Genomic DNA, 57,249 nt, shown 5'->3' with positions numbered 1-57,249 from the left:
CACCTGGGCCGTCGTGCCGGCAACGCTCACGAGATCGCCGGAGATGATGTTGGCGTCGCCGATGAAGTCGGCCACGAACAGGTCGGCCGGCTCCTCGTAGAGCTCGCGCGGGGTGCCGGTCTGGGCGATGCGCGCATTCGACATCACGATGATGTGGTCGGATACGGCGAGCGCCTCCTCCTGATCGTGCGTCACGTAGGCCACGGTGAGGTTGAGGCTCTGCTGCAGCTCGCGGATATCCTCCCGGACGCGCCGCCGCAATTTGGCGTCGAGATTGGACAAGGGCTCGTCGAACAGGAGAACCTGCGGTTCCAGCACGAGGGCGCGGGCCACGGCCACGCGCTGCTGCTGCCCGCCGGACAACTCGGACGGCGCACGCTTCTCGAGGCCCTTGAGGCCGATCAGGGACAGTTTCTCCATGGCCATATCGTAGGCGTCCTTCTTCGAGGCGCCCTGCACGGAAGGTCCATAAGCCACGTTCTCCAGCACCGACATGTGCGGGAAGAGAGCGTAGGACTGGAACACCATGCTTACATCGCGATCCGCGGCGGAGAGGTTCGTCACGTCGCGCCCGCCGATTAGGATCTGGCCTTCGCTCGCCATCTCGAGCCCTGCGATCATGCGCAGGGTCGTGGTCTTGCCGCAGCCGGAGGGGCCGAGCAGGGTCACGAGCTGGCCCGGCTCGATGGTGAAGGAGACGTCGTCCACCGCCGTGACGTTGCCATAGCGTTTCGTCACGTTGCGGAACTGAACCGAAGCCGCCTGCTTCTTGGACGTCCCGGGCCGGGACATGGAGTGGACGGAAGACATCTTGTTCATGGGACAGCCTGCACGGCAACGGGGGGGGAGGCAGTGCTCGCGCTGCGGCGCCCGAGGCGCCGCTCGCCGACGGCCAGCTGGATCACCGCTATGGCGACCAGCATGACGAGGATGAGCACGGTGGAATAGGCGATCGCAAGGCCGAACTCGCCGGCTTCGACACGACCGACGATATAGGTCGTCGCCATGTTGTACTCGGCAGTGACCAGGAAGATCACGGCGCTCACGGCGGTCATGGCGCGGACGAAGGAATAGACCAGGGAGGCGACGATGGCCGGCCGCAGCAGCGGCAGAACCACGCGGCGCATGGTGGTCGACGAGCGGGCCCCCAGGGTCAGCGAGGCCTCGTCGAGGCTCTTGTCGATCTGGCTCAAGGTTGCGATGCCCGAACGCACACCCACCGGCATGTTGCGGAACACGAAGCACATCACGAGGATGAAGCCCGTTCCGGTGATCTCGATGGGCGGCACGTTGAAGGCCAGAATATACGACACGCCCACGACGGTTCCGGGAATCGCAAAGCTCAGAAGCGTGCCGAACTCGAAGGCACGCTGACCGGAGAAGCGTTGGCGGGTGAGAAGGTAGGCGGTGAGCAGGCCGATGGCCGCCGTCAGCGGGGCCGAGAGCGCGGCCACCTTCACGGTAGCGAAGAAGGAGTTCCAGGCGGATCCCGAGAAGTAGAATCCCCAATCGGCGCGCTCGACCCGGAATGCGGTGACGAAATGCTCCAAGGTCGGCGTGTAGTCCCGGCCCATGGAACGCACGAAGGCGCCGACCACGATGATCGCATAGACGGCGACGGTGAAGATCGCCCAGGGCAGGGCCGTGAGATAGGAGGCGAGCGCCACCCGCCGCGGAAGCGGCAGGGGAATGCCGGCGTCGCCCTTGCCGGTGACGGTCGTGTAGACCTTCTTGCCGAGCCAGGCGTGCTGGAGCCAAAAGGCGCCGAGCGTGAACGCGAGCAGGATAATGGACAGAACGGCCGCGCGCCCCTGGTCCTGCTGCGCGCCCACGACGGCAAAGAAGATCTTGGTGGAGAGCACTTCATAATTGCCGCCGAGCACCAGCGGATTGCCGAAATCGGCGAGGCTTTCCACAAAGCCGAGGAGAAAGGCGTTGGCGAGACCCGGACGCATGAGCGGCAGCGTCACGGTCCAGAAGGTCGTCCAGCTCTTGGCGCGCAAGGTCTGCGAGGCTTCCTCGAGCGTGGGGCTGATGCCCTGCACCACGCCGATGAGAACAAGGAACGCAATCGGCGTGAAGGCGAGCAGCTGCGCGATGAAGACGCCGGGAAGCCCGTAGATCCAGCGCGAGCGCGGCACGCCGAACCACTCCCACAGCACGGCCGAGAGGGCTCCCGAGCGACCGAAGAGCAGGATCAGGGCCAGGCCGATCACGAAAGGCGGCGTGATGATGGGCAGAACGCTCATCAGGCGCAGGAGCTTCTTGAAGCGGAATTCAGTGCGCGTTGCGATCAACGCGAAGGCAAGACCCAGAGCCGTGGTGCCGACGCCTACGAGAAGCCCGAGAAAGAGCGTGTTCCACGCCACGCCGCAGCGCAAGTCGCCCGTTACGCAATCCAGGCCCCAGATCGAGCGATCCAGGAATTTCGCGACGAATTCGTAAGGGGCGAAATTGCCGTCGTTGTCGGCAAAGGCGCTCGCCAGGATGGTCGAGACCGGGAAGAAGACGAAGACGACGATCAACGCGATGACGACACCGATGGACGAGGTGACGAACGCATCGCCCCGGCACCAGCCATGGGCCGCAAGGCCGTGACAAAGGATGATGAGGAACGCGGTCGCCGTCAGGGCGGCGCCATAACCCATACCCGCCTGGCTGGGACCTGGCTCGCCGAAGAGGTGTCGAAGGATATCCACCGTCCATCCGTTGAGGCCGATGGAGAAGCCCTGGAGGACGATCAGAGCAAGGCCGAGAACCCCCGAGGCAATGAGCCAGTTGCCCTTGGCTTCCAGCGATGGACGGATCACTGGAACCAAGGCCAGGCACAGGGGCGCCAGGATCGGCAGGAGCCACCACACACCCTTGAGACCATGGATCAGGGCCGAGCCGCTGACGAAATAATCGGCCAGGGTGAGGACGGCGTTACGGTCGAAGCCGTACCAGGGCAGGAGGGCAAAGCCGACCCAGCCCAGAACGATCCAGCCAAGGGTTGCCCGTGACATCTTCTGTTCTCGCTTCAAGGCCAGATCCAATGCCCGGCCCTCATATGATCAGGATTTCGATGCGCGACGGCGAAGCGGAGAGCCGCTTCGCCGTCGCTTGTCTTGAGATCGACTATTTCGGCAGGTTCTTCACCTCGTTGTCCCACTTGGACAGGAGGCGCTTACGTTCGGCCGAGGAGCCGTATTTCGCGAAGTCGAAATTGATCAACTTGATGTCGTTGAGCTTGGGAGACTGAGGCGGAATCGGCGTGCTCTTGTTCGACGGCACCTGATACGACTTGGCTTCCGCGCCGAGCTTCTGCGCATCGGCGGTCAGAGCCCAGTCGTAGAACTTCTTGGCGTTGTCCAGGTTCTTGGCGCCCTTGATGATCGACATGGAGCCGATCTCGTAGCCCGTGCCCTCGCAGGGAGCCACCACCTTCACGGGCGCCTTGTCGACGACCATCGTGACGATGTCATGCATGAAGGCGATGCCGGCGGTCGTCTCGCCGAGCGCCATGGCCTTGGCCGGAGCCGCGCCCGACTTGGTGTATTGATTGACGTTCTTGTGCAGGGCCTTGAGGTATTCGAAGCCTTTGTCCTCGCCCATGATCTGCACGATGGTGGCGAGAAGCGTGTAGGCGGTGCCGGAGGAGTTGGGATCCGCGACCTGCACTTCGTCCTTCAGCTCGGGCTTCAGGAGATCCGCCCAGCATTTCGGCTCGCCGATCTTCTTCGATTGGGCGAGTTCGGTGTTGTAGCCGAAGCCGAGCGCGCCGGAATAGATGCCGACCGTGCGGCCCTTGGACTGCTCCCACTGGCGCACGGCCCAGTCCTGAAGCTCACCCATCTTCGGCGACTTGTATTCGTCGGTGATGCCTTCTTCCGCTGCCTGCATGTGCGGGTCGCCCGTGCCGCCCCACCAGATGTCGGCGCGGGGATTGGCGGCTTCCGCCTTGACCTGGGCATAGACTTCGCCTGCGCTCTTGCGGGTCATGGAAACCTTGATGCCCGTCTCGCGCTCGAACGCGGTCGTCATGGCACGGCACCATTCTTCCTGCACGCCGCAATACATGACCAGCGCGCCCTGCGCCTGGGCCACGCCTGCAGACATGAAGGACAGAGCCGTCATGGTGCCTGCCAGCATGGTTGCCGCAACGAGATTCTTCTTCATGTTCATACTTTCCTCCGAAGGTGTCGTTCTTCTTATTGGTTGGTCGGCTAAGCTCTCCCCAATGGGACGGCGGGTCAAGTGCCTAGCCTGCGCATCAAATGTGAATCTTTAGAATAACATGTCGCTCATGGCTCCTTGGCGATTCCCGTTGCCCGGGTGAGCGCGTCGGCCAGTTCCGGCGTGCAGGCCAGAACGGGATTGCCCTTCCTGAGGCCGTCCTTGGCCAGGAAATCATTGGTCCAGCCGCCCGCTTCCTCGATGATCAGAAGCCCGGCCAGCGCATCCCAGGAATTGATGTGAAGCTCGCAATAGGCATCGATGCGACCGTCCGCGACATAAGCCAAGCCCAGCGTTCCCGATCCGGCCCGGCGCACATTGGCGCCAGCCGCTTTCAGCTTGTCGACGACGGCTACATACGGCTCCGGCGGCAGGCGCGATGACCAGCCTGCCTCGACGGTCGCCTGGTTCATATGAGCCAACCCGCTCACCCGAATCGGCTCCCCATTGAGGATGGCGCCCCGTCCACGCTGAGCCGTGTAGAGCTCGGCATGCATCACGTCGTAGATCACGCCGATCTCGACCCGGCCCTCGCGCACGAAGGCGATGGAGATGGCGAAATGCGGGATGCCGCGGGCGAAGTTCGCTGTGCCGTCGATGGGATCCACCACCCAGACGTCGCGCTCGAAGGAGCCGCCGCCTTCCTCGCCGAAGAAGGAATCGCCGGGAAACAGCTCGCTCAGGCGGCCGCGGATCAGCTCCTCGACCTCCGCATCGGTCGCCGTCAGGAAATCCTGGGGGCCCTTGAAATCGGGCCGTTGCGAGCGCGGCCGCTCCAGAAAGCGCTTGCGCGCCAGGACGCCCGCCTCGCGGGCGATGGCGCAGGCTGCGGCAAACCTCATGTCCAGGCTGTCTGTCGTCATCGCGTGGGGTCGTCCTTCTGGATCAAACTGGGGCTGTCCGTTGTTATGAAGCGGTCATGGATCCTTGAGAGAGTGGAGAATCGTCCGAGGCCAAAGGTCGACAGCGGTCCCAGCTCTTTCAAATTGATCCTTTCTTAGCCGGCTCAAATCATCTACGTTACAAACTATCCCGATAGGAATTCTACTCTCGTCGAATGCCCCAGACACCAAAAGAAGAACTCAGCCAGGTTGCGGCACTTCCTTTCCGGATCAAGGACGGCAAGGTCGAGGTGCTTCTCGTCACGTCTCGTGAGACCAAGCGCTGGCTGATTCCGAAGGGTTGGCCGATGAAGGGCAAGAAGCCTCACAAGGCGGCCGCGCAGGAGGCCGAGGAGGAGGCGGGCGTCAAGGGCGAGATCCGGAACAAGCCGCTGGGCTCCTACGATTACTGGAAGCGCCGCGCCGCCCATTTCGATCTGTGCCGCGTCAACGTCTATCCGCTCGAGGTCTCGAAGCAGCTCAAGTCGTGGCGCGAGAAGGGACAGCGCCAGGCCCGATGGTTCGAGGTCGAGGAGGCGGCCCATCAGGTCCTGGAACCTGCCCTGGCCGAACTCATCCGGAATTTGCCTGAGCATGTGCAACTCCTCGCGGCGGCGGAGTAGCGGCAGATTTTGCCGCCCGGCAGGGAACGCAAAGCCCCCCAAGAAGTCTTTCCACTGACGAATGCGGTCAAGCGGCGGAGCTTGGCCATCTGCAGGCATGTGAGGAGATTTCAATGAAGGCGCTTGTTTGGCATGGCACCACCGACATCCGTTGCGATTCGGTTCCCGATCCGCAGATCGAGCATCCCCGCGACGCGATCATCAAGGTGACGAGCTGCGCCATTTGCGGCTCCGATCTCCATCTCTACGACCATTTCATGCCGGGCATGAAATCCGGCGACATCATGGGCCACGAGACCATGGGCGAAGTCGTCGAGGTCGGCTCCGAGACCAAAGGCAAGCTGAAGGTGGGCGACCGGGTGGTGATCCCCTTCACGATCATCTGCGGCGAGTGCGAGCAGTGCAAGCGCGGCAATTTTTCGGTCTGCGAGCGAACCAACCGTAACGGCCACATCGCCGCCAAGGCCTTCGGCCACACGACGGCGGGTCTCTTCGGCTACACGCACCTGACCGGCGGCTATCCCGGCGGGCAGGCCGAATACCTGCGGGTGCCTTTTGCCGATACCACCCATATCAAGGTGCCGGACGGCATTCCGGATGAAAAGCTCCTCTTCCTCAGCGATATCTTCCCCACGGGCTGGCAGGCGGCCGTCCAGTGCGACATCCAGCCGACCGACACGGTCGCCATCTGGGGCGCAGGACCGGTGGGACAGATGGCGATCCGCAGCGCCATTCTCCTCGGCGCCAAGCAGGTGATCGTGATCGACCGGGTTCCCGAGCGTCTCGCCATGGCGGAGGCGGGCGGCGCCGTCACGATCAATTTCGACGAAGAGAGCGTCATCGAGCGCCTCAACGAGCTCACCAACGGAAAAGGGCCCGAGAAATGCATCGACGCGGTCGGCATGGAGGCGCATGCCGCCGGCACGGTGGATGCGATGTATGACCGGGTGAAGCAGGCGACCATGATGGAGACGGACCGTCCGCACGTGCTCCGCGAGATGGCCTATGTCTGCCGTCCCGCCGGAACGCTGTCGGTTCCGGGCGTCTATGGCGGTCTGCTCGACAAGATTCCGTTCGGCGCCATCATGAACAAGGGCCTGACCATCCGCACGGGCCAGACCCATGTGAACCGCTGGACCGACGACCTTCTGCGCCGCATCGAAGAGGGTCAGATCGATCCGTCCTTCGTCATCACGCACACCGTGTCCCTCGATGAGGGTCCGGACATGTACAAGGTCTTCCGCGACAAGCAGGACGGGTGCATCAAGGTCGTCCTCAAGCCCTGATAGGTGAGATCATGCGCTACGAAACCGAAAGAACGCGCCGCCGTGGTCATGCCGACACGGCAACTGACACTCTGGCCCGTGGCCTCGGGCTGTTCTCCATCGCTCTGGGGATTGCCGAGATCGCCGCGCCTCGCGCATTGGCGCGTACGCTCGGCATGAAAGGGCAGGAGGGGCTGATCGCCGGCTATGGCGTTCGCGAGATCGCCACCGGCATCGGCATTCTCGCTTCAAAAGATCCGACGCCCTGGATCTGGGGGCGTGTCGCCGGAGACGGGCTCGACTTGGCAACCCTTGCGACGGCCCTCGAAGGCAATAACCCGAAGAAGGGCAATGTCGGCATCGCCATGGCGGCCGTGGCCGGCGTGACGGCGCTCGATGTCTATTGCGCCCAGATCTTGAGCCGGGAAACAACGCATCCGCTGCCTCCGCTGCAGGATTACTCGAACCGCACCGGCTATCCGCGCGGGCTCGAACAGAGCCATGGAGCCGCCAGCGATTTCGAGGTGCCGCGGGACTTCCGCACGCCTGAGGCGCTGCGGCCCTACACGCAACCGGAAGCGCCTCGACATCCTCAGCCGTCCATGTAACTTCGCGGCATGGCAAAGCCGCAGGTTTTTACGATCGGATATGAGGGAGCGGACGTGGACCGCTTCCTCACCACCCTGAAGGACGCGGGAGTCGGCACCCTTGCGGATGTGCGGGCCGTCGCGCTCTCGCGCAAGCGGGGGTTCTCCAAGTCTGCCCTGCGCGATGCCTTGGCGAGTCAAGGCATCGGCTATCAGCATTTCATCAAGCTAGGCACGCCGAAGGAAGGACGCCAAGCGGCCCGTGCCGGAGACGGCGACCTGATGCGCCGGATCTACTGCAATGAGGTTCTGGCAACCGAACCGGCCCAGGAGGCTTTTGGGGAGCTGGAGGCCCTGGCCCAGGCTCAGCCGATCTGCCTCCTCTGTTTCGAGCGCGACCCTGCTAACTGTCATCGCCGCGTATTGGCGCAACGTCTCGAAGAAAGAGGCTTCGAGACGGTGGATCTGACCGTTCTCTGAGGTTACAAGACGGGCCAGAGGACAGTCATGCAGGCAATTGTCACGGCCGTGAGCAGCAGCTCCAGCCACAGCTTCAGCAAACCCAGCCGCGACGTCATCCAGCTTCTCGCCGGTCTCGGCGTCGAGGGCGACGCGCATCTTGGAACGACCGTCAAGCATCGCTCGCGGGTGGCCAAGGACCCGAGCCAGCCGAACCTGCGGCAGGTTCACCTGATCCATGCCGAACTCCATGATGAACTGCGCGAAGCAGGATTCGATGTTGCCGCCGGTGACATGGGCGAGAACGTCACGACCCACGGCATCGATCTGCTCGGCCTGCCGACGGGCGCGCGCCTTCACATCGGCCCGAGCGCCGTGATCAAGGTGACGGGGCTGCGCAACCCTTGCGTCCAGATCGACCGTTTCCGGAAAGGCCTCATGAAGGCCGTGCTCGGCAAGGACGAGCACGGAAATCTCATCCGTAAGTCCGGCATCATGGCGATTGTCCTGGAAGGCGGGGAGGTGAGACCGGGCGATGCCATCGGGGTCGAGTTGCCGCCCGCGCCGCACCGGCCGCTCGATGTCGTCTGAAAGCTGGGCTCGCGCTGAAACAAAACCGCGGTTGCCAAGTTGAACGAACTGCACTACGTTTGCGCATAGGTTTAATTTCTAGAGAGGGAGGACTGCATGGCTTCTATCCGCTTGCTGAACGTTCCTCCCGCGTCCAAACTTTAGTTCGGACCGTGCGGGGCTCCGAGGCCCGGCAAACCTTATCAAGCCTTCACAATTTATGATCTTCGAGCGATCTTGGGCGCGGTCAATGGGCGTTCCTTCTGTCGCTCCTTGAAATTCCGGGGAGAGGTGCGTGCTCCGAGCGCCGCCTGTTCGCTTCCATGAACCAGCAGAAGAAGAGCGGGGACGCCACCCGCGATGTCCTGAGATTCACATTCAGGCACTGGCGCAAAGAACCGCGCTACGTGGCGCTGATCGTCGCGACCATGATGGTCTCGACCCTGGCCGACGTGTTCATGCCCGTCTTCGCAGGGCGGCTCGTCGATGCCATCTCCATGGGAGGCGGCGACCATGACGCCGCCCTTCATGCGGCGCTCGTCGCGTTCGCCTTCATGACGGGCCTGGGCCTGCTCATGATCGTCATGCGGCATCTGGCCTTCTACGGCATCGTGGAGCTGACCCTGCGGGTCATGGGGCGCGTGGCGCAGGATGCGTTCGCGCGCGTCCAGCGCTTCTCGACCGATTGGCATGCCAATTCCTTCGCCGGCTCCACCGTGCGCAAGATCACGCGCGGCATGTGGGCGCTCGACCTGATGCACGACACGCTCCTCCTGGCGCTACTGCCGTCGCTCACGGTGCTCGCCGGCTCGATGATCGTGCTTGGCCTGCGCTGGCCGGTGATGGGCGTCGTCGTCGGGGTGAGCGCGCTCGCCTACATCGTCATGACGGGATTTCTTGCCACGCGCTATGTCGCGCCCGCGGCGCGGCTGGCGAATGCCTGGGACACACGCGTCGGCGGCACCCTGGCCGATGCCTTGAGCTGCAATCCCGTCGTGAAGGCGTTCGGCGCCGAGATCCGCGAAGACCAACGCCTCACCTGGGTTCTGCACAAGTGGCAGAACCGCACGCGCCGCCTCTGGCAGCGCGGCACCAACAGCGGCACGGTGCAGTTCATCGCGCTGCTCGGCATTCGCGCGGCCATCATCGGCACGGCGATCTGGTTGTGGTGGAACGACCGCGCGACGCCGGGCGATCTCGCCTACGTTCTCACCACCTATTTCGTCATTCACGGCTACCTGCGCGATGTCGGCATGCACATCAACAACCTGCGCCGTTCGGTGAACGACATGGAGGAACTCGTCGAGATCCATCGGGAGCGTGTCGGCGTGCCCGACCGTCCCGATGCGAAGCCGATCCGAATCTCGCGCGGCGAGGTCGCGTTCGACCGTGTCACGTTCCACTACGCCGGGCACGATACGCCGCTCTACCGTGATCTGTCGCTGACGATCCGGGCGGGCGAGCGCGTCGGCCTCGTGGGGCCATCGGGTTCGGGCAAGACGACCCTCGTCAAGCTCATCCAGCGTCTCTACGACGTGACGGGCGGGACGATCCTGATAGACGGTCAGAACATCGCGCAAGCCGAGCAGGCGTCCCTGCGTGCGCAGATCGCCATCGTGCAGCAGGAACCGATCCTGTTCCACCGCACCCTCGCCGAGAACATCGCCTATGCACGGCCGGGCGCGTCCATGGCGGAGATCGAGCGCGCGGCACGACTCGCCAATGCGCACGACTTCATCGTGAACCTGCCCAAGGGCTATTCGACCCTCGTGGGCGAACGCGGCGTGAAGCTCTCGGGCGGCGAACGTCAACGGGTTGCCATCGCGCGTGCCTTCCTGGCCGATGCCCCCATCCTGATCCTGGACGAGGCGACCTCCGCCCTCGACTCGGAATCGGAGATCCTGATCCAGCAGGCCATGGAGCGGCTCATGGTGGGACGCACCTCCATCGTGATCGCCCACCGCCTGTCCACGGTGCGCGCCCTTGACCGCATCCTCGTCTTCGACAAGGGGTGGATGGTGGAGGAGGGGGATCATCTTACGCTTTACCGCAAGGGCGGCCTTTATCGCCGCCTGTGCGATCATCAAGGGCTGGATCTCGCCAAGGCTGCCCGGTCCGGCATGGCCGCCGAATAGGACATCTGGACAAGATCCTTCTGGAATCTTAAGAAAAATCCCATGTTTGAAGTCAAAGACATTCCCCTCTCCGACAACAAGCGGGACTTCTATGCCTCGCTCGCCCAGCAGCTCACCGGACTTCTGGAGGGCGAGCCGGATGCGATTGCGAATGCGGCCAACATGTCGGCCCTGATCTACCAGTTCCTGCCGGACCTGAACTGGGCCGGGTTCTATTTCATGCGCGGGCCGGAACTCGTTCTCGGTCCCTTCCAGGGCAAGACGGCCTGCGTGCGCATCGCGGTCGGGCGCGGCGTGTGCGGCACGGCCGTGGAGCGCAAGCAATCCATCGTGGTGCCGGACGTCCATGCTTTCCCGGGCCATATCGCCTGCGACAGCGCCTCACGGTCCGAGCTTGTCGTGCCTCTCGTCAAGGACGGCCAGGTGCTCGGCGTGCTCGATCTCGACAGCCCCAACCCGAACCGGTTCGACGAGGAGGATCGCCAGGGGTGTGAGACGCTCGTGCGGATCTATCTCGCGGCTTCCGAGCTGTCGCTCTGAAACGGCGCGCATGCAGCCCTCCTACATCGACACCTATTACAGCCGCACCGCTGCCACGTCGGAACGCCATCCACCGGCGGCGGGTCGCATCGAGGCGGATGTCTGCATCGTCGGTGGCGGGCTCGCCGGCCTGACGGCCGCGTTGAAGCTGGCGCGCGGCGGGCGCAAGGTCGTGCTGCTCGAAGCTCACCGCGTGGCCTGGGGAGCGTCGGGCCGCAACGGCGGTTTCGTGTCCGCCGGCTATGCTACGGGGCTTGCCGCCATCGAACGTCGTGTCGGACCCGATCAGGCGCGGGAGCTGTTCCGCCTCTCCATGGAAGGCGTGGAGATCGTCCGCGGCAATATCGATGGGCTCGGGATCGAGGCTGCGCACCCGATCCCCGGCATCGCGAAGGCGCTGCGCTACGACTCGCGCGGAGCTCTCGAACTTGCAGGCGAGCGCCAGCAGCGCGAGTTCGGGTTGCAGTTGCGCTACTTACCCCGGGATGAGGTGCGAGAGCTTTTCGTCTCTCCCAAATATCACGAGGCGATCCTCGACGAAGGCGCGTTCCACTTCCACCCGCTGAACTATGCGCGCGCGCTGGCCCGCGAGGCGTCACGGCTGGGCGTTGCGATCCATGAGCATTCGCCAGTGATGGCCGCGGATCTCGACGGCGCCCGCAAGATCGTTCGCACGAAAGGGGCCGAGATCGCGGCCGAGCACGTGGTGTTCGCAACGGGCGGCTATACCGGTGGCGTGCTGCCTGCGCTGAAGCGAGCCTTCCTGCCGATTGCCACCTACGTCCTGCTGACCGAGCCGGCGCCGGAACTGATTCAGGGCGCCATCCGGACCCGGGCAGCCATTCTCGACGATCGCCGCGCAGGGGATTATTACCGGCTCGTCGACGGTGGAAATCGCATCCTCTGGGGTGGACGCATCACCACGCGTACGACCGACCCGCGTGACATTGCAACCCTTCTCAGGCGCGAGATGGTGGCCACCTATCCGCAGTTGTCGGGCTTGCAGGTGGAGATCGCCTGGTCGGGTCTGATGTCTTATGCCAGGCACCTGATGCCGCAGATCGGTCAATGGAAGACGGGTGTCTGGTACTGTACGGCCTTCGGCGGCCACGGCATGAACACCACCGCCATCGGCGGCACTGTCGTTGCGGAAGCTATTATGGGCGAGAGCGATCGCTGTCGCCTCTTCGCGCCCTTCGATTTGGCATGGAATGGCGGGGTTCTCGGCCGTGCAGCGATTCAGCTCACCTATTGGAGCTATCAGGCCGCCGATGCAGTCAAGGAATTTCGTGCCCGGTAAGATCTGGCAGTTGATACCAAGTTACATTTTTGCGGCGGATGCGACGACCCAAAGGCAGCTGATGCTGAACGCGAGAGCGATCACGTTCAGGAGATAGGCCAAGGCATCGTTGGCCGGGTGGCGTTTTTCCGTTTCTTCCATCGCACTTCCTTTCAAGTCGGAAGGTCTTGCGATTTGGATAATGCCTAAGCTCGCTTTCTGTCCAGATGGTTAACACATAATTTTCGGTCAACCGCCGATCAAGCCGTGGATCGTACCGAGGCGTCGGCTCTCGCAGGAGCAGTCGTTCCCGCTGGAAAGAGGCTCCGCAATCCAGCACACCCCCTTCGGAGTCACGCAGGTAGCGCCTTGGCTAGTACCCGCCCGGGTGCGCTCGTAGGCGCGCAGCCGATGCTCACGGAAATAGGTGCGTTCATTCGTGTGGAAGGGGGCGGCGAGATCCGTCTCGGGGAGCGACGTCTCGCTGTCGGCCGCGAGAGCAATGGCCGGAACGACCGATCCGACAATGAGGGCGAGGCAGGCAACGACGGATGTTTTCACTCACGGCTCCCAAGGTCGAAACTGTTCGGCGGCTGGCGCAGCCACTCCTCGCACCATTGCCCACCGGAAGGCAATCCGGCTCCACGAGGGAGCCGGTCACAAAAACCTGATCACAAATAGAAGTCGCCCTTCGACAAGGCGGAAAGGCCGGCGACCTTGAGCTTGAAATCGACGATTGTGTCGCCGTTCACGTCGGCCGACAGGGTGCCGGCGGTAAAACGCAGCTCTCCGGCCTTGCCGTGGAATGCGGACTTTCCGATGAAGGTAAAGGCCTGATTGCCTACGACCTTGGTGTTGGCATCGATGCCGCGCAGATCGATTTTGTCCGATCCGCGACGGAAATCCTGGATCGTATCGAAAGACGATCCGCGAGAGTCGTTCAGGCTTTGAAAGATGAACGTATCGGCTCCGCTCCCGCCGATGAGCACATCCTTGCCAGCCTGCCCGTAAAGTTTGTCGTTGCCGGCGCCACCGTCGAGCCTGTCGTTGCCGCTACCTCCGAACAGCGCGTCGTTGCCGCTCAAGCCATAAAGCTTGTCGTTGCCGCCATTGCCGCGAAGCGTGTTTGCGATCTCGTTGCCTTTGATCACATCTACCGCGGAGCCGCCGGATGCGTTCTCGATGAGGGAACGCGTGTTGCCCTGATAGAGAAGGGCGTTGGCAATATTGCCGACGGCAAGCTTGGAGCCGTCCCAGTTCAATTTGGCCCGCTGTTCCTGCGACGTGATCGTCCATGAACCCGGTTGCAAGTCGATCGTGAGGGAAGTGGCGTAGTTGGTAAAGCTGTAGGTGTCGACGCCGCCGCCATCCCAGACGGTCAGCAGGATCTGATTGCCGCCGGGCGCGCCCTGGCCGACACCGTTGACGAACATCTCGCCCGTCGTCGCACTCCAGGTGTATGTCGTGTTGCCGCTGTTCGTGGCATAATTCGCACCGTACAGTTGCTGTACGGCCGCAATATCGTACATCATCAGCGACTGCGCATAGCCCCAGGTCTCGTTGGTGTAGCCCGTGCTGATCGAGGCGCCCGCATAGGAGCGGTAGCTCATGACGGTATATTCCATGCTGTCCCGATCGAGCGGCATGCCGTTCTCGTGAGAATGCTCGAGCCCGAGAGCGTGCCCGATCTCATGCACGATGGTGAGATAGGCATAATTGCCCTTCATCGGGCTCGCATAGCTGAGACTGGAGTTATTGACCCAGACGTCTCCGCCTGTCGCATTCGTGCTCGGAAAGTAAGCCCAGGCCGTATTGGGAAGGTCCGATTGCGCAAAGCGCAGATCCGCCGATGGGCCGCTCGCCCCGCCCCATTCCGTGAATGTCAGATTGCTGACGGCGGAATAGAGATTCAGCGCCGCGCGAGCGGTGGCCTGCTGCGTCCCATTGAATGCGCCAAACCCCTTCGCCGACTCGCCGTCTCCATAGGATGAGCCGTAGGAAGTGGCTGTCGTGGGAAAGCTGTAGGTCAGGTTGCTCGGCACCCACTTGATGGAGCCAAGAACGGCATCGATATAGATGTTTCCCGTGGAGGAATATGTCTCGACAGCAGGCATGGTTCTTCAATCGAATAGAGATGTTGGTACGGCAAAGGTTCGCGCGAGCTGTCGCCTGCAACCAGTAGGCAGCTTTGCGTTCAGAGAGTAAAATCCGCCGCTTTCGAAAAGCTTAAGCTTACAGCTTTATCGCGCTTTTGATTTTATTGTTACAATAAAACAATGAACGTTGATGGATGCATGATCCAGCAGATATTTTTACTTGAATTGAACTCGCGAGCTCTTGCGCCAGAGCCTCTAGATGATTTGCGATAGGACTAAAAGGGCATCCGCCCGGAATTTGGCGCGCTCGACAACATGCCGCATGGTGTCGTTCCGTGGATTCTGAGCGCATCGTGCGGACCCAGAAGGCCGCGGCAACGATAAAGTGGGCCCCGTTTTTCGCATCCAACGATGCCCAACCAAGGGTAGGAGCATCGGATCACACGATGCCCTGCGGTTCGCGCCATGCGATGCGCTCGTCAAGGAATGGGGCGTCGGACTCGGTTCCGGTACTTTAGGACGCGCGACCCTCGCCTCGTCCGGAGGGCCTTAGCGGGAGATCCGGCTTGAAGTGAAGCTGCGGCTTGAGAGACGGAGCTGTACCTGCGGGGCGCTCCCCGCCAGCTCTTTTTCCGCGAGACGCAATGGCTTCCTGAGCCAAGAGGCGGATGTCTTCAAGACGCCATTCCTCGCTCAGCCAGGTTCTGCCGATTACTTTCAGGATTTTCTCAAGCGCCGCATAAGGATCTGTGATCTCGGACGCGCCGGCCACGTTCTTCATGATTTGTCCCCCTTATGCCGAAGGTTTTCCCCCGGTCATTCTGGCTGGAATGCCTGCCTTGAGAGGCAGGTGTTCCATAGGCACAAGTATTGCAAAGCCGCAGTCTGAAAGAAACTGCACTTTCGGACAGGTTTTAATGCGGAAAATATGCGGCGGCGCATTGCGCGGAACGCTTGGCCCGGAGCGGGATTAGAACCGCCGTGCCACGGGTTTTGGCTGGTGCTGCCAGAGAGGATCGAACTCTCGACCTCTCCCTTACCAAGGGAGTGCTCTACCACTGAGCTACGGCAGCGCGCCAACGGGGAGGGCCGCTTACTGCCACAGGGCAGCCCTCCATGCAAGCTTGAAAATGATCTTTATTCGGCAGCCTGGATTTTTGGCTCCAGTGGAAGCCGGAGTGCCGTCCAGACTTCCACCAGGGCGGCCGCCAGGGCATCGATATGGGCGTTTGAGTGGAAGGGGCCAGGCGTGATGCGCAGCCGCTCCGTGCCGCGGGGCACGGTGGGATAGTTGATCGGCTGGATGTAGATGCCGTGCTTGTCCAGCAGACGGTCCGAGGCCGCCTTGCAGGACTCCGCGTCGCCCACCATCACCGGCACGATATGCGTGACCGTGTCGAGGACGGGCAGGCCGACGCCGGTCAGGACCGCCTTCGTACGGGCCACCTGGCGCTGCTGCTGCTGGCGCTCGGCGGAAGATGCCTTGAGGTGCCGGATCGAGGCCGTGGCCGCCGCGGCGACCGCCGGGGGCAGGGCGGTGGTGAAGATGAAGCCCGGGGCGAAGCTGCGGATGGCGTCCATCACCGCACGGTTGCCGGTCAGATACCCGCCCATGACGCCGAAGGCCTTGCCGAGGGTTCCCTCGATCACGTCGATCCGGTGCATGGCGCCCTCGCGCTCGGCGATGCCGGCGCCGCGCGGGCCGTACATGCCGACCGCATGGACCTCGTCGATATAGGTCATGGCGCCGTAGCGCTCGGCAAGATCGCAGATGGCGTGGATGGGGGAGATGTCGCCGTCCATGGAATAGACGCTCTCGAACACGATCAGCTTGGGCCGGTCGCCCGCCGCCCGGAGCAGCTCTTCCAGGTGCTCGAGGTCGTTGTGCCGGAAGATCGCCTTGTCGCAGCCGGACTGGCGCACGCCCTCGATCATTGAGTTGTGGTTGAGCGCATCCGAGAGGATCAGGCAGTTCGGGATCAGCTTGGCCAGCGTCGAGATGCCGGTCTGGTTCGAGACATAGCCCGAGGTGAAGACGAGGGCCGCTTCCTTGCCGTGGAGATCGGCAAGTTCGGCCTCGAGCGCCACGATGGGGTTGCTGTTGCCGGAGATGTTGCGGGTGCCGCCGGCGCCGGTGCCGAGCCGCCAGGCGGCCTCGACCATGGCGCGGGTCACATCCCGGTTCTGGCCCATGCCGAGATAATCGTTGGAGCACCAGACGGTGATGGGGCGCGGGCCCTCGGGCGAGTGCCAGATCGCCTGGGGATAACGGCCGGCCAACCGCTCGATATCGGCAAAAACGCGGTAGCGCCGCTCGGCCTGGAGGCGGTCGAGGGCTGACGTGAAGAAGTTCTGATAATCCATCATCTCACCGGGTGGGCAATGCAATGCCCGGGGATCCTGGACCCATTATGCCAGATCGCATTGATCCGGGTCAAAGTCCTGAACCGTGATATTGCGGTTGAGAGCCGCTTGCGAAGCCTCTATTTGATAAAGGCGACGATGGGTCGCGTGAACCATGACTGACGTGAAATCGCAAGAGAAAGCTGACCGGCTGAAGGCGGCCTTGAAAGAGAATCTTAAGCGTCGCAAGGCTCAAGCTCGCGGACGGCAGGCCGTGAAGGCGCCCGGAACCGAAACCGGGAGCTTGAGCGTTACGGACGAGCGCGACAAGCCGTCCGACTAGCCGGAAGGGCTCAAGGCGCGCATAGCGCATGGCTCGCTAAAAGTATTGCAAGGGGAATTCGATGGATCGCATTCGCATCCGGGGCGGCGCGCCTCTCAACGGCTTGATTCCGATTTCAGGTGCCAAGAATGCGGCCCTGCCTCTCATGATCGCCAGCCTTCTGACGGAGGAGACCCTGGAGCTCGGCAATGTGCCGCGCCTCGCGGATATCTCCTCCCTCCTGCGCATCATGAGCAATTTCGGCGTCGATCACTCGATCGCCGGCCGCCGGCCCGGCCAGTCCTCGGAGACGGGGCAGACCATCCGCCTGACGGGCAAGAACATTATCGACACCACGGCGCCTTATGAGCTGGTCTCGACCATGCGGGCGAGCTTCTGGGTCATCGCCCCCCTGGTGGCCCGGTTCGGCCATGCCAAGGTGTCCATGCCCGGCGGCTGCGCCATCGGCACCCGGCCGGTCGACCTCCTCATCATGGCCCTCGCCAAGCTCGGCGCGGCCATCGAGATCGAGGCTGGCTATGTGGTGGCGACAGCCCCGAAGGGCCTGATCGGCTCCGAGATCGACTTCCCCAAGGTGACGGTCGGCGGCACCCACGTGGCCCTGATGGCCGCGACGCTGGCCCAGGGGACCACCGTGATTCGCAACGCTGCCCGCGAGCCCGAGGTGGTGGATCTGGCTGAATGCCTCATCAAGATGGGCGCCAGGATCCAGGGTGCCGGCACCTCGGAGATCGTGGTGGAAGGCGTGACCAGTCTCGGCGGAGCCTCCCACGACGTCATGCCGGACCGGATCGAGACCGGCACCTATGCCATGGCGGTCGCCATGACGGGTGGCGACATCGTCCTGGACAATACCCGCCCGGATTATCTCCAGGCAGCTCTCGACGTCCTGGGCCAGGCGGGAGCCGAGGTGTCGCCGACCCATGGAGGCATCCGCATCCGGCGCAACGGCAACGGCATCCAGCCGGTAGACGTTACCACAGACCCGTTCCCAGGCTTTCCAACCGACCTGCAGGCCCAGTTCATGGCTCTCATGACCCGGGCGAACGGCACGTCCCGCATCCGCGAGACGATCTTCGAGAACCGCTTCATGCACGTGCAGGAGCTCGCCCGCCTCGGCGCGCAGATCCGCCTCGACGGGGACAGCGCCTATGTGGACGGCGTCGCCGGTCTCAAGGGAGCGCCGGTGATGGCGACGGACCTTCGCGCCTCCGTGTCGCTCGTCATCGCGGGCCTCGTGGCCGAAGGCGAGACCACCATCAACCGGGTCTACCATTTGGATCGCGGCTTCGAAGCACTTGAGGCCAAGCTCGCCCGCTGCGGCGCTCAGATCGAGCGTCTGAGGGGCTAAGACGACTGGGCCGGCATCAATGCCGGCCTTTTCTTTCCCAGGCCATGAAGAAGAAGCTGCTCCCGGCAGGTTGCGCCGGGGCAGGGGGCTCTCTACCTAAACCTTAAAGTTCAACAATAGGTTGGTGGCTCATGGACCTCCTGAGACTTGTCGCATTCGATCCGGAAGATCTTGCCGTCATCTCCGCCCATCTGCAGGATTCCCTGCTGCGGGTCGGCGATATCGCCTATCTGCCCAAGGAACGGCGTTTCGCCATTCAGTCCCGCCGCTACGACTGGGAGGCGGATAAGCCCCAGCGCCGGCTGACCTGCATGCATTTCGAGAATGTCACGGGCGTGCGTGTCCGGGGCATCGACCAGACCAACAAGGATGCGGTTCTTAACCTTCTCGCCATTGCCTTCGAGGAGACCAATGCCCCTTCGGGCACTGCCACCTTGATCTTTGCCGAAGGTGGAGCCATCCAGGTGGACCTGGAGTGCATCGAAATGCAGATGAAGGATACCGGCCCGGTCTGGGCCGCGGAAAGCCGCCCCTCGCACGAGGAACAGCTTCAACCGGCGGGGCGCCTGTAATGGCGCAGAGGCTCGATGCGCGGGAGCCTTCCTTCCCGCTGGCTTTCGCCGCTCTCCTCTCGGCCAAGCGGGAGGTTTCGGAGGATGTCGATCAGGCCGTCCGGGCCATCATCGAAGATGTGGTGGCGCGGGGCGACGAAGCCCTGATCGACTTCACCTACCGTTTCGACGGGTTGGCGCTCCAGCCCGAGACCCTGCGCATTTCGGACGCCGAGATCGACGCGGCCGAGGCCCAGTGCCCGAAGGAGGCGCTGGACGCCCTGGCCCTCGCGAAGGAGCGCATCGAGACCTATCACCGGGCCCAGCGTCCGCAGGATTCCATGTCCACGGACCCGCTCGGCGTCACCCTGGGCTGGCGCTGGACCGCAATCGAATCCGTCGGCCTCTACGTGCCCGGCGGGCGGGCCAGCTATCCGTCCTCTGTCCTCATGAATGCCGTTCCGGCGAAGGTCGCGGGCGTTCCGCGCATCGCCATGGTGGTGCCGACCCCGAAGGGCGAGACGAACCCGCTCGTCCTGGCGGCCGCGCGCCTTGCCGGTGTCGACGAGGTCTTCCGCATCGGCGGCGCGCAGGCGGTAGCGGCGCTCGCCTATGGAACGGAAACGGTGCGGCCGGTCGCCAAGATCGTCGGTCCCGGCAACGCCTATGTGGCGGCCGCCAAGCGCCGTGTCTTCGGCCAGGTCGGCATCGACATGATCGCCGGCCCGTCCGAGGTGTTGATCCTGGCGGACCAGCACGGCAATCCGGACTGGATCGCGGCCGATCTTCTCGCTCAGGCCGAGCACGACCCGGCCGCCCAATCGATCCTCGTGACGGACTCTCCCGCCCTCGCCGATGCGGTGGAAAAGGCCGTCGAGCGCCAGCTCGAAACCCTGCCCAAGGCGGAGATCGCCCGCGCGAGCTGGCGCGATTACGGCGCCATCATCCTGATCGACCGGCTCGAGAATGCCGTTCCCCTGGTGGACCGGCTGGCCCCCGAACATCTCGAAATCGAGACGGAGAACGCGGAAGAACTCGCGGCCAAAGTCCGCAATGCGGGCTCGATCTTCCTCGGCAGCCACACGCCGGAAGCCATCGGCGACTATGTCGGCGGCCCGAACCATGTGCTGCCCACTGCACGATCCGCCCGCTTCTCCTCGGGCCTCGGCGTGCTTGACTTCATGAAGCGAACCTCGATCCTGAAATGCGACGCGGACGCACTGCGTGCGCTCGGCCCCGCGGCGATCGCGCTCGGGCGCTCGGAGGGGCTGGAGGGGCATGCGCGGTCGGTCGCGATCCGCCTGAACCTTTAACGATAGGGAAGGGTGGATGGCGAGTGAAGCGAAGGAGCTGAGCCGGCTGGTAGCCGTCACGCTCGACGAGGCCTCCATCGGCCGGGGCAATCCCGATCAGGAGCATGAGCGGGCCATCGCCATCTACGACATTCTCGAGGCAAACCACTTCGCCCTGCCGAATTACGAGGGCGGCCCTTATACCCTCCGCATCTCATTGGTCGAGAAGAAGCTCTGCTTCGAGGTCAAGGCGCAGGACGGCGCGCATCTCGTCTCCCATCACCTGTCCCTGACGCCGTTCCGCAAAGCGATCCGCGACTACGAGCTCATCTGCGACAGCTATTATCAGGCCATCCGCTCGGCCTCACCGGCGCAGATCGAGGCCATCGACATGGGGCGGCGCGGATTGCACAACGAGGCGGCCGAACTCCTGATGAAGCGCCTGGACGGCAAGCTGATCCTCGATTTCGATACGGCGCGCCGCATCTTCACATTGATCTTCGCGCTTCACTGGAAGGGCTGACGCTTGGAGCCCCGCTCGAAACGGATCCATTCGGTTCTGTTCGTCTGCGCCATGAATGCGGTGCGTTCCGTCATGGCCGAAGCCATCGCGCGGCATTATTTCGGCCAATCGATCTATGTGCAATCCGCCGGTGTCCGCAAAAGCGACGCGGATGGGTTTACGGCGTCGATCCTGTCCGAGATCGGCATCGACGCTTCCAAGCACAAGCCGCGCACGCTGCAGGAACTGGAGGAATGGGAGGGGCTGAATTTCGACCTCATCATCTCCCTCTCGCCGGAAGCGCATCACGCGGCGCTCGAACTCACGCGCACCATCGCGGCCGACGTGGAATACTGGCCGACGCCCGACCCCACCATCACCCAGGGTTCGCGCGAGCAGGTGCTCGATGCCTATCGCAACATTCGCGACGGATTGATGTACCGCATCCGCCTGCGACTCAAGCAGGGCTCAACCAAAAGCCCTGATGACGGCGAGGGTGCCTAGGCCCACGAGCAGGCCGACGATGTCGATCCGTGTTACGGCCATCGCCACGATGGCTGCCGCTAGCGCGACGACCGCAGGCGGGCCGTTGTCGATCACCACCGGCAGGATGGTGGCCAAAATGATGGAGCCGGGCAGGGCACGAAGCCCTCGCTCGATGCGCGGCGTGAGGCGGACGCGGCTCATGACCACGACCCCTGCGATGCGGCACAGGAACGTCACCAGGGCCATGGCACCAATGGCAAGAATCGAACCCCATGGGCTCGCGATGAAGATGCCAGTGGTGTTCATTCGATCAGCATTCCGGCCGCGACGCCGGCGAGCGCGCCCACGATGATGAAGACATAGCCGGGCACGAAGGCATGGACGACGAGGGAGACGAGACCCGCCACGAGCCAAGGCAGGGCGGGTTTCGCACCTTTCCACAAGGGCACCAGCATGACGCCGAAGAAGATCGGCATGACGAGATCGAGGCCGAAGCGCCTCGGCTCCGGCACGAGCGCGCCCGCGAAGAAGCCCGTGAGGGTCGCGAGGAGCCAGACCAGCCAGAGAATGATCCCGCATCCCAGAAGCACGCCGACATCGCGGCCGCCTTCGCTGTGATAGCGGGTTCCGACGAGCCAGCCTGCCTCCGTGATGAGGAACAGGTTGAGGGCCGTGCGGGCGAGCGGCTCATCCTTGAGCCAGGGCTGAAGGGTCGCGCCCAGAAGAATCATGCGCGCGTTCACGACGGCCGTGACGGTCATGATCGTAAGGATCGTCGAAGGCGTCCAGGCCCGTTGCCAGATCTCGAGTCCGACCATCTGGGAGGCGCCCGCGTAGACGAAGGCGGAAAGGCCCAGCGTTTCGCCGAGCGACAATCCCTTCTGGGCGGCAGCCGTGCCGAAGGCCACGGCGAACATGATGAAGCCGGGAAAAGCGGGCAGCGCCGCGCGGGCGCCGGAGCGCAGGCCTGCAATGGAAAAATGAGGGCGGAGACCGGAAGACATGAGCGTCACGCTCTCTGCCTTCCCGCATCTCCGCCGTCAATTGAAGATTGGCGATGGAACTCAGGTTCGTCGGATTTAGCCGACGGCGCCGTTCACCACCGGATAGACCTCGAGGAAGCCTTCGTAGATCATCTTGAGAGACACGTAGAGGATGATCGCAAGACCGACATAGGCGATCCAGCGGAAGCGCTGGAGCAGGCGCGCGATATACGAGGCCGCGATGCCCATGAGGGCGATCGATAGGAGCAGGCCGAAGGCGAGGATGTAGGGATGCTCGCGCGCCGCGCCGGCCACAGCGAGGACGTTGTCGAGGGACATGGACACGTCGGCGATGACGATCTGCCAGGCCGCCTGCGCGAAGGTCTTGCGGGGCGCCTTGCCGGCGATGGTGCCATCCTTGTCGAGATCCACGCCTTCCAGGGCCTCCTCGGCGGCCTCTTCTTCCTCATGGGTCGTGCGCAGCTCGCGCCACATCTTCCAGCAGACCCAGAGCAGCAGAATGCCGCCGGCGAGAAGCAGACCTACGATCTGGAGAAGCTGGGTCGTGACCAGCGCGAACGCGATGCGCAGCACGGTGGCGGCGAGGACGCCGAGGAGGATCGCCTTGTTGCGCTGTTCCTTGGGAAGGCCCGCCGCGGCCATACCGATGACGATGGCATTGTCGCCGGCGAGCGCCAAGTCGATGCCGATGACCATCAGGAAAGCGACGACCTCGGGTCCGAAAAGCTGCGAGAGATCAAACATGCAGTGCCTCATATGTCGGTTGAGGGACAGCGCATGCGAAACGTTCAAAAAGACGCATTTGTCGCCGGCTTGGCCCGGAATTCCTCGGGCCGGAAGCCGAAATGCAGGCAAAACCGTCTTTTTGAACGAACCCAGGCCGCCCTGGTTTTCATCCAGTCCGACATCGCCGCTCCTGTTCCTGAGGAGCGACCAGAGGGGCCCGGCCTGGCTACAAGGTTCCATCTAGACAAGACGGGGCCAAGGATCAAGTCACCTCCCGTAGGGTTCAGGTGACTGTCCTATAGTTTAATAGACGTTCTCCCTGAGGATTGTTCATTCAAGCAAGTCTTGTTGAGAAGCATTCTCTGCGGGACAACGGAAGCTTGATCCAAACTGCGGCCTCGGGCCATATCGGTCGCAATAACCTTGAGCGCGGGAGCGCCTGCCGGGAGGTCGTCCATGTCTGTTCTCCACGAAGGCTCTGAGCCGCCGCGCGGTCGCGGGTCGGTGCGTGCGCCGCAAAGCCTTGCGGGTGGTGTTCTGCTGGTTGCTCTTGCGGCTCTTGCGCTGTTCCTGACGCGGGATCTGGACCAGGGCACGCTCAACGCCATGGGCCCGGCTATGCTGCCGCGCTGGCTCGCCATCGGCGTCGGCCTCTCGGGCCTGGCCCTGCTCGCCGCCGCCTTCCTCAAGGAGGGCGACCTCCTGGAGCGCTGGAGCCTGCGCGGGCCGGTCTTCGTCATCGGCGCCATCGTGGCCTTCGCCCTGACCATCCGCGGCTATTCCTTCGGGGCGTTCGGCATTCCCGGCCTCGGCCTGCTGGTCGCCGGTCCGCTCGCCATCATCCTCGGCGGCTTCGCCACCTCCGAGGCACGCCCGCGTGAGCTCGTCATCCTGGCGCTCAGCCTCACCCCGTTCTGCATGGTGCTGTTCGGCGATCTGCTCAACCTGCCGATCCCGGTTTTCCCGCAGGCGCTGGCGAGCCTCTTTCCCGCCGACTGGTCGCAGAAGGCGGTGTTGCGCGCCTGCGCGGCCCTCATGGCCGTCGCGGCCGTTCTTGTGTTTCTCGCAACCCGCAATCGGAGCCGTGGTCCGATTGACGTGGCCGGCCACAGTGGGAGGATCTGATGGGTGATTTCTTTTCCAACCTGAGCCTCGGCTTCGGCGTCGCGCTCAGCCTTCAGAACCTTGGGCTCGCCTTCCTCGGCTGCCTCGTCGGCACGCTCATCGGCGTGCTGCCGGGCGTCGGCCCCATCGCCACCATCGCCATGCTGCTGCCGATCACCTTCGGGCTCGATCCCACCGGCGCGCTGATCATGCTGGCCGGCATCTATTACGGCGCCCAGTACGGCGGCTCGACCACGGCGATCCTGGTCAACATCCCCGGCGAGGCCACCTCCGTGGTGACGGCGCTCGACGGCCACGAGATGGCCAAGCAGGGCCGCGCCGGAGTGGCGCTCGGCATCGCGGCCATCGGGTCGTTCTTCGCCGGCACGGTGGCGACGCTGGTCATCGCGGCGCTCGGCGCGCCGCTCACGGGCCTCGCCCTGGTGTTCGGCCCGACCGAGTACTTCTCGCTCATGGTCATGGGCCTGGTGTTCGCCGTGGTGCTGGCGCGCGGCTCGATCCTCAAGGCCATCGCCATGATCCTGGTCGGCGTGCTGCTGTCCACGGTCGGCACCGACCTGGAGACCGGCGAGGAGCGCATGACCTTCGGGCTGCCGTTCCTGTCCGACGGCATCGACTTCGCCGTGCTGGCCATGGGGATCTTCGGCATCGCCGAGATCATGCGCAATCTCGATCACACCGAGCACAGGGACGTGGTGCGCCAGGCCATCGGCCGCCTCCTGCCCAACCGGGACGACTTCCGCCAGTCCTACAAGCCAGTGCTGCGCGGCACCATCATCGGCGCCATCCTAGGGATTCTACCTGGCAACGGCGCGGTGCTCGGACCGTTTGCCTCGTATACGCTGGAGAAGAAGATCGCCAAGGATCCCCGCCGCTTCGGGCGTGGTGCCATCGAGGGCGTGGCCGGACCGGAGAGCGCCAACAATGCCGGCGCGCAGACCTCGTTCATTCCGCTGCTCACGCTGGGCATTCCGCCGAATGCCGTGATGGCCCTGATGGTCGGCGCGATGACGATCCACGGCATCATTCCCGGCCCGCAGGTGATGACCAAGAACCCGACCCTGTTCTGGGGCATGATCGCGTCCATGTGGGTGGGCAACCTGATGCTGCTCGTCATCAACCTGCCGATGGTCGGCATGTGGGTGCGGTTGTTGAAGGTGCCGTACCGGCTGATGTTCCCGGCGATCCTGATGTTCTGCACCATCGGCATCTACTCGATCAATTCGCTGCCGACCGACGTGATGTTCATCGGGCTGTTCGGATTCGTGGGCTATGCGCTGATCAAGTTCGGCTTCGAGCCGGCCCCGATGCTGCTCGGCTTCGTGCTCGGCAAGCTGATGGAGGAGAACTTGCGCCGCGCGCTCATCATCTCGCGCGGGTCTCTGGAGACCTTCATCAATCATCCGATCAGCGCCGGCCTGCTCGCCGTCGCGGCCATCCTTCTCGTGATCGCCCTTCTGCCGTCCATCCGGAAAGGACGCGACGAGGTGTTCACGGAGTAACTTGCCTTCAACCCATCCTTGTCCATGTAAGGCCATAACCACTACCAGGGAGGAAACGAATGAAGAAGATCGCACTGGCCCTTGCCGCTGTCGCCGGCTTGGCCGCAACGGGCGCCCAGGCCCAAGGCTATCCCACGCGGCCGATCACCATGATCGTACCTTTCGCGGCCGGCGGCCCGACGGATGTGATCGCCCGAATCGTCGGCGACCACATGAGCCGCACCCTGGGCCAGCAGATCGTGATCGAGAACGTGGCGGGCGCCGGCGGCACCACGGGCATCACCCGGGCGGCCCAGTCCCAGCCGGATGGCTACACCATCATGATGGGCCATATGGGCACCCACGGCGCCGCCCCGGCCCTGTACCCGAACCTGAAATACGACCCGACCAAGGACTTCGCCCCCATCGGGGTGGCGGCCGGTACGCCGATCGTGATCGTGGCCAAGAAGGACTTCCCGGCCAACGACCTGAAGGGCTTCCTCGAATACCTGAAGACCAATGCCGACAAGGTGAACATGGCCCATGCGGGCGTGGGCTCCGTCTCGCACTCGACGGGCATCTTCTTCAACTCCGTGGTCAAGGTGAAGCCGACCATGGTGGCCTATCGCGGCACCGGTCCGGCCCTGAACGACCTGATGGCCAACACGGTCGACTTCATGACCGACCAGATCGTCAACGTGGCGCCGCAGATCCAGGGCAACAACATCAAGGCCTTCGCCATCGCGACGCCCGAGCGGTCCCCTGTGCTGCCGAACGTGCCGACCACCAAGGAGGCCGGCCTCGAAGGCTATGAGGTCAGCGCCTGGAACGCGGTCTTCGCCCCCAAGGGCACCCCGCCGGACGTGGTCAAGAAGCTCAACGATGCGCTCGTGAAATCCCTGGACGACGAGAACACCAAGAAGCGTCTTCTCGACCTCGGAGGCGTGCTGCCGAGCGCCACGGAGCGGACCCCCGAGGGCCTGCAGAAGCTCGTCGAGAGCGAAGTGGCCCGCTGGACCCCGGTCCTCAAGGCCGCCGGCGCTACCGCCGAGTGAGCTTTTCCAAGCTTGAGCAATCGAATGGCGGGCATCTAGGCCCGCCGTTCTCATTTCGGATTCTGAAATCTCGAACAGGACTTGAAATTGCCCGCCCGGGCGATTACACCCTGCCTCACGTGCAGCCGTAGCTCAGTTGGTTAGAGCACCAGATTGTGGATCTGGGGGTCCCCCGTTCAAGCCGGGGCGGCTGTACCATTCAAATCAAGAACTTAGCTGTCGTAGGTTAGATACCAGCCAAGCTGTGGTGACCACATGGTGACCACCAAAAGCCCGTCGTGTTTCTGATTTTATCAAATCTAATCATAGCCTGACTTCTATGAGTCGGGCTCTGCGTCTTCATCTTCTTCATCGCTGGAGACGTTACTTGGACGGGACGAATTGGCCATCGTCTTAAGCGAGAAGGAAGGGCTAAACGCGGCAATAAACGTTTCAAGGCGTTTATCTGTGACATCGGTAAGCTCCAGCCTTGCGCGGCATTCCGTGCCTCCTTCCTCTGTCAGGTAAATGATTTCGAGGAAATAGCCCTTATCCCGAGGCTTCGGTTTTTTGAGCTTACGCGGCTTGGAATTTTGCCGAGACCAGCTATCCAGGCCCTCTCCCGGCATCAGACCCATGGCAACTACGTTGGAGGGTGTCACCTTCTTCGATATTAGATGCTTAATGGCTTGAACGTCGCGGTTATAAAGACGGCGGGCCAACCTTTGCTCGGCTTTTGTATTTCCGCCATAGGAAATAAGACCCTCGACCAGGACTTGGAGAGCGTCAGTTCTCTTGGTTGGCTTTTTCCCAATCTTAGAAGCAATGAGCTCTATAGCGGTGTCCAAGAGGCTTTCTTTTTGGAGATAGGAATAGGTAGCGTAGACCTTTGCTATGAGTTGAAGGTGCTGCTTACGCCCTAGCTTTGTTGACCGCTTCCGAACATCCAAGATCCAGTCCGAAGGGACTGTGAGTCCAGACAGAAGCACGTGGTCCAGCTTATCTGATGTAAGCAGGTACTCATACCCGTCCTCTGCAACGCTAGGGTCAACCCTCTCGCTACGCTTAGCTATACGCTGCCACTTTTCACTATCCGTGAGCTTCTTGCGCCTCCCAGGCGCTAGCTTGGGTAGGGTCCCATGGCCCGGCATAATCCACCCTATTTGTCCGTTAAACAGACAAGTTTTTGCACACGAAATCGGAGAAGGCCATCCAATATAGGATCCTTCAGCCAAAAATCAGGGCACTAACTGAGTTCTGAATTGGGTCTGCGCAACTTCCGTAAAGGCTTCGGTCACAGCACAGGAAAGGCATGTTGCAATGACCTTAGCGAAGCAATTCAACACGACCGAAAGCACGCGCGTTCGCGATCCAATGGAAGAGAGATTTCTGACGGAAAAGGAAGTTGCTCACCGGCAAGGGCGCTCCGTCAAAACTCTTCAGAACCAGCGCGTGAGTGGCGGCGGAATTCCGTTTCTTAAGCTCGGTGGCGCGGTGCGCTACCGGCTATCCGATGTCATCGCTTGGGAGGAAAGCTGCTTCTTCCTGAGTACGAGTTCAGGCCCATCCAGCAAGCCCAAAACTCCTGATGGTGCTTCCTCAAGAGCTGCTCACTCCAAATTTTGATCGCGAATTCGCAGACCAATGAAAGCCGAGTTCTGGGCCAACCCAGAACTCGGGCCTGATTCATAACCTCAAATGGGAGACTCAACTATGGCTAAAGGCAACAAATCAAAGCAAGTGAAGAAGGCTGTTTCCGTGCTCGAACAGCAGTTAAAAGAAATCAAAAATCGCCCCATTTTTGCGGCACGCAAATGCCAAAAGGCAATCGCTGATATTGATCGTAAGCACCTCGAAGCGATCTATGAGCAGGTTGCGATTGGCTATGCGCTTGCTCAACACCTCTCAAAGGACAAAGTCGCGCGGGGGAAATTTCTGAAGGCAGGAATTTGGAAGGATCTTCGGCAAAAGCCCAAGAACACACAAGAGCATTGGGATAATATTTTGCTCTGGGTCATGAGGTTCATTTTGAAGAATCCACATGCACCTGTTTCTCGGATTTATGATCGCGCCCATCATTATGCATCAGCCCTTAAGTTTCTTTGGGATGCCAAGGTTGATGCTAAGGATGTTCCTGAACGTCTGCTTGCGGGCGGCGGCTTTAGGGGGTTGCTTAAAGAGCGAAAGCGAGCCTCCGAGGTAGGGCGGGACGAACCTGATGAAAATACCGTCGCTGAGCTAGAATTTGATCATGGCGGCTTTCTCAATGGTGCCCCTCCTAGTGATGCTCGTAAGGACGATAAGAGGAATAAGCCGAGGCCCAAAGTGGAATGGGGCATACCGGATAGCGAATTAAAGAGCCCGTCAGCTGAAATGTATGTTCAGGTGCTTGCCCAAATAAAAGAAGTCAAAGACGGGTTGAAGCTCGTTCTCTTAAATGCCGTTGAGATCGACTGACATACAGGCAGAACTAAACAACAAGGAGCACCGACACGTAGGAAGGCTTCCCGTAAAGTGTCGGTGCATTACCTTGGTGTACACATCAACTGACCAAACACCCCACCGAAGCCATGAAACCCCTGCTGTAACCACCATAGGCACCCATACAGCTACTTCATAGGGTAACAGCTTCAACCTATAACCAATTTATATAAAGGCTATTGTCATGATCGAGGCCATTCGGTCCCTGGAGACCTTTATTCATCGCCACCGCGAGGTGGATCAGCGCATCAAGAGCTATGTGCGGGACAGCAGGAAGAACTACGCGAAGTTGGATCCTTCAGTCGAGCGACTGCTCGATCCGAAAGCCGCGATATTCCTTCATGTCTACAATGCCGATGCAAGGATCCAGTTTGCGACATCGCTGATCAAGCACACGGCAGAGATCGTCCAGTTTATAGGACCGGGGCGGCCAGCCTACTTTGTGACCCTCACGCCGGATATCTTCTGTCACCTGATGCAAAATCAACGCCCTTTCACACTTCAGGACATGAAGAAATGGGTTGCCCAATATCTTGGTGACCTCAACGCCGTTGGCGTCATAGAGGCAGGATACTATCGGCGAACGCGCCGGGGCTTGGCTTGGATACTGGAAAGGATCTCCTGGCACTTTCATTTGCTTGTGTGGGGAGCGTCCTACTATCAAATCAATCAACGCCTCAAAGCGATCAGAGGTCAGCATCAGAGTCTTGTGGTCGAGATACCGTCGGCTGCCTGCAAAACGGTCGCGTCAGGCGAAGAGTTTGAAGAGCAAGCCTATTATATGTCCAAGGGCATTCTTAGCTCGTATTCATACGGCGAGGGGAAGCCGGATCCAAAGACCGGTGAAATCCGGGTCGTGCATAAAAAAAGAGAACCTCGGACGGGCGAACATATCCGAATGTGCAATGTGCTGAAGGATGAGTATATTGACAACCTTCTCTTCGGCTTTGGTGACGGCGAGGGTATCTGCAAGCGTGTGAAGCGAGATTTGCTGAGCGGCTACCACAAGGCCAAGCGGGAAGATCCCAAGTTACTCAAGTGGAATAAGCCCGTCCAGCGATCCCATCCTGCCCCCATGATGAGAAAGCGCATTCGGAATCGCCGGTGAGAAACACTAGGTGAGCCGGAATCATCCGGCTCACTCTTATTCGCGATCAGATCACGAAGAAGTCCGCTGCGGTCATTTTGAGCTTCTTGGCCAGGGTGGCGATGAGGACCGCAGCGCCCTTGCCCGATCCATCGGCATCGTAGGACAGGGTGCCCTTGATCTTGTTGTAGATCAGGTAGTCGTTGCCATCCTTGGCCTTGTCACCGATGGTGAAGTACGCCGCCTTCAGCTTGCCGACCTTACCGAGCTTCTTGAAGATCGCGTTGTCGAGCTGGATCGTGTCGTCTTTGACATTGAAGTCAAGGATCTTGTCGGCGTTGCTCTTCCTATTGGGCTTGGTGTCGAACACGAAGATGTTCTTCCCGGCATTGCCCTTGAGGATATCGTTGCCGAGCCCGCCCGCGAGGGTATCGTTGCCCCTGCCGCCTGTCAGGATGTCCTTGTTGCGACCACCCACGAGCTTCACGCCGGTATCGGGAGCCGTGACGATCTCGACCGCTTTGTCCATGACGTTGACGATGAAGCTCTTCTCGATGCTGGCACCCAGGCGGTCGGTCGATTTTACCGTGATGCGGTGCGAGGATGCCTGCTCGAAGTCGAGACTGAAGCCGTTCGCCACCACGAGCTTGTTGCCCGCGAGAGCGAAGCGTCCGCCTGCCGTGTCGGTGAGGCTGTAGCTGAAACTTTCACCTGCATTGTTGTCCTGCGTGGTCAGAGTGCCGATGACGGTGCCGTTCGCGGCCAGCTCCTCGATGCTCGATCCGGTGAGGCCGATATCGCTGGGAGCCCGGTTCGCGGCTGTGGCCTCCACGGTGATGCCCGTCGCCGTGACCGGATCGCCGTTGCCGTCCGTCACCGAGATCGTGAAGGTTATCGCCTCCACCGATCCGGCAATAGCTGAAGGCCGGTCGATGGGGTCGAACCGCATCGCCCGAAGCGCGGCTGTGACGGCCTCCGGGGCGCCGGTGAGGGTCAGGGTGCCGGTTGTCGGGTCAAAGCTGCTGGTGACGCTCGCAGGCGGCTTCAACACGCCCTTGGTGGGGCTGTCGGGGGTGATCGTGACGGTTAGCGTGTCGCCGTCGTCATCCGCGACCGAGACATGGGCGAACGGAAGGGCCGGATCGATATCAGTGGTTTGGGTGATTGAGGCGGGAGCATCCAGGCTCGGGGCGGTGTTCGGCAACTCCGTCCCATTGCTGTCGAGGATGGTGGTGAAGCCCCGGCTTTTGAGCAAGGCCCGTTCCGCCTTGCTGAAGGCATCGCCGACGAGAGTGATGCTGGCTGTCGCTCCGGTCGCCGTATGACTGAGCAGCGCCGCGCTCTTGCTGTCGAAGGTCAGAACGCCGTCGCCATTGAGATTGATCGCTTCCCATTCGAGGAAAGCCTTGCCCCGCAGATCATAGTTCCCGGCCTCGAGCCTGAGATCGTCCATGCCGCCATTGCCGTCGAAGCTGAGGAAGCCGGTCAGACGCTCGGCATTCGCAATTACGATGTCCGCGCCATCCGATCCGGTGACGGCCTCGATGCCGGCGAGGATCGCGGGCCGGGTCAGGTCGAGGGTGCCACCCAGCGAGACGAGCGTATCGAGACCACCGCCACCGTCGATGCTGTCTCCGGCACTCAAACCGCCATCTTGGACCTGGAAGGTATTCACCCCCGCCGTCCCGGTCGCGATCTCAGTGGCCGAGGTCAGGCTGTAGGTGGGTGTATAGCGGCGCTGCACCAGATCGTTGCCGTTGTTCTGAACCACCATCCAACCGCCGTTGCTCAGTCCCTCGATCTCGGCAGACGTGCTGGCCGAGGCCAGGTGCATATCAGACGCATACAGCGCCGTGCCGTTGGCATCATATCGCTGCTGGAAAACCCTGGCTGGCTTGAGGACGACCAAGTCACGATCCAGCCGCCGTCCTCCAGGGCAATGATGTCCTCAAGATACTGGTTGCCGGTGGTGGTCAGATTGACCCGCTGGTCCGTGGACGAGACTGGACCTCCATTGGCGCTGTAACGTTGTTGATAGATATCCGCGGACCCATCCGAGCCGAAGGAGATCCACGAGATCACGTAGCCGCCACCCTTCAGGGCCGTGATCTGCGAGCCCGACTGCGAATTGGCCGTGGTGCGGTTGACCAGAATGTCGGAGGATTGCAGCGGGCTGCCGCTGGACGAGTAGACCTGCTGGTAGACGTCGGAACCATCCTTGTACGAGGTCCAGGTCACTGCCCATCCGCCATTCGATAGGGCTGCTAGACCGAACTCTTCCTGATGACCGTCTGTGGTGACGTTGACCGGCCGGTCCGAGGCATACAGGCGGGTGCCGTCGGCGCTGAACCGCTGCATGTAGAGATCGCCCTGCTTGAAGGCATCCCCGTTGACGGACCAGACCACGGCCCAACCGCCATCCGTGAGCAGCACCGCCTTGGCGTTGAGGATGAACTTGTCCGCCCCGACATTGACCATGGTGACGTTCTTGACGCTGCCATCGGCATTGAAGCGGCACTGGCGGACCATGGTGCCGGTGGAGTAGGTCACGAGCCAGCCGCCATCGCTCAGGACAGTCACATCACGCAGGATCTGATCGCCGGTGGTGTCGCCAACATTGCCGAGGCGGTCATCAGCAAAGACCAGCTGGCCGAACGCATCGAACTTCTGGAAGTAAACGCCCTTGCCCGATCCGTCGCGGCCGTCCGAGGACCAGGCAATGAGAGTGCTGCCGTCCGTGAACCGGGCGATATGGGGGTTTTCGGCTCGATAGGCGGTTGACGTGTTCACGCGAACGTCTTCGCCAACCTGTACGATTGTCGTCATGGAAAATTCCTTTGCTGTAAGCCCGGTCAAAGGCTGCGCTCTAACCCCCGGCCCTGGAGCCGGGTGGTTGACCGCGTGACAGCACAAGGCGAACACGCCCTACCTATTCCCCAAGGCGAACGCGAGCGTTCACCCAGAAGGGTGTTGTATTTGGTAGGCCACCCGACATGGGGTTGCCTGTGCTGTTCCGCGGTCAAGCGGTGCTCGAACCATACCTGATTGCTGCCCGTGGTCCAAGGGCTGTGGTTGACATGCCCTATTGGGTGTCGGGTACGCCCTTTCAAATTGGCTCAAAGCAACGGTTTGATGGGTGGACGAGGACGACAAACAGGCATGGCAGCACTTTGAGGCGGTCACCCGCCCGGCTCTGATCCTTAGTCCTCCGACCTTTCTGGATGACATCGCCGCCAGCCTTTCCAGGGCTGGCATTCAGGAGGCCGTTGCCGGTCATGACAGCGGACCGATCTTCGATTGGCTGATGAGCCTGTTCCAACTCCAGGGCATCTCGGATGCGGTCGCCTTCGCCTACGCCGCCGAGCACGGCTCCGTGCGCTGGCGCGAGATCGAGGCCGCACTTTCCGATGAGCCTGACTGCCCGCGTCTGACAAGCTACTGGCACTTCCACCACTGCCGCTTCGAGAAATCGGCCTGGACCTGCTCGGAGCCACATCTGCTTCATCGCTGCCCCTTGCCGCGGCATCCGCTGCGCAACGGACGCTTGAACCAAGCTGCCTACAGCCTATTCCTGTTCATCCGCGATATTTGCGACAGCGATCTTGTCGGCTGGATTGATCACCGGCTGGAGAGAGCCGATATTGGAGTGGGTCAGCCGGACCGTGCGGAAGCGATGCGCGAGGCACTACTGCATCCCATGAGCCATATCTTCGGCGTGTCCTACAAAGTGCTGTCGATGACGCTGGCCGATCTGCTGCTGTGCGGCGATCCAAACCGGGAGCGGTGGGTGGCGACGGGAGCGCACATGATCGCCATCGACTCCCTGGTGCATAATCTCCTGCATCGCACGGGCGTGCTGGATCGGTTCGAGTGTGTGCATGAGATCGGACCCGACTGCTACGGCCCAAAGGGCTGTGCCGGTCTCATCGATGGGCTGGCTGAGCGGGTCGATGCCCGCGCCTTCAATCCGTCCTTCCCGAGCATGTTTCCGCGCTTCATCCAACATGCGCTGTGGTGCTTCTGTGCGGGCGATGGGCTCGACATCTGCAACGGCAACCGGATCGACGACACAAACCCATGCCGGAACAGCCATTGCCCGGCCTTCGAGACCTGCGACTGCCTCACTTTGAAATAGAGCCAAACCGGGCCTGAAAGCCTGACGGTGCAATAGGCTTGACTATAGGCATATAATCCTATAAGGTGGTGCCCATCAGGGCATTTGCGCCCTGGTTTGATGAAACCCATGAGGTCGATCATGACACCGCATTTGCGGCCCCAAGCATTGGGGCGAACCCGCCGACCGGCACCGCCGCACACATCATCTGAACCATCGATACGGGGGCCTCTGGCCCCCTTCGCTTTTGATGGAGGGGTTGATGGCCAATAAGCCCACTGACGAGAAAGCCGCCTCGGCCACCCTGATCGTGTTCGGGCCGGATGAGACCGGCAAGCCTCATGCGTCCTGGTTCGATGAGGCCGATGCGCCGCTGGCCGAGAAAGCGGCAGGGCTCATGAAGATGAAGATCCTGCGGCTCACGACCGACGAGCAGAAGAAGCTCGCGGGGCGGTTGCCGCAAGGCCGGGTGTTCGAGAGCGGCAAAGCCTTCGTGCCCTTCGTCAACCGGACACTCTATGCGCAGCTGGCCGCGATGGGCGGCGAAATCCCTGAGATCGATCCGGCCCTGCTCGAGGCCGCGCTCAATGCCGATGCCGCCAAGACAAGCAAAGGCGGGGGCAAGGCGGCGATACCCGAGGGGCTGAAGGCGGATGCCGGGTCTTGGGCCTATCTCGCGGTGGGCAGCATCGTGCTCGCCAACGAGACGCCGGGCGAAGGCTGGTACGAGGCTATTGTAAAAGAGGTGAAAGCCGAAGGGCTGTACCTGCTCACGTGGCGCGACTGGCCCCATGAAGCCGCCTTCGTGCGAAAAGCGCCGCATATCGCCCTGCTGCACCCGGCCAACAGCAAGTAAGCCGAAACCGAGCCTTCAGGGCAGAGTGATCGCGCCCTGGGGGCAACTTGCCGCCGCCCCATCGATGCCGCCGTGCAGCCTCGCCATTGGCCTTAACGCCACGCTTGGCGCAGCGGGCGGGCTCATCGTCACCAACCTAGCAATGGACATGCATCATGGCTCAGACCAGCACCCAAACGGACACCCGACTTCGCAACCTCAACGACCGTCTCCGCAAAGACCGCATCGGCGGGCGGGTCGTCATGACACACGGCATCGCCGCCTTGGGGCCGCTGCTCGTGCTGAAGATCGATCAGGCCGTGCGAGCCTTCGATGCCTTCACGCCCGGCAACGATCCGTATGGGGAGCACGACTTCGGTTCTCTCACCGTCGAGGGCCATGTGGTGATGTTCAAGATCGATGCCTACGACCTCGATCTGCAGTACGCCTCGCCCGATCCCACTGATCCTGATGTCACCTGCCGGGTCATGACCCTCATGCTGGCCGCAGAGTACTAGCGAGCAAGACATATGGGAAAGGCTTGAAACAGCCCCCATTGATTTGCGATACTAAATAACAAAAAACTTGATCCACGCTATGTGCCGCAGCATAAGGCTGCAAAGTCGAGAAAGAGCATGACCCCGAAAGCCCCCAGTGACGTCGATAAACATGTTGGCAGCCGTGTTCGCGCCAGACGTTTGACTGTCGGTATAAGCCAGGAAAAGTTGGGCGAGATGCTGGGGTTGACCTTCCAACAGGTGCAGAAATACGAGAAAGGCACTAACCGCATCGGTTCAGGCCGTCTGCACCAAATTGCAACGGCCTTGCAGGTGCCCGTCTCTTTCTTTTACGACGGCCAAGCGAACGGCCAGGACTCAAACAGGAATGCTCCTTAAGAACTCCTGATCGATAGGAAGAGCGTTGAACTCCTCCGAGCCTTCAATGCGATTGATGATGAAGGAATGCGGGATGCGGTCCTCAATCTCACCCGGACGGCCGCGAAATCCGCGCCATAGCCCGCTCGTCGATACCCTCTAGGCACATGACACTGTCTAGTGCATGATTGTCATGTCGCTGGCGTCATTGTCGGTGTTCGGATCCGCGGCAAGAAGCCGTGCCGTATTCAAGATCTCCTCGCGGATTTCAGGTTTGAGTGCTGTAAACTCACGCAGCGCGATCACCATTTTAGGATCGATAGCATAGAGGAAGCATTCCAGCCCGCTGGCAGGATCGACTGTACCGGATTCCAAAGCTTCAGAGACCATGTCCTCCACATAGGCCACGAGGGTTGTTCGGCTGAAAGGTGGGTTTGATGCAGGCATACGAAACTCCTTGGCGGTCTTCCGAGAAGGCCGCCGCATTATCGTTCTGGGTTGGGAAGTGGGTTGTTGGTTACGCTGCGATCAGCGAGTGAGCCGAGAGAACAGGCATCTCAAGCCCGCCTGCAAGACGGATGCGCTGTGCAACGGCTTCGGAAACCTCAAGGGTCCCCGCAAGCGCGGTGACCGTTCCCATCGATTGTGGCGCTCCAATGCGTTCCAGCGTCCAACCGGCTCGGCGCAAGATGCGCTCCATGCGCAAGTCGGTCACGGTGACAATCCCATGGGAGCCGCTGATCAGGCCCCATTCGACGACGGCAGAGAGCAGCATGAAGGTTGTCTTGTGAAGCCCCGCTGAGCCGAGTTCTTCACAGGCTGCCGTATCGACGCAAAATCGCGAGCTTTCCAGAAGGCGCTCATCATTTGGTGCCTCCTCGCCTGCCAGAAGCATCGGGAACGTGTCGGCGAGCATGTTCGGCCCAGTGGTGGGCAGCAATCTGACCGAGGCGACAACCCGATGATCGTCCGTGACCACAAGCAGGTAGACCGGTCCCAAGCCGTCATAGACATCAATCTCCATGTCTCCGACCACCGAAACGCTCCAATCGAGGCGTTCCTTGAACACACGGTGCCGGAGGCGGTGCATGTTGGTGAGAAGATCGCGGTGCTTCCCATAGTCTGGGCGAGTGATGGCAAGAGCGCGCATGAAATAGTCCCCCTCTTTGTTTATTCGGCGCTTGATGAAACTAAATAACAGAGGCAGGATCACCTGTAAGATTTGACAGGGCAAAAATGCCCATGGGGAAGTCGCGGCATGTCGAGCCAGGACGCCATATTCCAGGATTTTACGGACGCGCTTTGGACCGCCAATGATGAGGTTGCCTTACGGAATGTCGCTCATCGGGCCGCATCCAGCCTCGGCTTCAAATGGTTTGCCTATCTGGGCCTTCATGAGAACGAGACGGTCTGGATCTCGAACTATCCCCGCAACTGGATCGAGAGGTACTTCGAGCAGGGCTATGAGGCCATCGATCCGATCGTGGTGAACGCCCGCAAACAGAAACGGGCCTTTGCTTGGGATAGCGAGAAACGCGCAGGCGGACACTCGTCCGAGCAAGCAAGGTTCTTCAAAGAGGCAAGGGACTTTAATATCGGCTCCGGCCTGACCATTCCCATCCGAAGCGGGTCCGGGCAAATCACGGCCTTAACCCTTGCCAACGATGGGCGGTTGATCGAAGCGGAAAAGGTCTTGTCGGCTGCCCACGAAATGGTTGAGTTGATGGGTCTGTATTATCATGCCCGTGTAGCGGCGAGCCTTAAAGCATCTCGCGTTCACGCTGAGGTGCAGCTAAGCCAGCGTGAAGTGCAGTGCCTGACGTGGGCAGCGCGTGGCAAGACGGTTGCCGAGACGGCTGATATTCTGGGCGTGACAGCACGAACGGTCACGTTCCATCAGGAGCACGCTCGTGCCAAGCTTGGAGCCGGTAATATCACGCAGGCCGTCGCAATCGCGCTGAGGCGAGGCTTGATCCGTTAATGATGGGCATGTCCAAATGAATAGTGGATTGCCAAATGGAAGCTGCGAAAGCAGTTGATCGAGCATAAAGCCAATCTTCTCATCAAGCTTCATGGCGATCCCAGCTATTTCATTGCCCGAGATCGGGCCCGCTTTCAGATGAGCATTGATGGCTCACGTGGAATTTGGGACAGAGTTGCCGTGCTTATTGCTAAAAGGACAGGACACCGGATCGGCTACAAAACGGCTGATCGATATCTAGACTCTGCACGGTAGGGTTTCTCATCCTACACGTTTGCTAAACATATCCACAGTGCGAGTTCCGCACTTCTTTACATGAAATCAAAGCCATACTCGCTCTATATCCACAGTCGGGCGAGGCCGTTTGCGACCGTTTGACTCTGCGGCGAACGGGAACATAATAGGAACATCGAGACAAACAGAAGTGACTTGGGCAAGGTATGCAACGTGCCGGGCAACAGACAGTGCTTGCTGATTTGCGCCAGCAGATCGAGCGGCTTGGCGGCAGCGCCCGGCGTAGGCCATCCCTCCCTTTCGGGGTGCCTGAACTCGATGGGCACATTCCCGATCAGGGGCTTGCCCGTGGTGCGCTGCATGAGGTCGTAGAGGGTGGCTCGGCAGCGGAGTTCGCGGGCTCAGCTACTCTCTTCGTCGCCGGGATCGCGGCTCGCCTCAAGGTCCGGTTCTGTGGTGCCTCAACTGCCGCGATCTGCTCGCCCCGAGTCTAGCAAGTGTAGGGCTTCACCCCGATCATGTGCTCTATGCGGAGACCTTTCGCGAGCGCGACGTCCTCGCATTGGTCGAAGAGGGATTGCGTGAGAAGAGCCTTGTCGCCGTTGTCGGCGAGGTCACGCGTCTCAGCCTGATCGCATCACGGCGCCTCCAACTTTCGGCTGAAGAAACAGGGGTCACGGCGCTTCTGCTTCGACGCTGGTGGACCGTCGCAGAAGGATCTCGTGAACCTTCCGACTGCCGCTGTGACACGCTGGTGGATTTCCCCATTTGCCTCGCAAGCTCCACCTGCACCGGGCTTAGGTCGTGCCCTCTGGCACGTTGAGCTAACCCGCTGCCGAGGCAGCGAACCCTGTGCTTGGATTCTCGAGGCTTGCGATGCGAAGGGTCGTCTCGCTCTACCTGCCAACTTGGCCGACCGATCGGATCCGGCGCAAGTTCGGGCAGCCGCCGCAGGGTAAGCCCCTTGTTACAGTGGCCACGCAAGGTTCGCGGCGCGTCATTGCATCTGTCGATGCAAACGCTCACCAGCTAGGGCTGCGGGTCGACCAGACGGTCGCTCATGCTTAGGCTCTGGTTCCCGACCTGTATGTATTCAAGGCAACGCCAGAGGAACCGTCCTCTGAGCGATAGAAACCGCGCCTGCACGGCCAACCATTGCCTAGAACATTGAGCCTCCGCGTTCGGTGGGATCTCAAGAGGTAGGCACTCGTTCACAGACCGATAGAATCCTCTATTGCATTGCCATCCTGATCTAAATGGGGTGGGTGAGGCGTTTAGGGGCAATGATTGAACACTTGCCGCAGGATTTACCAATTCAAGCAAAACCATTAGACTTTTGACGACCAGCGCCGCATTGCCCCCACCCCATACATTAAGTGGAAACTAGCTGCCTATGCCGAAGACTGTGGCTGCATAAGTAGCCGCTCACTTAGCCATTTTAGGTTCTTGTCTCTCAACCCGAGAGATGAGATGCCGCGAAACGTACTGATGACGTATTCAAGGTTGCTTCCTAATGTCCCGGCCGCATCCTTAACTAAATTGAATACTTCCTCGACATCGAGATTAGAAATGTACTTTGGATGCTGGTGATTAACGATATACGCCAGTGCATGAACCTTTCGTCCGTCTTCTAGGCTCAGTGCTACAAACTTCTCGTTATAGATGCTCGAAGTTAGCTCGCGATCCCTAATGAATTTTACAGCATCTCGCACTTGAGTTTGTCCAATTCTGAACGCTAATCCATAGCACGATCCACCGGTATCTAGGCCAAAAACTAAGCCCGGTTTCTTTGGTGTTCCCCGATAGTTATGCGATATAACGCATAACTTCCGATGGTATCCGCGCAAATAGGCTGGCACCTTTTCGTCGTACTCAAAGCATGGGTTCCATATCAAAGACCCATATGCGAAAACCCAGATATCCCTGTCTTCGGGAAGAGAAACGATACTCATAAAGCCTAATGCCCCGTGGAAGCGATGCTCTTGTAATGGGCTGCGATGATATCTGACGCAGATGAGACTATCTCATCTAGGATTTTGCGAGCTGGCGAAATATCGCGAAGCAGGCCGATGCCTTGGCCTACAGGTATGCCCAGTAGATCGTAGTTTTGTTCACTCAGTGCTAAAGCAAGAGAGGCTGCTTCCCTCTGTGAAGAAGCAGACAAAAGATCTTCAGACCCCATCCATCTATCGATGAAGGAATTCTGGATGTAGCTTCCTGTGAAGCCATTAGGCCACTTTCGCTGCTTCACAATGTCGTAAACAAAGGTGCGTACGACGTGATCACCAGTGGCTTGAAGCGCACGCTTCTGGGCCGATTCACTCACTCCAGCTTCTTGAGAAGCCCAAAATCGCGTTCCGACTAAAACCCCATCGGCTCCCAACACCAGTGCGGCAGCTAATCCTCTGCCATCAACCACTCCCCCAGCTGCAACAACCGGAGTCTCAGGTGCCATTTTATATACGAGGTCAGCAACTTCGGGAACAAAGCTGAATGTACCACGAGAGCTTAGTCCGTGGCCCCCTGCCTCAGAGCTCTGGGCTACAATCACGTCCGCGCCTGCACCTATAGCGTCACGAACATCCTGCAGACTTTGAACTTGGCAGATCAGTTTTGCACCAGCCTTCTTGATGCGTTCTGCAAAGGGAGAAGGGTCGCCAAATGACAGCATTACAGCGACGGGCTTGAATTCAAGTGCGATATCAAGAGCACGTATATTTTGATGTAAAGCCCATGTGATAAACCCACAGCCTACACTTTCTGTCGCTACAGCGAGTTCTTTCTCTAAGAAAGAGACATCACCATATCCACCTCCTATCAATCCAAGGCCGCCTGAGGCGCTGACCGCAGAAGCGAGCAATCCGCCAGAAACCGATCCCATGGGCGCCAACAGGATTGGAGTTTTAATGTTAAGGGCTTTTGTCAAGCGCGTTCGCATCGAGGTTACTATCTATAGGCTAGAGATCATTTGAAGGAGACGGCTGCGTTCTGAAAACTCAATTAGGTTTTCAGGGGCGCTTCTGTTTCTAAGTTAGGAGAAACTTTTTTTAGCGAAGAAAGGCGTCGTGCGAATAGCAGGAGACCGGCCATTATAATTGGGACCATTACCAGCAAAACTATTGATACTGACACGCTACTGTTCTTGCCTACCAAGCCCAACATTGGGGGTATCGACAACATGGCGAGGCCGCTGCAGTTTGCAGAGCCTGAGGAAATCCGACGTATCTCTTCAGGAACATACTTCATGGCAGTGGCCAGATTGCTTGGGTAGAAGCAACCGATGGCCGCACCTGCGAAGGCAAGAGCAGGAATGATGGTGCTTATGGATGGAGCAAGCAGGACAGTCAGAACTGCAGCGGTCGCCACTCCTAAGTACATAATAAAAAGTGTGTCAGCTTCGATCCATCTTACAAGCCGTACATTGAGCGCACGCCCTACTAATGTACTTCCAAAATAGATTGACATTAAGGAAACAGCCTCGGCTGTCGTTAAATGGTGGGTTTCCTGAAGGAAGATGGGCCACCAAAGACCTACGCCCCATTCCATGACATTGATACTAAAAAACAGCATCCAGAAAATGAAAACGGTCCCTGTTAATTTAGAGCTACTTAACTGCTTGGCCTTAGGAGCGGCATAACTGCGTGGGTTAACAAAAATTACAAGGATCAAAGAAATTAAAGGGAGACCGAGGGCGCAGACCCAAGGTAACCCTTGGCTCACAAACCAACCTGTTACGGCGGGAAAAAGAAAGACACCTACGCTCGCCCATGTATATCCTTCACTGATTGCAAGTGAGCGTGATTTCTCAGGTAATGTGGCAATTTGGGACTGCACTAACGCCTGAAGCGTTCCTCCAAATATACCAACCAAGAACGATAGGAAGAAGCTGGTGAACACGGATTGTGAGGCCCAAGTTAAAGCCATTGCAGACATTAGGCCGATTGCAGTGAGACGGATTGCAGGAATACCGGCCCCTCGACTGATAAGATGGCTTGAAAGAAAACCAGAGCTCAGTCGTCCAAGGGCATAAAATGAGAAAAGCCAACCCACCAGAAAAGTTGATAATCCTTGTGCGTCTCGGACAAATGGTATTGCAGCACTGAGAAAGCCCTGCATCACCCCGAATAGGCTGAGCGCAAGGAAAAGAAAAATCACAAAGGAGTCTCGCTGCAACGCAACGCTTTGGGCCTGCACAGGAAGTTTCTCGCTCATTGTCATGCGTTAGCCGCCTTGCCGCTATCGCTAGACGTCTTAACTATGCCGCGCGATCCAGGTGTGACCGGAGGAATTTCAGCAAGCTCTGGCGGAATCTCGTCTGGCGAATAATCTGGAATGTAGAAGGAGGCTAATGACACCAGTGGCGCCCCAATATCAACAGTTCCTCCAGAACGATCTATCAGGCAGGCTGCACCAACGACGTTCGCTCTTTCTTTGTAGAGCATCTTGAGACTTTCGCGCGAAGACTGACCAGAGTAGATAACGTCTTCAACCAGTAGAACCTTTGCATGGATTGGGATGTGAAAGCCTCGTCGCAAACAAAGCTCACCATTCTCTTTTTCGAGGAATATGAATTTCGCATTCAGGACACGTGCGACTTCGTAGCCTGGAATAATACCTCCCAGAGCAGGGGAGACGATGCAGTCAATCCTGCCGTATCGGCTAATTATCTTACTAGCTAAAGCTATACATAGTCGCTCGGTTCTGATGGGGTCCGTGAAGATGAATGTCTTTTGGAGGAATGTGGGGCAATGGCGGCCCGTTTTTAGGATAAAGTGCCCATTGTAAAAGCCGCCAGCTTCCCTGATTTCAGCAAGGGCTTCCTCATTCGTCATTTCCATCCCCAATGTTATAATATTTATAGGATATTATCCTCTCCTCGCCGGTTTTCAACTACTGGTGAAAAAATTTTTCAAAAAGCTAAATTCTAGGTTGATATAGGATGTGCCAATCCAAGGGATTTCCTCACTTTTGGCAAGACCTAGATCCAATTCAGTAGGGTTTACTAGGTCGCTGCTTTCTCGATCCCGTTTCGCTGGCGCTCTTTGATGAAACGCCGCCTCACTTGAGCGACTATGACGAGCGCCGTCAGTATTATGTACCCGATTGTCTTTGGTCGTAACACGGCCGAGGCAACGCTTGCTCCACGATAGATCACTTTAAGCGCGGAGCGAGTTCCAGCGGATGATGGGAACTTCGCCGACCCTGTGGCTGGAGAAAAAGCATCAGGTGTGATGCAGGCTCTGTGGGTAGCAGCCTTGACGCTCGCCAGCCATCAAGCGGGTTGAGCTTTAATCCGATCATCGGAGCGGATGCCAGTCTGGGGCTCGCCTTTCTCCTGAAGAACTCTGTACACCTGCATTCTCGAGCACCCGACAGCCCTCGCAATGGCAGCAGGACCTTGCCCTTGCTGGTGCATGGCCAGAATGGTTACGCGATCGAGACGTCGCTTGCCACCTTGGTAGGTCCCCTCGGCCTTGGCCTTCTCAATGCCGTCCCGCTGGCGCACCTTGATGAAGCGCCGCTCCATCTGAGCGACCATGCCGAGTACGGTCAGCACAATGTGCCCCATTTCACCCCTTGTGGAGACATGGGGGTCAAGCACGGTGACAAAGGCCCCTTTCTGTTCACACTCATGGATCAGGTTGAGGACATCGCGGGTGTCCCTGCCGAGACGGTCGAGCCGGGTGACCACAAGCTCGTCGCCCGGTCGCAAGAAGTCGAGGATGGTTGCCAGTTCGGTACGGCCTACGCGGTTGGCCCCCGACACCTTCTCGGAGCGGATGACTTCGCATCCCTCAGCTTTGAGCTTGGTAAGCTGAGTGTCGAGATCTTGGTCGGTGGTGCTGACGCGGGCGTAACCGATGCGGGCCATGGGGGTGTCACTTCAGGCTTTATAAGTGACCGTAACATGTCACAAATAGCCAGCGTCAACCCAGATGTGACGTGAAACTCAGCGCCCGAAGTGACGTCACCTCAGGGTATACCTTGATGTTGCACGTATGCCTGAGTGGTGTTCTCAAGCCCGCGAAGTACGACTATGCTGCCCCTAGGCTGCAGTTCTACGACGCACTTCCTCTAATATCGAGATCAGTTCTACGACTTCTGCTTGAGCGAAAACGCCTTCGATGCCGAGGGGATCCAAATCTGTGAACGGGCTTTCATAGAGGAGGCGCGGGTTCAAAGCGCCGCGCTCAGTCAAATGGTCAATGACCATGTTGAGAAATTCAATCTGATTAGCAGAGAGATTCCTGCCCGACAGGAAGGCATCGAACGCCCGCTTGGCGGCATCCCGCTCCAACCCGACAAGGGAGCGCACGAAGAGACCAAGACCACCATCAGCCTGGACCTGCTCGATCTCATTGGAGGCTGCGACACCAGCGTCCAAAAACATGCGTTCCAGCTCTGACAAGTCAGTTGCCGTCAACGGCTCGTTCTTGCGCAACTTCAGGATAGCAATGTGGTTCTCATGAGCACGGATGAAATGTCGTGCCTTGAGGCGGAAGCGATCCATGTCTGTGCCGACGCTGATGCCTTTCAGTTCAATAGCGGCACCCGGTCCGATCTCATCCTCAAAATCCGTGTAGACGATAGGCCGTTGCCTTAGTTCGATCAGTTTGACCAATTCACGCAGGCGGCGGCGCACCGTTTCCAGCATTGGGACAGTGATGTCTTGCCAGAACTCATCTGACTGAAGGTCGATGATCAGCTCAAGTTCCTTGGCCACCATAGGCACGTTCGCAAGGTCCTGGAGCAGGCTCGCGATCTGCGAGACCTTCTTGCGAAGCCCATCAAAAGCTTTCTCCTGCCGCAGGCAGGCCAGCTGTGTCTTGAAGATGAGCAGGTCAAATTGCTTCGCTGGAAGATCATCATCCACGAGGCTCGATGGCAGCCCGGCGACATTGTCGATGATCTCTGTTTGCTCGTCTAAGCCGAGCTTGGCCCAGGCATCGTCGGTAGCATACTTTTCAACCAAGCGGCGCTTGGGGCGCACAAGGAAGTTGTCGAGGCTCATGCCATTGACCTCGTCCCGCAGACGCTTTGCCAGCTCGCTCCGAAGCATCCCGCACTGTGCCTCAAGATCAGCTTTGGATCCTGGCTCACCTACAGAGCTGATGGGCGTCGGGGGCTGGCTGTAGTCGCCAGATGGGGCAGGGGAAGCGTCCCTGCCCAGCAACCGGTCGAGTTCCCCGATGAGTTCGACACGCGACGCAAACAATCGCTTCGACAAGGAGTCGCCGAGAGACCCTTCGGCCAGATCTGGGTTCTGATTGAAGAACTCGAAGTTCTGGCAGAAATCGAAGACGGCGAAGAATTCCTTGTGCTGCCCTGGGCCGAACAGGTCGGGACACAGGCGAGTGCCGCGCCCGATCATCTGCCAGAACTTCGTCTTCGAGCGCACGATCTTGAAGAAGACGAGATTTACCACCTCCGGCACGTCGATGCCGGTATCGAGCATGTCTACGGAAATGGCGATGTGAGGAACCTTATCCTGCTGGCTGAAATCATCGATCAGGGACTGAGCGTATTCGGTCTTGAAGTCGATGACCCGCGCAAAGGTCCCTTTCAAGTGTGGATAGTTCTCGTCGAACCTGGATGCGATGAACTGCGCATGATCGTGGTTCTTGGCAAAGATGATAGTCTTGCCGATGCGGTCGCCATTGGCCACCTTGAGGCCGTGAGTCATGAGGTGCTCAAGCACCTTGTCGACCGTATCCTTGTTGAACAGCCACTTGTTGACGGCTGTGGCCTCGACACGATCAGGAACCGTGCCCTCCTCATCCCATTCGATCGCGTCCCAAGCCTCCTTCTCCTCGTCGGAGAGATCGTCATAGGAAATTCCCTCGCGCTGGAACTTGAGCGGTACCGAAATGGCCTTCGGCGGCACAAGGAAGCAATCCTTGACGGCCTCGTCTAATGTGTAGGCATCCGTCGGGACGCCGCGCTGCAGATTGAACAGGCGGTAGGTGTCGCGGTCGATCTCATCCTTCGGTGTTGCAGTGAGGCCAACAAGAAGGCTGTCGAAATAATCGAAGATCGCTCCGTACTTGCGATAGACGGATCGGTGAGCCTCGTCGATGACGATTAGATCGAAATGGCCGGGGCCGAAACGGCGCTTTCCATCCCGCGCCTCATCGATCAAACCCATCATGGTAGGATAGGTCGAAACATAGACGCGCCCTGTCGCCTCCTTATCGGTGACGAGGTTCACAGGTGAGGCTGCGGGCAGGAAGGTCTTGAAGGCGTTCACCGACTGGTTCACGAGCGCAACGCGATCAGCCAGGAACAGGATGCGCCGCGCCCAGTTCGCCTTCATGAGTACATCGGCCAGCGCAATCACCGTGCGCGTCTTGCCCGAACCGGTCGCCATGACGAGGAGGGCCTTGCGCTGGTGGTCCTTCTCAAAGGTTTCCGCCACACGCCGGATGGCGCGAGTCTGGTAATACCGCTCGACGATTGTGCGGTCGATCTCGATCAAGCCAAGGGGCTTTAGGATGTCCCGGCGGCGGATGGCGAGTTCCAGCTCATCCTTGGTGAGAAAGCCCTGGACAGGCCGCGGAGGATAACGTTTGTCGTCCCAGATCCAATGCTCGTAGCCATTGGTGTAGAAGATCACCGGACGCTGGCCGAACTGCTGCTCCAGGCAATCGGCGTAGAGCTTTGCCTGTTGCTGCCCCACGCGAGGATCGCGCTTAGTGCGCTTAGCCTCCACGAGGCCCAGCGGCTTGCCGTCGTCGCCCCACAGCACGTAGTCGACGAAGCCTTCACCTTTCTCGTTCGGCATGCCGGTGACGGGGTATTCCCGGTCCTGCGGCTTGTCGAGCGGCCACCCCGCCTCTGCCAGAAGAAGATCGATGAAGGTGTCGCGGGTCGCCGCCTCGTCGTAATCGTGCGTATCGGCCCGGTGGCTGTTCTCGGCCTTGACCTGTGCGATCTGAGCGCGGAGAGTCGCGATCTCGTCCTCAAGTTTCACCCGTTCGGCTTCGCTGGCGAGGCGCTTGGCTTCCGCTTCATCGCGGGCTTTCACGGTATCGGCGAAGCGACGGGCGATCTCCTGAAGCTGGCCGAGCGTCCTGGCTTCGACAGCGGAGGTCTTAGGCAGCGCATCGGGCGAGAAGGTGATAGCCGGATCCGGTTTTGCGCCCTTAGCGTAGGTGTGAACGAGCCAGTAGGAGATATGAAACAGCTCGCGCAGGGCCGTGGCAGCTTTCGTGAACGGCACGGCTTGGCCGTCATGGACAGCTTTGTTGCCGAGATCCTTGATAATCCGCGCCTTAGTGACAAGCTTCTCGCCTACGAGGTTCTTAAAGCTGGCCTCGTGAATATGAGCCGAGAGCGTATGCTCAAAGGGATCCCTTAAGCTCGCCTCATGGCGGTAGAGCCATTTGACTAGTACCTCGAGGGAGAGGCGGGCATAGAAACAGGCAGCCCGAGGATCTGCATGGGCCAGGCTCTCTGCCCGCGCTGCATGCTCGTAGACCTCCGCAAACTCAGGCGACAATAAGCCGAATTGGCTCACGGCTCGGCTCCATTGCCAAGCTGCTGCTCAAGGGCTTCTCGAACAAGGCCGATGATGTAGGGTAGATCTTCCAATCTGCTGTATCTCACCTCTACGTCACCATTGCCCCACCGGCCGAGATTCCTCACATCGCGGCACATGCCGCGCGGGTCGCTGATATCGGACGGACTGATGTTGATCGACAGGATGAGTTGCTTGGCCTGTGGGATCACGTCGACGAAGTTCGTCTCTGCCTTGTAAGCCACATAGAGCTTCAGGAATTCCTCCGTGACGCAGAGATCAAGCGCCTTAACCTCCTTCCGGAAAGCTTCGAACAGCTCTCGCATCGGAGAATGCTGGAGATGCGGGTGATCGTCGATTGCGTAGGCGGTCGTTCTGTTCGACTGCGGTTGGTATGCGACTAGGATATCGCTCGGTAGTGAGGGCGAGGCCCAAACGTCGATAGCCTGCTCGGCGAGCCGCTCCGCACGACCCTTGATGGCCTCTTCGTTCCAGATCTCCAGGGATCCAAGGCCAGCATTCACCTTCAGCGGGCTGTGCTTGAACCCGCCCTCCATGTCGCGCTTCTGCTTGAATGAACGGTCGCTGTATTCAGCATTGTAGCCTGTCAGCGTGAGGTTGCCGAGAGTGTGAAGGTAGGTCTGGTGAATACGCTCCCATTCGCTTCCAAGGTCGCCCTTCCACGCATCGGACAGATCCTCGTTCTGCGGCATGATATGCTCGATCGTGTAGTCCTGAACCTGCACCCGCTCTTTTCGCCCAAAATTTTCGAAGCGGCGGAGCCAGTAGCTCCTGCTGCGGAAATTGTAGAGATCGCGCACCTGCATCGCGCCCTTGAACTCGGTATCGCCTGGGAACCGACGGTAGGACGGTAACAGCAGGAAGTGGGCCTTGATGCTTTCGAGATATCGATCCTTCTTGAGCGCCTTCGTGAAGGTCGCGAAAGTCTTGTTCATGGAATTGGTCGGAATCGCGCATATGGCGCGGCGGAATACATAAGCCTCGACCAGTCGGATCGCCTGCAGAAACTCATCTTTCATCAGCTGGAACTCGCTGAAGTCCTGATAAAGCTCAAGCAGGAACGGGTAGGCGACATCGACCTTGAGCTCTCGGAGATCATGGAAAGCTTTGCCGAGCTCCGGGTCCTTTTCTGCGCCCAGAGCCATTGCGCAGTAATAGCGGGCAAAATCCCGGATTTCCTTCACAAGCGCCTCGACACCAGCACCAGCGACTTTAGGGGACTGGGCGTGGTCCTTGAACGCCTCATACACATCATCGATTCGCGGAATGTCACCGGTCTTGACGGTTAGGTAATGGCGCATGAAGCCGTCGAAATGCGTGTTGTAGCCCTCTTGACCGAAGGATGCCTCCATTGGCCGCCAGAACTGCTCATACAGGCGCGTCTGCAGGTTGGGCTCCAGCCCCATCAGAATGAAGTTCCGAATGAGGTCCGCTTGGCTCAGCTCTCGGCCAGTGGAGTTCATGCTTTCGAAGATGAGCTGCGGATTGTCCTGGTCGCGGCTGAGCGCGATATCGACAACGACGAGCTTTGATAGCCCCTTGCAGATCGGCTCCAGCTTCCCGCGTTGCTCCGCGATCAGGCTCTTGAAGAGTTCGTAGTTCCGCATCACCCGCAGCGAATGTTCGGCGGGCCGCTCCTCCTGACTGATGATGGAGGTGAGCGTCTTCTTGTCGTTTTGCGAAAGGAGCAGCTTGTAATGGCGCTCCCCGGATTCTTCTGGATTGAGCAGGTAATAGTTTCGCAGCTTGCGAGCCGAGAAGCCATCGACCGGCTCATTGTCACCTAACGCCTCTGCAAGGGCCGCGAGCAGGATCGTGGATGTGGTAAGGCGCTGCTGGCCGTCGATGACTAGCAGCGGGGCCTGATGAGTCACCTGCGATAGGCCATCCTCGATATAGACGATGGAGCCGATGAAATGCACATGGACGGCATCGTTGCTGCCTGCACGTACGATGTCGTCCCAGAGCTGGCGGCATTCCCGCTCGGTCCAGGAATAGGTGCGCTGATAGATCGGAATGACGAATTGCGGCGATTTCTTCAGAAATGCGAGCAGTTTTGCTTCTGTAGCCTTCATTTCGCCCCTCAATACCGTGCCGGGTGTAGGCCCGGCGCAATCCCGCATGTGCGCTGCGGTTCATTCTCTAAAACAGGCTATTTCGCAACCTGGAGTTTGTCGAGATCCTTCGGTGTCAGCCCTTTGACGAGCTTGGGGAAATGCGCCTCGAAGGCGGCTCGCACCGTTTCCCAGATGACGGGATCGTGCGGGTGCTTCCACTTTACCGTGTTGAGAACGCGGTAGCCCGCCTGCTTCAATTCCTCAGCCAGGGCCTTTTCCATGGCGCCGACGAGATCGCGCAGGGGCAGATGCTTTTCCATCAACGCAGCGCGATCTAGCCCGGGTGCATGCTCAACCTCCGGATAGATCGGCCCATGGGCCACGAGATGGAAGGCCGTGCAGTCCTCGGGCTCAAGGCCCTCCTTGCGCAGATGCTGGCGAAGCGCGTTCTGAGTTTTGGCGGAGCCCAGATGCTGCCCCATGCGCGTATAGGCGGCGCTGGCATGGGGGCTCGAATTGTCGCCGGTGCGCCCGACGTAAAGCATCTCACCTTTTGGCGTCTCCACGCGCCAGACATAGAGCCAGAACCCGCGCTTCAGCATGGAGCCGGGGACCGTCACAACATGTGTGACTGCCGACATGCTCAAAGCTCGCCACGGAAGGCGCGGTGTTGGAGAGAGGCGAAGAGGGCATCGAGCTGCTGCAAATGTGTATGGTGGTGCACGCTAAGCGCACTTAACTTCGAGACACGTTTTGCAAACTGCTGTTGCAGAGCGAGGGGCGGGATTGGAATCCTGATAGAGCAAAGCTCTTTGGCATTGATATTTGCCATGCCGATAATGCTTTTACACATTCCTTGTAGCGTTGCCTTACCATACGAGGAATTGAGAAACGCTGAAATATATTCTGGATCAGCCTTTTGGTTCGTGCGCAGGCGAACCAAGTATCCCGCGAATGCATAAGGCTTTGACCCGCGGAAGACTGCGGTTTTCCCGACGAGTTCGGGACTATTTGTCCGATTGAACAGTATGTCGCCATCGCGAACTGTATATTTCTCAAATTCCTTTGGAGAAAGAGTAATATATTTCAGATCTGAGAGATTCATCTCACCAGAGTACGTGATGTTCCCCATCCTAAGGATAGGGAATTCTCCGATTTCGCCTGCTTTTGCACTTGTCCCATACTGTGTAGAATCAGCCAAATCACTGATGGTTTTTATGGGCCAACCTTTAGGGTTAGTGCTGGGATCGCCAAATAAGTCCATGAAAAATGACGAGCGAAGCTCTTGTAGCTTCCTCATTGTTTCCTTCCGCTTGCGGCGTAGCGCATCGGCTTGATCGAGAAGCGCCGCAATCCGTCGCTGCTCAACGATAGGAGGCAACGGGAGCTCATACTTGGCTAGGTCTTGGCCGGTGAAGTGCTTGATCGTGGCTCCGGTATAATAGTCTTCCAGACCACCCGTGAAATAGTCGTACATGAGGCGGTGGACTAAAAAGCGACTGTCTAACTTATCGCCGACACGTACTCGATGAATTGCTTTTTGGAAAATTATGTCATTGTCGTCCATGTCCCATATGGCGGCGCGTCCGGCCTCGCCGCCCTCACAGATCAATACATCCCCTCGCCGGAGACGGTATTTTTCAACCTCGTGCTCCTCAACCCGGATTTCTTGTAGGTCGGTTAGTTCAACCTCAAACCACTTGATGTTCGGATTGCGTAAATAACGGCGTGGAAGGCCAGTGTTCTTCGCCTTGTCAAGCATTTTGCCAAGCCGATGCTCTGCTACATCGCCGAGGCGGACGCGCGGCCACGAGGATGGCGATCCCATATTCTGTCCATTTGCGGTAAGCTGTAGAGATTGATGGACGGGAACATTCATCCTACCATCTCCTCCAGCTTTGCCAGCCCTTCGGCGATCTCAGATTCAAGCTGCCTCAGCTCGCGAATGATGTCCGTAGGCGCTTCGTGCTTTACCTCCTCGTGCTCGACTTCCTTGTAGCGGTTGAGAGAGAGATCATAGGCGCCGTCCTTGGCGATGGCGGCCTTTGGCACGCAGAAGCTCTGGGCCGTGCGCGGGCGTTCGCGCTCCGCGCCGTTGCGCTCCTGCCAGCGCATCACCACGTCGGGCAGGTTGTTCCTGGCATGCTCGTCTTCCGTCAGTGGTGTTCCCGGCGAGGGGCCGAGCTTTTCTTCCGACAGGAGCGGCTGGCGCTTGTCGTCGAGGGACCAGCCATCGGCTGCCACGTCGTAAAACCACACGTGATCCGTGCCGCCGACGCCGGTCTTGGTGAAGAGCAGGATGGCGGTGGAGACGCCCGCATAGGGGCGGAAGACGCCGGAGGGCAGCTTGATGACTGCATCGAGCTTGTGCTCCTCTACCACCATCTTGCGCAGCGCCTTGTGGGCCGTGGACGAGCCGAAGAGAACGCCGTCCGGCACAATCACCGCCGCGCGCCCGCCAGTCTTCATGAGACGCAGGAACAGGGCGAGGAAGAGCAGTTCGGTCTTCTTCGTCTTGACGATCCGCTGCAGGTCCTTCGCCGTCGATTCATAATCAAGCGAACCGGCAAAGGGCGGATTGGCGAGGATGAGGCTGTAGCGGCCCGCTTCACCCGCATTGTCCTCAGCCAGCGAATCCCGCGCCACGATGGCGGGGTTCTCGATGCCGTGCAGGATCATGTTCATCGAGCCGATGCGCAGCATGGTCGGGTCGAAGTCGAAGCCGTGGAAGGCGTCCTCGTGGAAATGCTTGCGCAGGGCTGGATCGCGGAAGATTTCCGGGTGATGCCCGCGCAGGTATTCGCCCGCCGCGACCAGGAAGCCGCATGTTCCGGCTGCGGGATCGCAGATCGTGTCCGTCGGTTTCGGCTCGGTCAGCTCCACCATGAGGTTGATGATGTGGCGCGGGGTGCGGAACTGGCCGTTCTGACCGGCGCTCGCGATCATGCCGAGCATGTATTCGTAGATGTCGCCCTTAGTGTCGCGGTCGTCCATCTTCACCGCGTCCAGCTTCTCGACCACCTTAGCGAGAAGGCCGGGGGAGGGGATGCCGAAACGGGCATCCTTCATGTGCTTGCCGACCGCCGAGTCCCGCCCGTTAAGATCGCGAATGAAGGGGAAGACATGCTCGTCCACTACCTTGAACATCTCGCGGGGCTCGAAGGTCTTGAACCGGGACCAGCGCAGGTCGTCATATGGCCGCCCCCCATCCTCACCACGTCCGTCCTTCCCCTCCGGAAAGATGCGGCGCTCCATGGGAATCTTGAGAGTGGCCGCCTTTCGCTCCTCCAGGGTGTGCAACTCGTCCAGCCGCTTGATGAAGAGCAGATACGTGATCTGCTCCATGACGGCGAGCGGGTTCGACAGACCCCCGGCCCAGAAGTCATCCCAGATCGTTTTGATTTGGTTCTTAATCTCACCCACGAGCATGAAGGCCCCACAAACTTCTTATTTTCCAGATTCTCTGGATTATGCCGAAGCATCAATAAGAGCTTCCTTAAACTCCTTTTGATTCACAACTATGATTGGGGTCTCTTGGGGGCGGTCAATAAATTCAGCGACATCAAGCCTAAGGCGCTTGTTGAAGTAGTAGAGCAGAGCGCAACGGACCGGCACTTTCAAATAGCCGTTTGGCATATTGAAATCCATCGCCACAGCCTTTCGTTGCCCTTCCGACAAGGCTGGATTCGGCTCTAGGACAACGTCGAAGAACGAGAACCACTTCTTATCTTCGTATGGCTGTGCGCCGGGGGCGCCTTCTTCCCTAATTCCGAGGCAACGTGAAAGGATGAAGTCTTTGAATTTGCTTTCAATATGACAGAAGGCTCGGGCATGCCAACGCAGGCCGTCGAATCCAAAGGCATGAGGAGTCACTTGCCGCCAAACAGGTTCAGTACGGCGTGGGCTCATAGATTGGTAGTGGATGGAAACGGAGCGATTTGCGTAGACGGCCTTGAGGAAGGTTTTCAGAATTTGCGGATCCACCCGACGTGCGAGATTGGGCAGCACGTCTATTTCCGGTGATTGGGCAATCCAGGTGTCCTGGAGCCCTATAATTCCGTCGGCAATTCCTTTCAGTTGAAGGAGATACCGATCCGCATTGGGCTTTAGGAAGCGTGGGGAAAACTCAGGAGAGGCTACGTAACGCTTTTCCGTCGCGTCATAGACAATGTTGGCCGCAGCGAGATCTCGATAAAGCTTAAGATCATTGGCGGCCTGAGGCACGGAGACCCCAAAGCGATCAATAATATCTGCCCGATTGATCCCGCCTTCCCAGAACAAACGAAACTCAATGAACTCAAGTCGTTGCTCGGTCCCCCATTTGATGCTGGGTGTGGAATCCTCGGGAGGGGGAGCATTGCCCATATCGCGGCCTCTTGACACGTATATTTTTTATATCCATATATAAACTATACCCATCGAGCCTCTTAGTCAAAGGCTGGTTGCAAAGTGGGGATATAAAGGAAAAGCCAGCTGTTGGCGCAGCTGGCTTTCCGGAGGGGCGGAGCCCCGCTAGGTCATTGTTTGACGCACAGATTCTAGCTGGCCCTCCATCACACGTCAATGAATCCGGAGCTCCAACGGATTCACCAATCGGCCCAAGGAGGGCCAAGACTATGTTTGAGATCTATCGGGCCAACGGCGGCGGCTACTTCTGGCGCCTAAAGGGAACTAACGGCGAAACTCTGTGCCATTCTGAAGTCTATACGACCAAGCAGGCGGCAGAAACCGGCATCGCCGCCGTGAAGCGCATAGCGCCGAATGCCCCTGTCTACGACCGGACTTGATAGAGAAAGGTCTCGCGGTCCAAAAGGCTGCGAGACCCGTTACTCTTCTGCGTGTTAACTCGCGTGTGAGGATCCTTTGAATCACACGGCTGCTTCCTCACCCCTGTGCATGGCTGCTGAGAGCTGTCCGGCTATAAGATCTGCAGCTCTGCGAAGGGGATCTGCATCAAGATGAGCGTATCGGGCCGTGGTCTGTGACTGGGTATGCCCCAGCAACTTACCTACAATTGGCAATCCGAGACTGGCTCCTGCTCCAACAGATGCAAATGTATGGCGAAGGTCATGGAGCCTAACGCCCTCTAATCCCGCCCGAAGCTGGATAGAAGCCCAAGGCTTTTTGAGGTCTGCACGGGGCTGATCCTTCTTCGCGCCTTCGATGACGTAGATGCTGTTCTTGGGAATGCCCCGGAGCACCTCAAGGGATGCACTGCTTAGCACCAGCGTCTTCCGGCCTGTCTTGCTGTCAGGCAGGAATGCTAAGCCTCGTTCAAGGTCGACCTCTTGCCAGCGTAAATGTAGAATTTCTCTCAGGCGGGCACCTGTGAAGAGGAGGAGCCGGAGCGCCGCTATGGCTGCTGGTTCCAGCTTGGTACGGCGGTTCTCGGGAGCTGCAAGGTGCTTCGCTTTCGGCTTAGTCTCATCAACTTGCCATGGAAGGCCAATGGTTTCGGCCTCGATGATGGCGGTCCCAAGCCTTCCAAGCTCTTCAGAAGTTAGGTACCGCTCCCGTCCTTGTTCTGGGTATTTGTCGATGCCCCTAACCGGGTTGTAGCCTTCGGGGACAACCCCTCGCTTGCCGAGGAAGGTGTAGAGGCTGCTGACGACAGACAGAGTCCGGTTGGCCTGAATAGGGCTGTCCTTCATCTTGGTATGGAGTTTCAGGAGGTCGGCCCGTGTGACTTTTTCTGCTGGACGGTTGCCGATCTCAGGGATGACATGCCGATTGAGAGCCGAGGCGTATTCCTCTGCCGTCCTCTCTTTCCGCTTCGGCTTGACGTGCTCCTTTAGATACAGGTCCATCGCATCCTTGATAATCATGGCTGCCTTCGCAGCAGCCACCTTAGCGGCTGGGTCTTCCCCTGCTGCAACGGCTCCGAGGATGATCTGAGCTTGGGCTCGGGCCTGATCAGGGGTGAGGTGGCCGTGACGGCCTACAGTCATGAAGCGTTTAGGGGCTACGCGGCCCAGCCCCTTGGGGCGGTATCGGACCAAATATGTCTTCTTGCCTGACGTCTCGACCCGGAGCCCGAAGCCGGAAATATCGCTATCCCATAGGATGTATCGGGATGATCCCGGCAGGGCTTGATCGACCGCGCGTTTGGTCAGGCGAATGGTAGTCTCAGGCATAACTAATCCGTTCGGAAGTCGGGTCTGGAATTGTGGTCACCAAGGGCGTTTGGTGACCACATGGTGACCACGCGGACGGGAAAGTCAACGAGAGGGCAGGGGGTGTCGGGAAATAAATATTTTTGTTTATCAGTAGCTTAGAGCGTTTGCGGGGAGTGGCGGGGAATGCTGGGAAATAGGAAAAAACCGATTGTGGATCTGGGGGTCCCCCGTTCGAGCCGGGGCGGCTGTACCATTTAAATCAAAGGCTTAGACCTCGCAGGTTCGAGGGACGCTTACTGAATTTCCGACCTAGTAAGCGAATAGTAAGCTATTCAAGACATCTCCTTCTACGATGCACTGGAATAACGGCATAGGCCGTGCGATCGCTCAGCTTCCGTGCGATGTGCCCCCTCACGGCTTTCAAAAAACAAACAGTTTCGGCTCCGAGAAGGATCTGAGCCATAATGTGGTAGGAACTCCATCCTACAGGCTCAACTGTCATGCTGCAGCGCAATCGTCTGAGGTGCAGCTGGCGCTAAGACATGGCTAATCATCTGTCGCTCTTAATCTACCTGCCGCATGCATCAATGGGTGCATAGCCCTATTGGGCAGGGCGGATGCGTAGTTTGATAGGACAGATATCACAGGCGGCCAATGCTCCTCAATCCAAGAGCGTGGAGGGTTCGGAACTACCTCTGAAATCCTCGTTCGGCCCCCGAAAGCAGAACCCACGTGGCAGTGCTCCATACAATCTTGGGGGAAAAGTCCTGGGCAGCCTTGGAACTTCTAGGTGAAACCTTCACTGTATTAGTTTCTCCGTTGAGGGGAATGTCATCGCTTTGGGGGAGAGCGAGTTGAACACCAGAAGTAATATTCTTGCAGATTTGGCCCGCGAGTGGCCAGCCCCCGCGAGGTGGTCCGGGGTTAATGTTAGTGCATGATGGGTCGTGGGGCTACGGTGGGTGTGGCCTGCGGAGCTGGTCTGGGTTGCGCAGCCGGCCATAGCACTACCTCGGGTGCGGGTGGCTTGTAGCCGAGCGATG

Annotated in this window: 51 protein-coding genes, 2 tRNA genes and 2 pseudogenes (1 of these 55 only partly in view); 27 read left to right on the top strand and 28 right to left on the bottom strand. The window is 59.6% G+C overall.

The window, feature by feature from the left end; genetic code table 11:
* The 4 genes from AB4097_RS09080 to AB4097_RS09065 form a co-directional block, all read right to left on the bottom strand.
* Positions 1–810 carry the 5' portion of an ABC transporter ATP-binding protein gene (locus AB4097_RS09080; protein WP_442038714.1) on the bottom strand. 297 nt of this gene lie to the left of the window's left edge, so 810 of the gene's 1,107 nt are visible here — the first part of the coding sequence; its start codon is at positions 808–810; the stop codon falls past the left edge of the window.
* A 5-nt stretch (positions 811–815) separates the two neighbouring features.
* A complete protein-coding gene (locus AB4097_RS09075) occupies positions 816–3,005 on the bottom strand; it encodes an ABC transporter permease (RefSeq protein WP_442038646.1) in 2,190 nt (729 codons plus the stop codon).
* A 112-nt stretch (positions 3,006–3,117) separates the two neighbouring features.
* Positions 3,118–4,164 carry an ABC transporter substrate-binding protein gene (locus AB4097_RS09070; protein ID WP_442038644.1) on the bottom strand — a complete coding sequence of 349 codons (1,047 nt, stop codon included), beginning with the start codon at positions 4,162–4,164 and terminating at the stop codon, positions 3,118–3,120.
* 119 nt (positions 4,165–4,283) lie between these two features.
* Entirely contained in the window at positions 4,284–5,078 is a 795-nt protein-coding gene (locus AB4097_RS09065) for an inositol monophosphatase family protein (protein WP_442038642.1), read from the bottom strand.
* A gap of 194 nt (positions 5,079–5,272) precedes the next feature.
* On the opposite strand from AB4097_RS09065, the gene AB4097_RS09060 reads away from it, so the two are divergent.
* The 8 genes from AB4097_RS09060 (at position 5,273) to AB4097_RS09025 (ending at position 12,575) form a co-directional block, all read left to right on the top strand.
* The gene (locus AB4097_RS09060) at positions 5,273–5,719 is read left to right on the top strand and encodes an NUDIX hydrolase (protein WP_442038640.1); all 447 of its coding nucleotides are present in this window, start codon (positions 5,273–5,275) and stop codon (positions 5,717–5,719) included.
* Positions 5,720–5,832: 113 nt separating this feature from the next.
* Positions 5,833–7,005 carry a zinc-dependent alcohol dehydrogenase gene (locus AB4097_RS09055; protein WP_442038638.1) on the top strand — a complete coding sequence of 391 codons (1,173 nt, stop codon included), beginning with the start codon at positions 5,833–5,835 and terminating at the stop codon, positions 7,003–7,005.
* 11 nt (positions 7,006–7,016) lie between these two features.
* Positions 7,017–7,592: a cyclase dehydrase gene (locus tag AB4097_RS09050; protein ID WP_442038636.1), complete on the top strand. Its 576-nt coding sequence runs from the start codon at positions 7,017–7,019 to the stop codon at positions 7,590–7,592.
* Between the two features lie 9 nt (positions 7,593–7,601).
* Positions 7,602–8,051, top strand: a complete 450-nt coding sequence (locus AB4097_RS09045; RefSeq protein WP_442038634.1) for a DUF488 domain-containing protein — start codon at positions 7,602–7,604, stop codon at positions 8,049–8,051.
* A gap of 27 nt (positions 8,052–8,078) precedes the next feature.
* Positions 8,079–8,621: an MOSC domain-containing protein gene (locus AB4097_RS09040; protein ID WP_442038632.1), complete on the top strand. Its 543-nt coding sequence runs from the start codon at positions 8,079–8,081 to the stop codon at positions 8,619–8,621.
* Between the two features lie 302 nt (positions 8,622–8,923).
* Complete coding sequence (locus tag AB4097_RS09035; protein WP_442038630.1) at positions 8,924–10,735, top strand: ABC transporter ATP-binding protein; 1,812 nt, start codon at positions 8,924–8,926, stop codon at positions 10,733–10,735.
* A 42-nt stretch (positions 10,736–10,777) separates the two neighbouring features.
* A complete protein-coding gene (locus AB4097_RS09030; RefSeq protein WP_442038628.1) occupies positions 10,778–11,275 on the top strand; it encodes a GAF domain-containing protein in 498 nt (165 codons plus the stop codon).
* 10 nt (positions 11,276–11,285) lie between these two features.
* The gene (locus AB4097_RS09025) at positions 11,286–12,575 is read left to right on the top strand and encodes an NAD(P)/FAD-dependent oxidoreductase (protein WP_442038626.1); all 1,290 of its coding nucleotides are present in this window, start codon (positions 11,286–11,288) and stop codon (positions 12,573–12,575) included.
* 228 nt (positions 12,576–12,803) lie between these two features.
* Here the strand turns inward: AB4097_RS09025 and AB4097_RS09020 are convergent, their stop codons facing one another.
* From AB4097_RS09020 to hemA, 4 genes are all read right to left on the bottom strand, one after another.
* Positions 12,804–13,115, bottom strand: coding sequence for a hypothetical protein (locus AB4097_RS09020; protein ID WP_442038624.1), 312 nt, complete (start codon positions 13,113–13,115; stop codon positions 12,804–12,806).
* A gap of 110 nt (positions 13,116–13,225) precedes the next feature.
* A complete protein-coding gene (locus AB4097_RS09015; protein WP_442038622.1) occupies positions 13,226–14,668 on the bottom strand; it encodes a M10 family metallopeptidase in 1,443 nt (480 codons plus the stop codon).
* Between the two features lie 980 nt (positions 14,669–15,648).
* Positions 15,649–15,723, bottom strand: a tRNA-Thr gene (locus AB4097_RS09010).
* A 64-nt stretch (positions 15,724–15,787) separates the two neighbouring features.
* Positions 15,788–17,014 carry a 5-aminolevulinate synthase gene (gene hemA, locus AB4097_RS09005; RefSeq protein ID WP_442038620.1) on the bottom strand — a complete coding sequence of 409 codons (1,227 nt, stop codon included), beginning with the start codon at positions 17,012–17,014 and terminating at the stop codon, positions 15,788–15,790.
* A 383-nt stretch (positions 17,015–17,397) separates the two neighbouring features.
* On the opposite strand from hemA, the gene murA reads away from it, so the two are divergent.
* From murA to AB4097_RS08980, 5 genes are all read left to right on the top strand, one after another.
* Positions 17,398–18,687, top strand: a complete 1,290-nt coding sequence (murA, locus tag AB4097_RS09000; protein ID WP_442038618.1) for a UDP-N-acetylglucosamine 1-carboxyvinyltransferase — start codon at positions 17,398–17,400, stop codon at positions 18,685–18,687.
* A 131-nt stretch (positions 18,688–18,818) separates the two neighbouring features.
* On the top strand, positions 18,819–19,259 hold the full coding sequence (locus AB4097_RS08995; RefSeq protein WP_442038616.1) for a DUF2948 family protein: 441 nt from the start codon (positions 18,819–18,821) through the stop codon (positions 19,257–19,259).
* Positions 19,259–20,551 carry a histidinol dehydrogenase gene (gene hisD, locus AB4097_RS08990; protein ID WP_442038614.1) on the top strand — a complete coding sequence of 431 codons (1,293 nt, stop codon included), beginning with the start codon at positions 19,259–19,261 and terminating at the stop codon, positions 20,549–20,551. Before AB4097_RS08995 ends, hisD begins: the two co-directional genes overlap by 1 nt.
* Positions 20,552–20,567: 16 nt before the next feature.
* The gene (locus AB4097_RS08985; protein WP_442038612.1) at positions 20,568–21,053 is read left to right on the top strand and encodes a UPF0262 family protein; all 486 of its coding nucleotides are present in this window, start codon (positions 20,568–20,570) and stop codon (positions 21,051–21,053) included.
* 3 nt (positions 21,054–21,056) lie between these two features.
* Positions 21,057–21,536, top strand: coding sequence for an arsenate-mycothiol transferase ArsC (locus AB4097_RS08980; protein WP_442038610.1), 480 nt, complete (start codon positions 21,057–21,059; stop codon positions 21,534–21,536).
* On the opposite strand, the gene AB4097_RS08975 is transcribed toward AB4097_RS08980, so the two are convergent.
* From AB4097_RS08975 to AB4097_RS08965, 3 genes are all read right to left on the bottom strand, one after another.
* The gene (locus AB4097_RS08975) at positions 21,501–21,824 is read right to left on the bottom strand and encodes an AzlD family protein (RefSeq protein ID WP_442038608.1); all 324 of its coding nucleotides are present in this window, start codon (positions 21,822–21,824) and stop codon (positions 21,501–21,503) included. The genes AB4097_RS08980 and AB4097_RS08975 overlap by 36 nt on opposite strands.
* A complete protein-coding gene (locus AB4097_RS08970; protein WP_442038606.1) occupies positions 21,821–22,522 on the bottom strand; it encodes an AzlC family ABC transporter permease in 702 nt (233 codons plus the stop codon). The genes AB4097_RS08975 and AB4097_RS08970 overlap by 4 nt, the downstream gene beginning before the upstream one ends.
* A 75-nt stretch (positions 22,523–22,597) precedes the next feature.
* Entirely contained in the window at positions 22,598–23,266 is a 669-nt protein-coding gene (locus AB4097_RS08965) for a TerC family protein (protein WP_442038604.1), read from the bottom strand.
* Positions 23,267–23,704: 438 nt separating this feature from the next.
* On the opposite strand from AB4097_RS08965, the gene AB4097_RS08960 reads away from it, so the two are divergent.
* The 4 genes from AB4097_RS08960 to AB4097_RS08945 all read left to right on the top strand — a co-directional run bounded on the left by AB4097_RS08960 (position 23,705) and on the right by AB4097_RS08945 (position 27,107).
* Entirely contained in the window at positions 23,705–24,373 is a 669-nt protein-coding gene (locus AB4097_RS08960) for a tripartite tricarboxylate transporter TctB family protein (RefSeq protein WP_442038602.1), read from the top strand.
* Positions 24,373–25,875 (top strand): tripartite tricarboxylate transporter permease, encoded by a 1,503-nt coding sequence (locus AB4097_RS08955; protein ID WP_442038600.1) that lies wholly within the window; start codon positions 24,373–24,375, stop codon positions 25,873–25,875. The genes AB4097_RS08960 and AB4097_RS08955 overlap by 1 nt, the downstream gene beginning before the upstream one ends.
* A gap of 59 nt (positions 25,876–25,934) precedes the next feature.
* Entirely contained in the window at positions 25,935–26,909 is a 975-nt protein-coding gene (locus AB4097_RS08950; RefSeq protein WP_442038598.1) for a tripartite tricarboxylate transporter substrate binding protein BugD, read from the top strand.
* A 121-nt stretch (positions 26,910–27,030) separates the two neighbouring features.
* A tRNA-His gene (locus AB4097_RS08945) sits at positions 27,031–27,107 on the top strand.
* Between the two features lie 119 nt (positions 27,108–27,226).
* Here AB4097_RS08945 and AB4097_RS08940 read toward each other — a convergent pair.
* On the bottom strand, positions 27,227–27,736 hold the full coding sequence (locus AB4097_RS08940; RefSeq protein WP_442038596.1) for a hypothetical protein: 510 nt from the start codon (positions 27,734–27,736) through the stop codon (positions 27,227–27,229).
* Between the two features lie 472 nt (positions 27,737–28,208).
* Between AB4097_RS08940 and AB4097_RS08935 the strand changes: the two genes are divergently transcribed.
* The 3 genes from AB4097_RS08935 to AB4097_RS08925 all read left to right on the top strand — a co-directional run bounded on the left by AB4097_RS08935 (position 28,209) and on the right by AB4097_RS08925 (position 30,477).
* Positions 28,209–28,514 (top strand): helix-turn-helix transcriptional regulator, encoded by a 306-nt coding sequence (locus AB4097_RS08935; protein WP_442038594.1) that lies wholly within the window; start codon positions 28,209–28,211, stop codon positions 28,512–28,514.
* 87 nt (positions 28,515–28,601) lie between these two features.
* On the top strand, positions 28,602–29,345 hold the full coding sequence (locus AB4097_RS08930) for a hypothetical protein (RefSeq protein WP_442038592.1): 744 nt from the start codon (positions 28,602–28,604) through the stop codon (positions 29,343–29,345).
* Positions 29,346–29,553: 208 nt separating this feature from the next.
* A complete protein-coding gene (locus AB4097_RS08925) occupies positions 29,554–30,477 on the top strand; it encodes a hypothetical protein (protein ID WP_442038590.1) in 924 nt (307 codons plus the stop codon).
* Between the two features lie 46 nt (positions 30,478–30,523).
* On the opposite strand, the gene AB4097_RS08920 is transcribed toward AB4097_RS08925, so the two are convergent.
* Together AB4097_RS08920 and AB4097_RS08915 are read right to left on the bottom strand one after the other, a co-directional pair.
* Positions 30,524–32,290: a M10 family metallopeptidase C-terminal domain-containing protein gene (locus AB4097_RS08920; RefSeq protein WP_442038588.1), complete on the bottom strand. Its 1,767-nt coding sequence runs from the start codon at positions 32,288–32,290 to the stop codon at positions 30,524–30,526.
* Positions 32,245–33,282, bottom strand: coding sequence for a hypothetical protein (locus tag AB4097_RS08915; protein ID WP_442038586.1), 1,038 nt, complete (start codon positions 33,280–33,282; stop codon positions 32,245–32,247). The genes AB4097_RS08920 and AB4097_RS08915 overlap by 46 nt, the downstream gene beginning before the upstream one ends.
* A gap of 310 nt (positions 33,283–33,592) precedes the next feature.
* On the opposite strand from AB4097_RS08915, the gene AB4097_RS08910 reads away from it, so the two are divergent.
* From AB4097_RS08910 to AB4097_RS08895, 4 genes and pseudogenes are all read left to right on the top strand, one after another.
* Positions 33,593–34,591 carry a hypothetical protein gene (locus AB4097_RS08910; protein WP_442038584.1) on the top strand — a complete coding sequence of 333 codons (999 nt, stop codon included), beginning with the start codon at positions 33,593–33,595 and terminating at the stop codon, positions 34,589–34,591.
* A 241-nt stretch (positions 34,592–34,832) separates the two neighbouring features.
* Complete coding sequence (locus AB4097_RS08905; RefSeq protein WP_442038582.1) at positions 34,833–35,426, top strand: tudor domain-containing protein; 594 nt, start codon at positions 34,833–34,835, stop codon at positions 35,424–35,426.
* Between the two features lie 155 nt (positions 35,427–35,581).
* Positions 35,582–35,923 carry a DUF3768 domain-containing protein gene (locus AB4097_RS08900; RefSeq protein WP_442038580.1) on the top strand — a complete coding sequence of 114 codons (342 nt, stop codon included), beginning with the start codon at positions 35,582–35,584 and terminating at the stop codon, positions 35,921–35,923.
* Between the two features lie 117 nt (positions 35,924–36,040).
* Positions 36,041–36,421 (top strand): annotated as a pseudogene (locus tag AB4097_RS08895) (helix-turn-helix domain-containing protein).
* 36 nt (positions 36,422–36,457) lie between these two features.
* On the opposite strand, the gene AB4097_RS08890 reads toward AB4097_RS08895, so the two are convergent.
* On the bottom strand, positions 36,458–36,727 hold the full coding sequence (locus AB4097_RS08890; protein ID WP_442038578.1) for a hypothetical protein: 270 nt from the start codon (positions 36,725–36,727) through the stop codon (positions 36,458–36,460).
* 70 nt (positions 36,728–36,797) lie between these two features.
* Positions 36,798–37,493 (bottom strand): acyl-homoserine-lactone synthase, encoded by a 696-nt coding sequence (locus AB4097_RS08885; RefSeq protein WP_442038576.1) that lies wholly within the window; start codon positions 37,491–37,493, stop codon positions 36,798–36,800.
* Positions 37,494–37,538: 45 nt separating this feature from the next.
* Here AB4097_RS08885 and AB4097_RS08880 point away from each other — a divergent pair, with 45 nt between their 5' ends.
* Both AB4097_RS08880 and AB4097_RS08875 read left to right on the top strand, forming a co-directional pair.
* Positions 37,539–38,261: an autoinducer binding domain-containing protein gene (locus AB4097_RS08880; protein WP_442038574.1), complete on the top strand. Its 723-nt coding sequence runs from the start codon at positions 37,539–37,541 to the stop codon at positions 38,259–38,261.
* A gap of 440 nt (positions 38,262–38,701) precedes the next feature.
* Positions 38,702–39,454, top strand: a pseudogene (locus tag AB4097_RS08875) (ImuA family protein).
* Between the two features lie 432 nt (positions 39,455–39,886).
* Here AB4097_RS08875 and AB4097_RS08870 read toward each other — a convergent pair.
* The 11 genes from AB4097_RS08870 to AB4097_RS08820 form a co-directional block, all read right to left on the bottom strand.
* Positions 39,887–40,447 (bottom strand): gamma-glutamylcyclotransferase, encoded by a 561-nt coding sequence (locus AB4097_RS08870; protein WP_442038572.1) that lies wholly within the window; start codon positions 40,445–40,447, stop codon positions 39,887–39,889.
* Positions 40,448–40,452: 5 nt separating this feature from the next.
* Complete coding sequence (locus AB4097_RS08865; protein ID WP_442038570.1) at positions 40,453–41,421, bottom strand: NAD(P)H-dependent flavin oxidoreductase; 969 nt, start codon at positions 41,419–41,421, stop codon at positions 40,453–40,455.
* Positions 41,422–41,495: 74 nt separating this feature from the next.
* Positions 41,496–42,713 (bottom strand): MFS transporter, encoded by a 1,218-nt coding sequence (locus tag AB4097_RS08860; RefSeq protein ID WP_442038568.1) that lies wholly within the window; start codon positions 42,711–42,713, stop codon positions 41,496–41,498.
* Positions 42,710–43,327 carry an orotate phosphoribosyltransferase gene (pyrE, locus tag AB4097_RS08855; RefSeq protein ID WP_442038566.1) on the bottom strand — a complete coding sequence of 206 codons (618 nt, stop codon included), beginning with the start codon at positions 43,325–43,327 and terminating at the stop codon, positions 42,710–42,712. The genes AB4097_RS08860 and pyrE overlap by 4 nt, the downstream gene beginning before the upstream one ends.
* A gap of 440 nt (positions 43,328–43,767) precedes the next feature.
* On the bottom strand, positions 43,768–44,367 hold the full coding sequence (locus AB4097_RS08850) for a recombinase family protein (protein WP_442038564.1): 600 nt from the start codon (positions 44,365–44,367) through the stop codon (positions 43,768–43,770).
* A gap of 174 nt (positions 44,368–44,541) precedes the next feature.
* The gene (locus tag AB4097_RS08845) at positions 44,542–48,012 is read right to left on the bottom strand and encodes a DEAD/DEAH box helicase family protein (RefSeq protein WP_442038562.1); all 3,471 of its coding nucleotides are present in this window, start codon (positions 48,010–48,012) and stop codon (positions 44,542–44,544) included.
* On the bottom strand, positions 48,009–50,108 hold the full coding sequence (locus AB4097_RS08840) for a GmrSD restriction endonuclease domain-containing protein (RefSeq protein ID WP_442038560.1): 2,100 nt from the start codon (positions 50,106–50,108) through the stop codon (positions 48,009–48,011). Before AB4097_RS08840 ends, AB4097_RS08845 begins: the two co-directional genes overlap by 4 nt.
* Positions 50,109–50,185: 77 nt before the next feature.
* Entirely contained in the window at positions 50,186–50,731 is a 546-nt protein-coding gene (locus AB4097_RS08835; protein WP_442038558.1) for a hypothetical protein, read from the bottom strand.
* Between the two features lie 2 nt (positions 50,732–50,733).
* Positions 50,734–51,969 (bottom strand): restriction endonuclease subunit S, encoded by a 1,236-nt coding sequence (locus AB4097_RS08830; protein ID WP_442038556.1) that lies wholly within the window; start codon positions 51,967–51,969, stop codon positions 50,734–50,736.
* Positions 51,966–53,519, bottom strand: a complete 1,554-nt coding sequence (locus AB4097_RS08825; RefSeq protein ID WP_442038554.1) for a type I restriction-modification system subunit M — start codon at positions 53,517–53,519, stop codon at positions 51,966–51,968. The genes AB4097_RS08830 and AB4097_RS08825 overlap by 4 nt, the downstream gene beginning before the upstream one ends.
* A 39-nt stretch (positions 53,520–53,558) precedes the next feature.
* The gene (locus AB4097_RS08820) at positions 53,559–54,455 is read right to left on the bottom strand and encodes a WYL domain-containing protein (RefSeq protein WP_442038552.1); all 897 of its coding nucleotides are present in this window, start codon (positions 54,453–54,455) and stop codon (positions 53,559–53,561) included.
* Between the two features lie 251 nt (positions 54,456–54,706).
* Here AB4097_RS08820 and AB4097_RS08815 point away from each other — a divergent pair, with 251 nt between their 5' ends.
* Positions 54,707–54,877 carry a YegP family protein gene (locus AB4097_RS08815; protein WP_442038550.1) on the top strand — a complete coding sequence of 57 codons (171 nt, stop codon included), beginning with the start codon at positions 54,707–54,709 and terminating at the stop codon, positions 54,875–54,877.
* Between the two features lie 81 nt (positions 54,878–54,958).
* On the opposite strand, the gene AB4097_RS08810 is transcribed toward AB4097_RS08815, so the two are convergent.
* Positions 54,959–56,224, bottom strand: coding sequence for a tyrosine-type recombinase/integrase (locus AB4097_RS08810; RefSeq protein ID WP_442038548.1), 1,266 nt, complete (start codon positions 56,222–56,224; stop codon positions 54,959–54,961).
* Between the last annotated feature and the right edge of the window lie 1,025 nt (positions 56,225–57,249).

Source organism: Microvirga sp. 2MCAF35 (genome assembly GCF_052115545.1).
Lineage (GTDB): Bacteria > Pseudomonadota > Alphaproteobacteria > Rhizobiales > Beijerinckiaceae > Microvirga.
This window is presented reverse-complemented; position numbering and strand designations above follow the sequence as displayed.

Coding starts and splice junctions, on each gene's coding strand:
- AB4097_RS09075 (WP_442038646.1), bottom strand. CDS start 3,005: ATGTCACGGGCAACCCTTGGCTGGATCGTTCTGGGCTGGGTCGGCTTT.
- AB4097_RS09070 (WP_442038644.1), bottom strand. CDS start 4,164: ATGAACATGAAGAAGAATCTCGTTGCGGCAACCATGCTGGCAGGCACC.
- AB4097_RS09065 (WP_442038642.1), bottom strand. CDS start 5,078: ATGACGACAGACAGCCTGGACATGAGGTTTGCCGCAGCCTGCGCCATC.
- AB4097_RS09060 (WP_442038640.1), top strand. CDS start 5,273: ATGCCCCAGACACCAAAAGAAGAACTCAGCCAGGTTGCGGCACTTCCT.
- AB4097_RS09055 (WP_442038638.1), top strand. CDS start 5,833: ATGAAGGCGCTTGTTTGGCATGGCACCACCGACATCCGTTGCGATTCG.
- AB4097_RS09050 (WP_442038636.1), top strand. CDS start 7,017: ATGCGCTACGAAACCGAAAGAACGCGCCGCCGTGGTCATGCCGACACG.
- AB4097_RS09045 (WP_442038634.1), top strand. CDS start 7,602: ATGGCAAAGCCGCAGGTTTTTACGATCGGATATGAGGGAGCGGACGTG.
- AB4097_RS09040 (WP_442038632.1), top strand. CDS start 8,079: ATGCAGGCAATTGTCACGGCCGTGAGCAGCAGCTCCAGCCACAGCTTC.
- AB4097_RS09035 (WP_442038630.1), top strand. CDS start 8,924: ATGAACCAGCAGAAGAAGAGCGGGGACGCCACCCGCGATGTCCTGAGA.
- AB4097_RS09030 (WP_442038628.1), top strand. CDS start 10,778: ATGTTTGAAGTCAAAGACATTCCCCTCTCCGACAACAAGCGGGACTTC.
- AB4097_RS09025 (WP_442038626.1), top strand. CDS start 11,286: ATGCAGCCCTCCTACATCGACACCTATTACAGCCGCACCGCTGCCACG.
- AB4097_RS09015 (WP_442038622.1), bottom strand. CDS start 14,668: ATGCCTGCTGTCGAGACATATTCCTCCACGGGAAACATCTATATCGAT.
- hemA (WP_442038620.1), bottom strand. CDS start 17,014: ATGGATTATCAGAACTTCTTCACGTCAGCCCTCGACCGCCTCCAGGCC.
- murA (WP_442038618.1), top strand. CDS start 17,398: ATGGATCGCATTCGCATCCGGGGCGGCGCGCCTCTCAACGGCTTGATT.
- AB4097_RS08995 (WP_442038616.1), top strand. CDS start 18,819: ATGGACCTCCTGAGACTTGTCGCATTCGATCCGGAAGATCTTGCCGTC.
- hisD (WP_442038614.1), top strand. CDS start 19,259: ATGGCGCAGAGGCTCGATGCGCGGGAGCCTTCCTTCCCGCTGGCTTTC.
- AB4097_RS08985 (WP_442038612.1), top strand. CDS start 20,568: ATGGCGAGTGAAGCGAAGGAGCTGAGCCGGCTGGTAGCCGTCACGCTC.
- AB4097_RS08975 (WP_442038608.1), bottom strand. CDS start 21,824: ATGAACACCACTGGCATCTTCATCGCGAGCCCATGGGGTTCGATTCTT.
- AB4097_RS08970 (WP_442038606.1), bottom strand. CDS start 22,522: ATGTCTTCCGGTCTCCGCCCTCATTTTTCCATTGCAGGCCTGCGCTCC.
- AB4097_RS08965 (WP_442038604.1), bottom strand. CDS start 23,266: ATGTTTGATCTCTCGCAGCTTTTCGGACCCGAGGTCGTCGCTTTCCTG.
- AB4097_RS08960 (WP_442038602.1), top strand. CDS start 23,705: ATGTCTGTTCTCCACGAAGGCTCTGAGCCGCCGCGCGGTCGCGGGTCG.
- AB4097_RS08955 (WP_442038600.1), top strand. CDS start 24,373: ATGGGTGATTTCTTTTCCAACCTGAGCCTCGGCTTCGGCGTCGCGCTC.
- AB4097_RS08950 (WP_442038598.1), top strand. CDS start 25,935: ATGAAGAAGATCGCACTGGCCCTTGCCGCTGTCGCCGGCTTGGCCGCA.
- AB4097_RS08935 (WP_442038594.1), top strand. CDS start 28,209: ATGACCTTAGCGAAGCAATTCAACACGACCGAAAGCACGCGCGTTCGC.
- AB4097_RS08930 (WP_442038592.1), top strand. CDS start 28,602: ATGGCTAAAGGCAACAAATCAAAGCAAGTGAAGAAGGCTGTTTCCGTG.
- AB4097_RS08925 (WP_442038590.1), top strand. CDS start 29,554: ATGATCGAGGCCATTCGGTCCCTGGAGACCTTTATTCATCGCCACCGC.
- AB4097_RS08920 (WP_442038588.1), bottom strand. CDS start 32,290: ATGCACCTGGCCTCGGCCAGCACGTCTGCCGAGATCGAGGGACTGAGC.
- AB4097_RS08915 (WP_442038586.1), bottom strand. CDS start 33,282: ATGACGACAATCGTACAGGTTGGCGAAGACGTTCGCGTGAACACGTCA.
- AB4097_RS08905 (WP_442038582.1), top strand. CDS start 34,833: ATGGCCAATAAGCCCACTGACGAGAAAGCCGCCTCGGCCACCCTGATC.
- AB4097_RS08900 (WP_442038580.1), top strand. CDS start 35,582: ATGGCTCAGACCAGCACCCAAACGGACACCCGACTTCGCAACCTCAAC.
- AB4097_RS08890 (WP_442038578.1), bottom strand. CDS start 36,727: ATGCCTGCATCAAACCCACCTTTCAGCCGAACAACCCTCGTGGCCTAT.
- AB4097_RS08880 (WP_442038574.1), top strand. CDS start 37,539: ATGTCGAGCCAGGACGCCATATTCCAGGATTTTACGGACGCGCTTTGG.
- AB4097_RS08870 (WP_442038572.1), bottom strand. CDS start 40,447: ATGAGTATCGTTTCTCTTCCCGAAGACAGGGATATCTGGGTTTTCGCA.
- AB4097_RS08860 (WP_442038568.1), bottom strand. CDS start 42,713: ATGACAATGAGCGAGAAACTTCCTGTGCAGGCCCAAAGCGTTGCGTTG.
- pyrE (WP_442038566.1), bottom strand. CDS start 43,327: ATGACGAATGAGGAAGCCCTTGCTGAAATCAGGGAAGCTGGCGGCTTT.
- AB4097_RS08850 (WP_442038564.1), bottom strand. CDS start 44,367: ATGGCCCGCATCGGTTACGCCCGCGTCAGCACCACCGACCAAGATCTC.
- AB4097_RS08840 (WP_442038560.1), bottom strand. CDS start 50,108: ATGAAGGCTACAGAAGCAAAACTGCTCGCATTTCTGAAGAAATCGCCG.
- AB4097_RS08835 (WP_442038558.1), bottom strand. CDS start 50,731: ATGTCGGCAGTCACACATGTTGTGACGGTCCCCGGCTCCATGCTGAAG.
- AB4097_RS08830 (WP_442038556.1), bottom strand. CDS start 51,969: ATGAATGTTCCCGTCCATCAATCTCTACAGCTTACCGCAAATGGACAG.
- AB4097_RS08825 (WP_442038554.1), bottom strand. CDS start 53,519: ATGCTCGTGGGTGAGATTAAGAACCAAATCAAAACGATCTGGGATGAC.
- AB4097_RS08820 (WP_442038552.1), bottom strand. CDS start 54,455: ATGGGCAATGCTCCCCCTCCCGAGGATTCCACACCCAGCATCAAATGG.
- AB4097_RS08815 (WP_442038550.1), top strand. CDS start 54,707: ATGTTTGAGATCTATCGGGCCAACGGCGGCGGCTACTTCTGGCGCCTA.
- AB4097_RS08810 (WP_442038548.1), bottom strand. CDS start 56,224: ATGCCTGAGACTACCATTCGCCTGACCAAACGCGCGGTCGATCAAGCC.